57 protein-coding genes, 1 tRNA gene and 1 pseudogene (1 of these 59 only partly in view) are annotated in these 55,814 nt (G+C 44.6%); 43 read left to right on the top strand and 16 right to left on the bottom strand.

All coding sequences use genetic code 11. The features are described from left to right. The 30 genes and pseudogenes from ACQY3H_RS06800 to ACQY3H_RS06655 all read left to right on the top strand — a co-directional run. Positions 1–1,306 (top strand): annotated as a pseudogene (locus ACQY3H_RS06800) (hypothetical protein); the annotation flags it as partial. A gap of 81 nt (positions 1,307–1,387) precedes the next feature. Beyond that, the gene (smpB, locus tag ACQY3H_RS06795) at positions 1,388–1,858 is read left to right on the top strand and encodes an SsrA-binding protein SmpB (protein WP_428075861.1); all 471 of its coding nucleotides are present in this window, start codon (positions 1,388–1,390) and stop codon (positions 1,856–1,858) included. 58 nt (positions 1,859–1,916) lie between these two features. Beyond that, positions 1,917–2,000: transfer RNA gene (locus ACQY3H_RS06790), tRNA-Leu, on the top strand. A gap of 20 nt (positions 2,001–2,020) precedes the next feature. Further along, entirely contained in the window at positions 2,021–2,848 is an 828-nt protein-coding gene (locus ACQY3H_RS06785) for a hypothetical protein (RefSeq protein ID WP_428075860.1), read from the top strand. Positions 2,849–2,936: 88 nt separating this feature from the next. Beyond that, positions 2,937–4,187, top strand: coding sequence for a cell division protein FtsA (gene ftsA, locus ACQY3H_RS06780; protein ID WP_428075859.1), 1,251 nt, complete (start codon positions 2,937–2,939; stop codon positions 4,185–4,187). An 11-nt stretch (positions 4,188–4,198) separates the two neighbouring features. Then, on the top strand, positions 4,199–5,353 hold the full coding sequence (gene ftsZ / locus ACQY3H_RS06775) for a cell division protein FtsZ (RefSeq protein ID WP_428075857.1): 1,155 nt from the start codon (positions 4,199–4,201) through the stop codon (positions 5,351–5,353). 15 nt (positions 5,354–5,368) lie between these two features. Further along, on the top strand, positions 5,369–6,460 hold the full coding sequence (locus ACQY3H_RS06770) for a type IV pilus twitching motility protein PilT (protein ID WP_428075856.1): 1,092 nt from the start codon (positions 5,369–5,371) through the stop codon (positions 6,458–6,460). A 1-nt stretch (position 6,461) separates the two neighbouring features. Continuing rightward, on the top strand, positions 6,462–7,142 hold the full coding sequence (cmk, locus tag ACQY3H_RS06765) for a (d)CMP kinase (protein ID WP_428075854.1): 681 nt from the start codon (positions 6,462–6,464) through the stop codon (positions 7,140–7,142). After that, complete coding sequence (locus ACQY3H_RS06760) at positions 7,132–7,725, top strand: lysophospholipid acyltransferase family protein (protein WP_428075852.1); 594 nt, start codon at positions 7,132–7,134, stop codon at positions 7,723–7,725. Before cmk ends, ACQY3H_RS06760 begins: the two co-directional genes overlap by 11 nt. A gap of 48 nt (positions 7,726–7,773) precedes the next feature. Further along, positions 7,774–8,976, top strand: a complete 1,203-nt coding sequence (locus ACQY3H_RS06755) for a S1 RNA-binding domain-containing protein (RefSeq protein WP_428075850.1) — start codon at positions 7,774–7,776, stop codon at positions 8,974–8,976. A gap of 168 nt (positions 8,977–9,144) precedes the next feature. Continuing rightward, a complete protein-coding gene (locus ACQY3H_RS06750) occupies positions 9,145–9,897 on the top strand; it encodes an ankyrin repeat domain-containing protein (protein ID WP_428075848.1) in 753 nt (250 codons plus the stop codon). 126 nt (positions 9,898–10,023) lie between these two features. Continuing rightward, positions 10,024–10,989 carry a hypothetical protein gene (locus tag ACQY3H_RS06745; protein WP_428075846.1) on the top strand — a complete coding sequence of 322 codons (966 nt, stop codon included), beginning with the start codon at positions 10,024–10,026 and terminating at the stop codon, positions 10,987–10,989. 91 nt (positions 10,990–11,080) lie between these two features. Next, positions 11,081–11,647, top strand: coding sequence for a LemA family protein (locus ACQY3H_RS06740; protein WP_428075845.1), 567 nt, complete (start codon positions 11,081–11,083; stop codon positions 11,645–11,647). A gap of 12 nt (positions 11,648–11,659) precedes the next feature. Next, positions 11,660–12,649: a M48 family metallopeptidase gene (locus tag ACQY3H_RS06735; RefSeq protein WP_428075843.1), complete on the top strand. Its 990-nt coding sequence runs from the start codon at positions 11,660–11,662 to the stop codon at positions 12,647–12,649. A 9-nt stretch (positions 12,650–12,658) separates the two neighbouring features. Then, positions 12,659–13,711, top strand: coding sequence for a M48 family metalloprotease (locus ACQY3H_RS06730; protein WP_428075841.1), 1,053 nt, complete (start codon positions 12,659–12,661; stop codon positions 13,709–13,711). A gap of 60 nt (positions 13,712–13,771) precedes the next feature. Beyond that, positions 13,772–16,387 (top strand): tetratricopeptide repeat protein, encoded by a 2,616-nt coding sequence (locus ACQY3H_RS06725; protein WP_428075840.1) that lies wholly within the window; start codon positions 13,772–13,774, stop codon positions 16,385–16,387. A 113-nt stretch (positions 16,388–16,500) separates the two neighbouring features. After that, complete coding sequence (locus ACQY3H_RS06720; RefSeq protein WP_428075839.1) at positions 16,501–18,450, top strand: hypothetical protein; 1,950 nt, start codon at positions 16,501–16,503, stop codon at positions 18,448–18,450. A 22-nt stretch (positions 18,451–18,472) separates the two neighbouring features. After that, positions 18,473–20,062, top strand: coding sequence for a hypothetical protein (locus ACQY3H_RS06715; protein WP_428075837.1), 1,590 nt, complete (start codon positions 18,473–18,475; stop codon positions 20,060–20,062). A 1-nt stretch (position 20,063) separates the two neighbouring features. Then, the gene (locus ACQY3H_RS06710) at positions 20,064–20,741 is read left to right on the top strand and encodes a hypothetical protein (protein ID WP_428075836.1); all 678 of its coding nucleotides are present in this window, start codon (positions 20,064–20,066) and stop codon (positions 20,739–20,741) included. 3 nt (positions 20,742–20,744) lie between these two features. Beyond that, the gene (locus tag ACQY3H_RS06705; protein ID WP_428075835.1) at positions 20,745–21,386 is read left to right on the top strand and encodes a hypothetical protein; all 642 of its coding nucleotides are present in this window, start codon (positions 20,745–20,747) and stop codon (positions 21,384–21,386) included. A 26-nt stretch (positions 21,387–21,412) separates the two neighbouring features. Continuing rightward, entirely contained in the window at positions 21,413–23,008 is a 1,596-nt protein-coding gene (locus ACQY3H_RS06700) for a secretin and TonB N-terminal domain-containing protein (protein ID WP_428075833.1), read from the top strand. 65 nt (positions 23,009–23,073) lie between these two features. Then, entirely contained in the window at positions 23,074–24,819 is a 1,746-nt protein-coding gene (locus ACQY3H_RS06695; RefSeq protein ID WP_428075831.1) for a GspE/PulE family protein, read from the top strand. 36 nt (positions 24,820–24,855) lie between these two features. Beyond that, positions 24,856–26,079 (top strand): type II secretion system F family protein, encoded by a 1,224-nt coding sequence (locus ACQY3H_RS06690; RefSeq protein ID WP_428075829.1) that lies wholly within the window; start codon positions 24,856–24,858, stop codon positions 26,077–26,079. Positions 26,080–26,088: 9 nt separating this feature from the next. Continuing rightward, positions 26,089–26,622: a type II secretion system protein gene (locus ACQY3H_RS06685; protein WP_428075828.1), complete on the top strand. Its 534-nt coding sequence runs from the start codon at positions 26,089–26,091 to the stop codon at positions 26,620–26,622. A gap of 50 nt (positions 26,623–26,672) precedes the next feature. Beyond that, a complete protein-coding gene (locus tag ACQY3H_RS06680; RefSeq protein WP_428075826.1) occupies positions 26,673–27,194 on the top strand; it encodes a type II secretion system protein in 522 nt (173 codons plus the stop codon). A gap of 1 nt (position 27,195) precedes the next feature. Continuing rightward, positions 27,196–27,768, top strand: a complete 573-nt coding sequence (locus ACQY3H_RS06675; RefSeq protein WP_428075824.1) for a type II secretion system protein — start codon at positions 27,196–27,198, stop codon at positions 27,766–27,768. A gap of 10 nt (positions 27,769–27,778) precedes the next feature. Next, complete coding sequence (locus tag ACQY3H_RS06670) at positions 27,779–28,261, top strand: hypothetical protein (protein ID WP_428075822.1); 483 nt, start codon at positions 27,779–27,781, stop codon at positions 28,259–28,261. After that, on the top strand, positions 28,258–28,986 hold the full coding sequence (locus ACQY3H_RS06665; protein WP_428075820.1) for a PulJ/GspJ family protein: 729 nt from the start codon (positions 28,258–28,260) through the stop codon (positions 28,984–28,986). The genes ACQY3H_RS06670 and ACQY3H_RS06665 overlap by 4 nt, the downstream gene beginning before the upstream one ends. Positions 28,987–28,997: 11 nt before the next feature. Beyond that, positions 28,998–29,513 carry a hypothetical protein gene (locus ACQY3H_RS06660; protein WP_428075818.1) on the top strand — a complete coding sequence of 172 codons (516 nt, stop codon included), beginning with the start codon at positions 28,998–29,000 and terminating at the stop codon, positions 29,511–29,513. An 8-nt stretch (positions 29,514–29,521) separates the two neighbouring features. Then, positions 29,522–31,156 carry a DUF2268 domain-containing putative Zn-dependent protease gene (locus ACQY3H_RS06655; protein ID WP_428075816.1) on the top strand — a complete coding sequence of 545 codons (1,635 nt, stop codon included), beginning with the start codon at positions 29,522–29,524 and terminating at the stop codon, positions 31,154–31,156. 78 nt (positions 31,157–31,234) lie between these two features. Here the strand turns inward: ACQY3H_RS06655 and ACQY3H_RS06650 are convergent, their stop codons facing one another. Continuing rightward, the gene (locus tag ACQY3H_RS06650) at positions 31,235–31,780 is read right to left on the bottom strand and encodes a hypothetical protein (protein ID WP_428075814.1); all 546 of its coding nucleotides are present in this window, start codon (positions 31,778–31,780) and stop codon (positions 31,235–31,237) included. A 142-nt stretch (positions 31,781–31,922) separates the two neighbouring features. On the opposite strand from ACQY3H_RS06650, the gene ACQY3H_RS06645 reads away from it, so the two are divergent. Continuing rightward, complete coding sequence (locus tag ACQY3H_RS06645; protein WP_428075813.1) at positions 31,923–32,510, top strand: ATP-dependent Clp protease proteolytic subunit; 588 nt, start codon at positions 31,923–31,925, stop codon at positions 32,508–32,510. Positions 32,511–32,585: 75 nt separating this feature from the next. Here the strand turns inward: ACQY3H_RS06645 and ACQY3H_RS06640 are convergent, their stop codons facing one another. Continuing rightward, positions 32,586–33,128 carry a type IV pilin protein gene (locus ACQY3H_RS06640; protein ID WP_428075811.1) on the bottom strand — a complete coding sequence of 181 codons (543 nt, stop codon included), beginning with the start codon at positions 33,126–33,128 and terminating at the stop codon, positions 32,586–32,588. An 84-nt stretch (positions 33,129–33,212) separates the two neighbouring features. Beyond that, positions 33,213–34,100 (bottom strand): hypothetical protein, encoded by an 888-nt coding sequence (locus ACQY3H_RS06635; RefSeq protein ID WP_428075809.1) that lies wholly within the window; start codon positions 34,098–34,100, stop codon positions 33,213–33,215. A 40-nt stretch (positions 34,101–34,140) separates the two neighbouring features. Between ACQY3H_RS06635 and ACQY3H_RS06630 the strand changes: the two genes are divergently transcribed. Beyond that, positions 34,141–35,403, top strand: coding sequence for a mechanosensitive ion channel family protein (locus ACQY3H_RS06630; RefSeq protein ID WP_428075808.1), 1,263 nt, complete (start codon positions 34,141–34,143; stop codon positions 35,401–35,403). 67 nt (positions 35,404–35,470) lie between these two features. Beyond that, positions 35,471–36,007 (top strand): type IV pilin protein, encoded by a 537-nt coding sequence (locus ACQY3H_RS06625; protein WP_428075806.1) that lies wholly within the window; start codon positions 35,471–35,473, stop codon positions 36,005–36,007. A gap of 7 nt (positions 36,008–36,014) precedes the next feature. Here ACQY3H_RS06625 and ACQY3H_RS06620 read toward each other — a convergent pair whose 3' ends face one another. From ACQY3H_RS06620 to yajC, 5 genes are all read right to left on the bottom strand, one after another. Continuing rightward, the gene (locus ACQY3H_RS06620) at positions 36,015–36,704 is read right to left on the bottom strand and encodes a lysophospholipid acyltransferase family protein (protein ID WP_428075804.1); all 690 of its coding nucleotides are present in this window, start codon (positions 36,702–36,704) and stop codon (positions 36,015–36,017) included. A gap of 1 nt (position 36,705) precedes the next feature. Beyond that, positions 36,706–37,344 carry a hypothetical protein gene (locus ACQY3H_RS06615; protein ID WP_428075802.1) on the bottom strand — a complete coding sequence of 213 codons (639 nt, stop codon included), beginning with the start codon at positions 37,342–37,344 and terminating at the stop codon, positions 36,706–36,708. 85 nt (positions 37,345–37,429) lie between these two features. Next, positions 37,430–38,416, bottom strand: coding sequence for a protein translocase subunit SecF (gene secF / locus ACQY3H_RS06610; RefSeq protein ID WP_428075800.1), 987 nt, complete (start codon positions 38,414–38,416; stop codon positions 37,430–37,432). After that, positions 38,413–39,828: a protein translocase subunit SecD gene (gene secD / locus ACQY3H_RS06605; protein WP_428075798.1), complete on the bottom strand. Its 1,416-nt coding sequence runs from the start codon at positions 39,826–39,828 to the stop codon at positions 38,413–38,415. The genes secF and secD overlap by 4 nt, the downstream gene beginning before the upstream one ends. Beyond that, complete coding sequence (gene yajC, locus ACQY3H_RS06600; RefSeq protein ID WP_428075796.1) at positions 39,828–40,142, bottom strand: preprotein translocase subunit YajC; 315 nt, start codon at positions 40,140–40,142, stop codon at positions 39,828–39,830. The genes secD and yajC overlap by 1 nt, the downstream gene beginning before the upstream one ends. Positions 40,143–40,253: 111 nt before the next feature. Between yajC and ACQY3H_RS06595 the strand changes: the two genes are divergently transcribed. Next, positions 40,254–40,772 carry a type IV pilin protein gene (locus ACQY3H_RS06595; RefSeq protein ID WP_428075794.1) on the top strand — a complete coding sequence of 173 codons (519 nt, stop codon included), beginning with the start codon at positions 40,254–40,256 and terminating at the stop codon, positions 40,770–40,772. 118 nt (positions 40,773–40,890) lie between these two features. Then, positions 40,891–41,475, top strand: coding sequence for a type IV pilin protein (locus ACQY3H_RS06590; protein ID WP_428075793.1), 585 nt, complete (start codon positions 40,891–40,893; stop codon positions 41,473–41,475). Here the strand turns inward: ACQY3H_RS06590 and ACQY3H_RS06585 are convergent. Continuing rightward, positions 41,472–43,205 (bottom strand): LTA synthase family protein, encoded by a 1,734-nt coding sequence (locus tag ACQY3H_RS06585; protein WP_428075791.1) that lies wholly within the window; start codon positions 43,203–43,205, stop codon positions 41,472–41,474. The genes ACQY3H_RS06590 and ACQY3H_RS06585 overlap by 4 nt on opposite strands. Before the next feature lie 102 nt (positions 43,206–43,307). Here ACQY3H_RS06585 and thrS point away from each other — a divergent pair, with 102 nt between their 5' ends. Beyond that, on the top strand, positions 43,308–45,059 hold the full coding sequence (thrS, locus tag ACQY3H_RS06580) for a threonine--tRNA ligase (protein WP_428075790.1): 1,752 nt from the start codon (positions 43,308–43,310) through the stop codon (positions 45,057–45,059). A gap of 123 nt (positions 45,060–45,182) precedes the next feature. Continuing rightward, on the top strand, positions 45,183–45,704 hold the full coding sequence (locus tag ACQY3H_RS06575; RefSeq protein WP_428075788.1) for a type IV pilin protein: 522 nt from the start codon (positions 45,183–45,185) through the stop codon (positions 45,702–45,704). Between the two features lie 49 nt (positions 45,705–45,753). On the opposite strand, the gene ACQY3H_RS06570 is transcribed toward ACQY3H_RS06575, so the two are convergent. Beyond that, a complete protein-coding gene (locus ACQY3H_RS06570; protein WP_428075786.1) occupies positions 45,754–46,308 on the bottom strand; it encodes a nitroreductase family protein in 555 nt (184 codons plus the stop codon). Between the two features lie 58 nt (positions 46,309–46,366). Between ACQY3H_RS06570 and dapF the strand changes: the two genes are divergently transcribed. From dapF to ACQY3H_RS06550, 4 genes are all read left to right on the top strand, one after another. Next, a complete protein-coding gene (gene dapF / locus ACQY3H_RS06565) occupies positions 46,367–47,197 on the top strand; it encodes a diaminopimelate epimerase (RefSeq protein WP_428075784.1) in 831 nt (276 codons plus the stop codon). Next, a complete protein-coding gene (locus ACQY3H_RS06560; RefSeq protein WP_428075782.1) occupies positions 47,194–48,423 on the top strand; it encodes an LL-diaminopimelate aminotransferase in 1,230 nt (409 codons plus the stop codon). Before dapF ends, ACQY3H_RS06560 begins: the two co-directional genes overlap by 4 nt. Positions 48,424–48,439: 16 nt before the next feature. Next, complete coding sequence (locus ACQY3H_RS06555) at positions 48,440–48,976, top strand: pilin (RefSeq protein WP_428075780.1); 537 nt, start codon at positions 48,440–48,442, stop codon at positions 48,974–48,976. 89 nt (positions 48,977–49,065) lie between these two features. Continuing rightward, complete coding sequence (locus tag ACQY3H_RS06550) at positions 49,066–50,361, top strand: hypothetical protein (protein WP_428075778.1); 1,296 nt, start codon at positions 49,066–49,068, stop codon at positions 50,359–50,361. A gap of 254 nt (positions 50,362–50,615) precedes the next feature. Here ACQY3H_RS06550 and lptB read toward each other — a convergent pair whose 3' ends face one another. Genes lptB through kdsA form a run of 4 tightly spaced genes read right to left on the bottom strand, consistent with a single transcriptional unit; the run spans position 50,616 to position 53,595 of the window. After that, on the bottom strand, positions 50,616–51,335 hold the full coding sequence (gene lptB, locus ACQY3H_RS06545; RefSeq protein WP_428075777.1) for an LPS export ABC transporter ATP-binding protein: 720 nt from the start codon (positions 51,333–51,335) through the stop codon (positions 50,616–50,618). A 9-nt stretch (positions 51,336–51,344) separates the two neighbouring features. After that, the gene (locus ACQY3H_RS06540) at positions 51,345–52,241 is read right to left on the bottom strand and encodes an LptA/OstA family protein (RefSeq protein ID WP_428075776.1); all 897 of its coding nucleotides are present in this window, start codon (positions 52,239–52,241) and stop codon (positions 51,345–51,347) included. Further along, positions 52,241–52,768, bottom strand: coding sequence for an LPS export ABC transporter periplasmic protein LptC (lptC, locus tag ACQY3H_RS06535; protein WP_428075775.1), 528 nt, complete (start codon positions 52,766–52,768; stop codon positions 52,241–52,243). Before lptC ends, ACQY3H_RS06540 begins: the two co-directional genes overlap by 1 nt. Continuing rightward, entirely contained in the window at positions 52,768–53,595 is an 828-nt protein-coding gene (gene kdsA, locus ACQY3H_RS06530) for a 3-deoxy-8-phosphooctulonate synthase (RefSeq protein WP_428075774.1), read from the bottom strand. Before kdsA ends, lptC begins: the two co-directional genes overlap by 1 nt. 106 nt (positions 53,596–53,701) lie before the next feature. Between kdsA and ACQY3H_RS06525 the strand changes: the two genes are divergently transcribed. Further along, positions 53,702–54,157, top strand: a complete 456-nt coding sequence (locus ACQY3H_RS06525) for a type II secretion system protein (protein WP_428075773.1) — start codon at positions 53,702–53,704, stop codon at positions 54,155–54,157. 64 nt (positions 54,158–54,221) lie between these two features. Here the strand turns inward: ACQY3H_RS06525 and dut are convergent, their stop codons facing one another. Both dut and ACQY3H_RS06515 read right to left on the bottom strand, forming a co-directional pair. Beyond that, the gene (gene dut / locus ACQY3H_RS06520; RefSeq protein WP_428075772.1) at positions 54,222–54,650 is read right to left on the bottom strand and encodes a dUTP diphosphatase; all 429 of its coding nucleotides are present in this window, start codon (positions 54,648–54,650) and stop codon (positions 54,222–54,224) included. Between the two features lie 3 nt (positions 54,651–54,653). Continuing rightward, positions 54,654–55,691 carry a HEAT repeat domain-containing protein gene (locus ACQY3H_RS06515; protein WP_428075771.1) on the bottom strand — a complete coding sequence of 346 codons (1,038 nt, stop codon included), beginning with the start codon at positions 55,689–55,691 and terminating at the stop codon, positions 54,654–54,656. A 96-nt stretch (positions 55,692–55,787) separates the two neighbouring features. Between ACQY3H_RS06515 and ACQY3H_RS06510 the strand changes: the two genes are divergently transcribed. Continuing rightward, positions 55,788–55,814, top strand: the 5' portion of a protein-coding gene (locus ACQY3H_RS06510) for a hypothetical protein (protein ID WP_428075770.1). The gene runs 939 nt beyond the window's last position; 27 of the gene's 966 nt are visible here — the first part of the coding sequence; its start codon is at positions 55,788–55,790; its stop codon lies beyond the right edge, outside the window.

Below are 55,814 nucleotides of genomic sequence, written 5' to 3'. Positions count from 1 at the left end.
GGATGCACCGGGTAACCAATGCGATAAATTAAATAAAGATTATCCGCCGTGCAACCAACTGATTGCCCGTGCGGATTATACCGCTACGGAAGAAAGTTGTAACCCGCCCATTCCTTGTCCGGGGGCTAGTGAACAATCCTGCGGTTGTAATAATTCAGGTACGCAAACACGTACTTGCGATACGACAACCGGTCAATGGAGCGCTTGGAGTGCTTGTCAAGGGGTTCATTGTGAATGCGCTCCGGAAGGTGGTTATACAAACACGAGACCTTGCGGATGTAACAACTCAGGTACACAAACACGTACTTGCGACACCAGCACCGGAACTTGGGGCGCTTGGGGTTCTTGTACGGTGGCGGATTGCGAATGTACCAATGGACAGCAACAAAGTCGAGAATGTAACCAGTGCGGTAGCCAAACTCGTACTTGTTCCAATGGCTTTTGGGGTGGTTACGGTTCTTGTACGGGAACAAGCGCAGTCCTTGAAGGAAGTAGTTGTTCTACTGATGGTTTAGCCGGCACAAACATTAAAACCTGTCAGGGAAGCGGTTACTGGGCATCTAATTGGTCATGTCGGTGTAATCCGGGAGCAACCACAACGGAAACCGGTTCTTGCCCCAGCGGATATTCCGGTACAGCAACCCGAACTTGTACATGTACCAATTCGTATGGCAAAACTTGCGGTAATTGGGATAATTCGGGATGTGTAGAAATAGAATGTACGGGGAATGCAACGGAACCTTGTACTCCATCGGGGGCCAACTATCCGACCAACTGTGGTACCCGTACGCACTACTGTAATACATCTACTCACAAATGGAAAACGGGTAGTGCGGCATACTCCGCTTGTAGTGGAAACTCGTCTTGTTGTGATGAAAACCCGGGTTCGGACCCCTGTACTTGTTTGAACGGTTATCCCGGAACGCAACAGTGGTCTTGTACGGCTGCGAGCAATTGGAGATATCACTACGATGGTTGTGGTTCTTGTACACCCCCATATAATGGTTGTTCGGAAAGTAACAAACCGCACGGTTCGTGCTGTATATCCTATAGTAACTGCGGATGCTACCCGTCAGCGGATATTGGTGGCAACGGCTATGTTTTGCCGGAAGTGATCAATAAAGATTTTGATGGAACGTTGGACAAAGGTCATTCGTATAACACGAATGGCCGGCTGTTCTCCTTCCATTATGCGGCCGTAAACTGCCCGGCGGGACAAACATGGAGCTGCGGATGTGGCGGTTGGGGAACCTGGAAAAACTGCAGTTGTGTGACGGGAACTTGGAACTGCACCTGTGCTCACTAATTGTGAAAATATCCATCAGGCCGGAGCAAACGCTCCGGCCTGTTTTCTGTCTGTTAGGTGCGTATTTGCTATAATATACCCATGCCGAAAAAACAGTCCGTTTTAGTCGTGTGCTCCAACCGCAAAGCCTATCACGATTATTTTATTGAATCCGATTACGAAGCCGGGCTCTCTCTACTGGGGGCCGAGGTTAAATCGGTTCGTCAAAAAGAGGTCAGTTTGGAAGGAAGTTTTGTGCGGATAGAAAACGGGCGTGCGTATGTGTATAATATGCACGTTAAACCGTATAAGTTTAATTCGCTTACCGAATTGGAACCGACGCGTGTTCGGGAACTTCTCTTAAATAAAAAAGAAATTCGTAAATTATCCGCCAAAGCCGAACTGAAGGGATATGCACTTATCCCGTTGGAAATTTATTTTAAAAACGGTTGGGCTAAACTGAAATTAGCGGTCGCCAAAGGCAAACACTTGTTTGATAAGCGCGACGCACTTAAAAAGCGTGACTTAAACCGCGAAATGGAACAGACGTTCAAAAACAATATCCGTTTCTAAATATACGACTAAAAATCACTAGATTTTTTTGTTGCAATATTCTAAAATATATACACTTGGGCGGGTGGCGGAATTGGCAGACGCGTACGGCTCAGGACCGTATGGACGAAAGTCCTTAAGGGTTCAAGTCCCTTTCCGCCCATTTATTTTTTGGGTTATCACATGATAAAATCGCGCAACTATTCCCGGAAATCAACGGCTTCTTTATCCAAACGGAAAAGAACCGGACGCGGGAACAATGGGGCGCGGTTTTTATTGAAACTGATTGTTTTTTTCTTGCTCGTCGGCCTTGTGCTGGGCGGCGGTTATTGGGGCGGACGCAAACTGTACCGCACGATTTCGCAAGCCCGCTTGTCCGATTGGCATGTCAAAAGCGTGGCGGTTGCCGGTATCACCGGCGATTTGAACAAGGCTTTACTTGCGTTAGCATCCGTCCATCAAAACAAACCTTTTACTATTAAAAACGCTGTCCAACTTCGTCAAAATATCATCAAAAAATATCCGATGCTTACCGATGTATCCGTTAAACGTGGGTTGTTTAGCGGGAAATTAACGGTTTTTGCTAAACATCGCGTACCATTGGCTAAATTTATTCGGCCCGACGGTAGTGTGTCGTTTATTGACAAAGACAGTACGGTTTATGCTGACCCGAACCCCGGTTTGCTTAGCGAAGTACCCTCGGTAGCGTTGGAAGGAAAAGTGCCGGAAAAATTAAGCAGTGAGTTTATTGATTTGGTGGAAAGTACACTCAAACTCAATAAAGAATTAAATTTTACGTTTTTACAAATGAATTTGACCGACAATACCGTCCGTATGCATTTGCCCGACGGAAATGAAATTGATTTCGGCTCTGCCGTACAATTAAAGCAGAAAGCCGCGCGTGCCGCCCAAATTATGGCAATTGCTCGGGGAAAATATAAGACACCCTTTGTGTTACACTTTGCTTATTTTGAAAATGGGAAAGTTTTTTTGACACAAAAGGCTCCGTAATATTTATAATAGAAGTTGGGCCTAAAAATCACTAGACCTAAACCGTTTTTTTATACTAAAATTTATTCTACTTACAGGTGGACAAATTATGGCAAAACCAACTTTAATCGCAGGACTTGATGTGGGAAGCGGAAAATTGACGTGTATCGCCGCCGCTCATGATACAGAAACAAATACATTAAAAGTGTTGGCCGGGCGAAGTGTGCCTTGTCGGGGGATACGCGGGGGGATGGTGTCGGATATTCGGGAAACATCTGCCGCCGTTACACATCTTTTGGGAAGTATTGAACGGGAATGTAACCGCAATATCGGTAATTTGTTCGTCGGTGTGCGCGGGGCTCATTTAGAATCATTTAGCAACCATGGTACGTATAATATTTCCCGTATGGATAAAGAAATTACACAAGACGATATGGACCTCGCGGTAGAAAATGCCAAAGCCATGCCGCTTAAAAACGATAATGAAATCGTCAACGTAATCACACAAGGTTTTTCTATTGATAAACAACGCGGCATTACTAACCCCGAAGGAATGGAAGGTTCTTTGTTGGAAGTGGACGTGCATATCACGACGGGATCTTCTACCCACATGAATAATTTGGCCAAGGCCATTCAACGCCCCGGTTATAAAATTGATGATACGTTTTACGGGCTGGTACCGTTAGGCGAATGTGTCCTGTCGCAAGAAGAAAAAGATATCGGTGCGCTTATTTTGGATTTGGGCGGGGAAACCATGTCCGTCGGTATTTACATTGACGGCATTTTGAAATTTTCCCGTGATATTCCCTACGGATGCGATTTGATCACCGGCGATTTATCGCGCGTGTTACATACTTCGCGTGCTAACGCCAAAGAAATTAAAGAAAAATACGGCGTGTCTTTCCCGACATTTTTAGATGAAGAAGGCGAAGTGCCGGTACCGTCGTTGGACGGACGCAGCACGCATAACATTAAAAAAAGTTATGTGTTAGATATTATTCAGCCGCGCGTGGAAGAACTGATTGAACAAGTGGCCCATTGCGTGGAAGCATCGGGATATAAAAATTTCCCGGTGGTGGGCGTGGTAACCGGTGGCGGTTCGCTTATGCCGGGTATTACGGAACATTGTGTAAACATTTTAGGACTTAAAGAAGTCCGCCGCGGTATCGTTCAGCGCGATTTAATTACCAGTGAAGATGCTTTCTTTGACCCGCAATTCAGTACGGCGATGTCGCTTGTGATTTACGCCGCCGGATCGGGGGTGCAAGAAGTGTATGGCCGTCCTACATATGAAAACAACTCGTCGTTGTTCGGCAAAATCGGTAAGTGGTTCAAAAACGTGGATATTTTCGGCGGTTGATAGAGGATGTTATGACAAGAGATTTGTTTATGCCGGCCAATTCGTTTGAATCGAAAAAGGCCAAAATTAAAGTAATCGGTGTCGGTGGCGGCGGTGGTAACGCGATTAACCACATGGTGTCTTCCGGCCTAAAAGATGTTGATTTTATTGCTGTTAATACCGACGCGCAAGATTTGCGCCGTAACCAAGCCCCGTATCTGGTACAAGTGGGCGAAAAAATTACCAAAGGTTTAGGCGTAGGCGGAGACCCGGAACGCGGTAAATTGGCCGCCGAAGAATCGGCCGAGAAACTCAAACTCATTATCGGTCAATGCGATTTGCTTTTTATTACTGCCGGAATGGGGGGCGGCACGGGAACCGGCGTTGCTCCGTATTTGGCTAAATTGGCTAAAGATTTGTACGGAGATGATTTGCTCGTCGTAGGTGTAGTTACCCGCCCGTTTAATTTTGAAGGATACGTGCGCGAAAAACAAGCCGATGAAGGTATTAAAGAAATGGCTAAATACGTGGACTCCATGATCATCGTGCCGAACGAAAAATTGTTTGCCAACATTGACCCGGAAACATCTTCGCGCGATGCCTTCAAAATGGTAGATGAAGTGCTTTTGCAAGCCGTTAAAGGTATTTCCGAAGTGATTACGCAACCGGGTGAAGTAAATATTGATTTTAACGATATCCGCAAAGTCATGTGCCATTCCCATAAATCGCTTATCGGAATAGGTGAAGCCAGCGGGCCCGAACGCCATTTGCAAGCGGTTAAAAAAGCGATTTCTTCACCGCTGTTGGAAAATGCCGATATCCGTGGCGCCAAAGGATTTATTGTTCACTTTTCCGCCGAAGAAAATTTGACTTTATTGGAACAAGGCGAAGTGATGAATTTAATTCGGCAATATGCCAGTAATGATTCAATCATTATGTTTGGTTATACATATGATTCTTCGTTGGCCGGTACATTTAAGGTAACGGTAATTGCGACCGGATTTAGTTCCGACAAAGTCCGCGTGTTTCAAGGACGCCCGAAGTTGCCGTCGCAACCGTCGTTTGTATCCGTATCTACCAAGCCAACGACGACGAATGTATTTTCATCTTTTGAAAAAGAACGGACGACGCCACCCGAAGATGAAATGATGATTCCGGCTTGTTTGCGCCGTAAAAAAAACAGATAGTCAGAGGAGAAAATTATGGGAGTAGGATTACAAAGTTTATTACGCACCGTAGTAGATAATAAAGCCAGCGGATTGCATATCCGCGGCAATTCCAACGCATATGTCCGTTTGAACGGGCAAATGAAACCGATTGAAGATAGTTTCGTCTCCAACGACGATGCTAAAAAAATGGCCTTTGCGTGTATGGGAGAGCGCGAACGCAAAATCTTTGAACAATATAATACGGTGGACTTTTCTTTGGATGCTAAGTCATATGGTCGTTTCCGTTTTAACGTATTTCGTCAGATGGGCAAATATTGTATGGCTATCCGTCACATCCCGTATAAAATTCCGTCTTTTGAAGATTTCAATTTGCCCGGCGATATTTTGCGTAAAATTTCCGATAACCGCCGTGGACTTATTTTAGTAACCGGTATGACCGGATCCGGTAAATCTTCTACATTGGCCGCCATGATTGACTATATTAACAAAACGCGTGCTAACCATATTTTGACCATTGAAGACCCGGTGGAATTTATCCATAACGATAATTGCAGTATCGTCAGCCAGTTGGAATTAGGGGTTGATACTCCGTCGTACACAAGTGCGCTTCGGGCGGCTATGCGTCAAGACCCGGACGTTATTTTAATCGGCGAACTTCGCGACCCCGAAGTTATGAAAGCCGCTATCAGCGCGGCCGAAACCGGCCAATTGGTGCTGGGTACGATGCATACCGTAAACGTTACGCAAACAATTGCGCGTTTGGTGGATGCTTTCCCGGTAGAACAACACGAACAAATTCGTTTGCAACTGTCCGAACTTATCCGCGGTATTGTCTGCCAACGTTTACTGCCCGGTATCGATATGGGTATGTGCCCGGCTGTAGAAATTCTGGTTTCTACGCCGCAAGTACGCAAACTGATTTTTGAAAACAAACCGTCCGATTTGTTAAAAGTGATGCAAACCGGTGAGTTTTATGGTATGAACACGTTTGACCAATCGTTGGCCAAACTTTACAAAGAAGGACATATCGATTTGGAAACGGCCCAAGGCGCGGCTTCCAGCCCAGATGCCATTATGTTAGCCGTTCGCGGCGTAACGGACAGCCTGTCCATGATGAATGAATAATATGCGAACACAAGGACTCCTTATTTCAATTGACGGAACTGCCGGAACCGGTAAATCTACCGTCGGCAAAGCCGTAGCGGCCAAGTTGGGCTACGGGTTTTTAAGTACCGGGGAAATGTATCGCGCACTGGCTTATACGGTGTTCGCTAAACACATTGATCCCGACGATCACGACGGCGTTTTAGCGGCTACGCGTGCCATGCGTTTTACCTTTGCACGTCAAGCAGATGCCACGCTTAAAATGTTCGTAGATGGCGAGTATTTGGGTGCCAAACTTCATTTGGAAGAAGTGGGTAATGTGGCCAGCCGTGTTTCTACTAACGGCGAAGCCCGCCGCGTTCTGACGGAAAAAATGCGTGAAGTCGGCGAAACGGGCGGTATTGTGATGGAAGGACGCGATATCGGTACGGTAGTGTTCCCGGATGCAGATATTAAATTTTATTTAGATGCCTCTGCCGAAGAACGCGCTAACCGCCGCTTTAAGCAATTAAAAGAAGCCGGCGAAAACCCGAATTACGACGAAATTTTGCGTTTAATAAAAGAACGCGACGCGCGTGATAAAGGCCGTGCCGTCAGCCCCTTAAAACCGGCTGACGATGCCATTATCATTGATACGTCTTTGTTAAATTTACAGCAAGTTATTGATGCTGTTTTGGAGAAAATTCCCCATCATGCTTCTTAATTTGGTAAAATTATTATCAAGGTGTTATTTCCGTACGTTCCACGATTTTAAAGTGGAAGGGTTGGAAAATATCCCCAAAACAGGGGCCATTATTATTGCGGGTAATCATTTGTCCAATGCGGACCCGCCCGCTATCGGCGGTTTTGCGGGGCTCGTTCGGGATTCACGATTTGTAGCCAAAAAAGAGTTATTTGAAATACCGGGATTAGGTTGGTTTTTCCGCCGTAGCGGATATATCCCGGTGGATCGCGCGCGTACGATTGGCGATTTCGGCGCACTTAAAGAAGTCGTCCATGCATTAGAACGGGGGGAAAGTGTGGTCATGTTCCCCGAAGGAACGCGCAGTAAAACCGGAAAACCCCAAAAACCGAAAAGCGGTATCGGATTTTTAGTATATAAGACCGGCGTGCCGGTATTACCGGTACGGATAGATGGTACTTTTGGTTGGCCGTGGGTGCGCAAAATCCGGCTGAAATTCGGACAACCGATTCACTTGAAAAAAGATGAATCGTTAGAGCCTAAAGAGCAGTACAAACGATTTGCTGTAGAAATAATGGATGCAATAAATTCAATTCAATTATAACGGAGGTTATACGCAGGTTGCCTATGCGTAACCTGTAAATAAGGACTTATGACAAACGAAGAAATTAAACAAACCGAAGACACAGTTAACGAAACCGAAATGACAATGGATCAGTTAATTGCGCAACAAGAGTCTTTATCGGAGAAGTTGTACAAAAAAGAAATCGTAGAAGTTCCCGTCGTACAAATCAACCAAGATTACATTTTAGTAGATGTGGGCGCTAAAAAAGAAGCCGCTATTGCTGTAAGCGAATTTGCAGGTAAAACGATGCCGGCGGTGGGGGATAAAATTTCCGCGGTGCTCGTTAAACGCGGTAGCGATGAACGCCCGTCTATCTTGTCACACAAGAAAGCGTTAGAATTTTTAGGTTGGGATATTTGCAAAAAAGCCTACGAAGCCAAAGAACGCGTGAAAGGAACGATTTTACAATGCGTAAAAGGCGGGTATATTGTAGAAGTATTTGGTGTCAGCGGTTTTATGCCGCTTTCCTTGTCCGAACTTCATACGGCGTATAAGCATTATTTGCCCGTCGGCGCGAAAATCAAAGCCGTCTTGGTAGAATTTTCCAAAGAAAAACAAAAACTTATTGTTTCTCGCAAACAAGTGTTGGAAGAAGATGAAGCCGTCCGCCGCGAACAAGTGTTGGGCGAAATTAAAGCCGGCGATGTGCTACGCGTGGTAGTATCTAAAGTAGACAATGATAAATTGTTCTTACGCTTCCACGGTATTGAAGGCATTGTTACGTTGGACAACGTTGCCTGGAAAGATCCGGAAACCGCCATTACCAATTTCCGCCGCGGCCAACGCCTCAAAGCCAAACTCTTAAACTTGGATAAAGAAACTCCTCGCTTGGAATTTGGTTTGAAACAATTATTCTTAAACCCGGCCGATGCCTTAAAACGCCGCTATCCGTACAAGAGTTCCGTTAAAGCAACGGTAGTCAAAGTATCGGAAGAAGAAGGTGTGGAATGCACAATCGGCAAGAACAACACGAAAGCGTTTATCAGCCCGTTTGAAATGGGCCGCGATTTTACCGCCAAAGAAGGCGATACCATCACCGCGTTAGTGGTGGGGGTAAATCCGGAAACGTTTGTGGTGAACTTGTCTATCAAAAAGTACGATCAAGTGCAAAACCGCAAAGTGGTGGCGCAATACTTGAAACAAGCCCCGCGCCCGACGCTCGGTGAACTGTTGCAAGATTCTTTTGCCGGTAAAACGGAAGAAGAAACCAGCGAAACCGAAACGAAATAAACTTCGTTATTTGAATTGAAATAAACCCCCGATTGAAAAATCGGGGGTTTTGTGTGTGATGGGTATAAAGACCTATCCTTATTTAGGACCAAAAACCTCTTGTTTAATTAGCAAACATCACTATACTTTTAACATAGAGACACTTAACTCATATAAGGAGATTTCTATATGAAACGTTTATTTGAAATAGTAAGTGTTGTATTGATGCTTGTGTGCTTTAATGTATTAGCAGTGCACGCACAGTCTAGTTCCGTGTCCGACCCCTTTCAATATAAGTACGTTCGGGCCGTCTACCCTTTTGAAAAAATGCATTACGCTGCTGTGAATGGTGATGTGAAAACCGTTAAGAGTTTGCTACCGAATGTTACTACCAGAGACGTTGAGAAATCTCTTATCGCGGCTGCAAAGTACGGCCATGTTAATGTTGTTAAAGAACTATTGGCGCAGGATGATATAGATGTAAACGCTAAAAATGAAGAAGGGATGACTGCCCTTATCGTGGCTGCACTTAACGGGCATGTGGTTGTTGTTCAAGAACTGCTTAAGCACAATGACGTAGATGTAAATGCTAGAGATACGAGAGATTACACGGCGCTTATCGTGGCTGCACTTAACGGCAATGTTGCCGTTGTTCAAGAACTGCTTAAGCGGGATGATATAGATGTAAACGCCAGAAATGCGATGGATCAAACGGCACTTTTTGGGGCTGCAAAGTACGGTCATGTTGGTATTATTAGGGAATTACTGAAACGGGAAGAGATAGTAAGTAATCGTGCAGAATGTCAACGTGCAATAGAACTCGCCCGTTCCCGAAACCATGAAGAGGCGGCTCGTGTGATAGAAGAAGCGTTGCAAAAAAGTGATGCCCAATTAGAAGCGGCTATTTCTTCTCAGTTAAATTTATCGTTAAACGGTAAATAAGTCTTCATATCATAATAAACCCCCGATTTTTCAATCGGGGGTTTGCTTTTTTATGGCAACGCTTGCCCGGATACCTGTTTTTTTGAGATAATATATTTATATTTGTTCACTTGAGGTAATCGTAAAATGAAGAAACTGAATTTGTTGTTAGGTGTTTTGTTGGGAAGTGTATTATCGGCGCAGGCTCAATTGCCGGAAATGGGTGCGAAAGCCGTGGCTCAAACTGCCCGCGTGGAACGGGAAATGACAGAAGCCGCCACTCAAGCCGCTACCATTGCCGGAAGAACTACTGCGCAAATAGTAACTTCTAATTTTGAAATGGGATATGATTTTTTATCTGCCCAATTGCCAAAAGTCGGCGGCAATATCTATGCCCGCAAAGTAAAATGGGAAGAGAAAATGCATGACAGAATACCTACCGCCCTGTTAGAACGGTTAATTGCCAAACAAATTTTGGTTCCCAGATATCCCGGATATATTGCCGATTTCCAAAAGGAGTGGCAATTTGCCGAACAGCAAAATAAGGGATCCTTATGGAATTGGATAAGGCCCTACTTGGCTTCATACGGGCCGAACGTTTATTTTTCCAGTGAGTTCTCACCGACGTTAACCGAAGCCTTGCGGTTGGAAAGAATCAGCCCGGTCCATTGGTATCCCGCCGAAGATATGGAATATGTTTTGCGTACGGTTGTAAGTGAGGCCCTAGAGAAAAATGCCGGTTTCTTTGCCGTATATGTCAAAACGCCGGGGAAAGAAGTGTTTGACGTGTTAATTTTAGATTTGCAACATAATTGCTTTTTATCACGGAACGAAAGTATTGAGCAGGTCCTTAACTATAAACAGCATCGAATTGATTTGGGCAAAAAGTTAAAAATGCTTTATTTGCAATCTCTAAAAACCAAAACCCCGTTACGTGATATGCCCGGTGTGGATATGGCTGCAGTAGAACAAGATTTCAAAACCTATCGGGAATTAACACAAACGTTGATGAATATTTCTTCTTCCGGAATCGTACGGGAATCGTTACGATGGGAATTAGACGATATCAACGTGGCGGAACGTGCTTTGTTTCCTGAAAAAGATATACGGTAAAATTTTTCTTTACAAAACCGCGTAATATTTCTACAATAAAAATGTCGGTTAATTTCCCGTCGGTTAAAACGGGGTAACAAGCGAGGAAAAAATGAGTGGAATATTAATCGTTGTTGTTGCATTAGTTATTTTCGCCGTCTATGCGGTTGCTGTCTATAACGGATTTATCACATTGCGCAACCGCACCAAAGAAGCCTGGAGCGATATTGAAGTGCAAATGAAACGCCGTTATGATTTGATTCCGAATTTGGTGGAAACAGTCAAAGGATATGCGGCGCACGAAAGCGGTACGTTGGAAAAAGTAATCCAAGCGCGCAATATGGCTATGCAAGTAAATCCGTCGGACATGAAGAAATTAGCCGAATCGGAAAATATCCTTTCCGGTGCTTTAAAATCCGTATTTGCCTTGAGCGAAAATTATCCTACGTTGCAAGCCAACCAAAACTTTATGGAACTTCAACGTGAACTGCGTGATACTGAAGATAAAATTCAAGCCGCGCGCCGTTTTTATAACGGCAATGTAATGGCATTTAATACGCAAGTGGAAAAATTCCCCAGCAATATTGTGGCGGCAATTTTCCATTTTGAAAAACAACCTTTCTTTGAATTAGATTCCACCGATGCGGCTGCCCGTCAACCGGTGCAAGTAAAATTCTAGTTAGGGCCTTTTATGGCTACTATTTACGAACATATTGAAGAGAACAAGCGGCGTACCGTGCTGCTTGTTCTCTTATTTCCGCTTACTTTTGCGTTGTTGGTTACCGCAACGGTGGGAATCCTGTTTTATTTAATGGGGGATCCGTACGCCGCACAACGCGGAGTGACCGAATTTACCCCCGAACAACTCCAACTCGTACATGGGGCCTTGATAGCCGTTCCCGTCTGTTGGGCGTTAGCCGTATTGTGGATTGTTGTTTCCTATTTTATGGGTGATAAACTGATGCTTTCCGGAGCGGGGGCTATTGAAATTTCCCGTAGCGACCAACCGGAAATTTTCCGGCTCGTGGAAAATTTGTGCATTACTCGCGGCCTTCCTTTGCCGCGTATCTATATTTTAGATGATGACTCCTTAAACGCTTTTGCTACCGGCCGAGATCCCGAGCACGCTTCTATCGCATTGACGAAAGGTATCGTCAAGAAATTAGAACGGGTGGAATTAGAAGGCGTGATTGCACACGAACTGGCCCATGTAGAAAATCGCGATATCCGTTTGATGCTTATCACGGTAGCGGGTATTTCATTTTTTACATTTGCCGGGGAAATGTTGATTCGTTTCGGGTTATCATCGGGTAGAGGAAGCAAGAAAAATTCAGGCGGCCTGTTGTTTATTTTGCTGGGTATTTTCTTTTTGGTATATGGATATTTGATAGCCCCGCTTATTCGTTTGGCGGTTTCGCGCCAACGTGAATATCAGGCCGATGCGACTGCCGCACTTACCACCCGCAATCCGCGCGCACTGGCCAGTGCTCTTCATAAAATTTCCGGCGATAGCCGCGTGGAAGCATTGGATAAACGTGAAAGTATGGCGGCTATGTGCATCGCCAATCCGTTAGAAAAGATGGGGTTGTTTTCCGCTTTGTCGGGTTTGCTTGCCACCCATCCGCCTATCCAAAAGCGTATTGACGCGCTATTAGAGATGGACGGCCACTTGCCTTTGTAGGAGAAAATTATGGCTCTCGCTTACGATTATTCGGCCCGCAACCGTCGTAAAAGTATTTTGCTGATTATTTTGTTTGCGCTTTCTACGATGGCCTTTGCCTATTTGGCCACGTGGGGCTTTTATATGTTAAGCGGGGTATTTCACTATTTTAGCACAACGGGATATCTGACGTGGGGGAGTACCATGTCCCACGCGCTTGTGCGAACGTTGGAAACGTGTCAGTGGCTTTTGCCGGTGTGTTTATTAATCTCTCTTTTTTGGGCAAATGTAGCGCTTAACGAGGGAGAAGATTTTGTTTTGGGCCGTTTAACCGGCGTCAAATTATTGCCTCGTTACGACGAATATGGGGCTAATACCATTCTAACTAATTTATGCATCCGTACCGGCGATTATGTGCCGCGTGTCTATGTAATTAACGATTCGTCCATGAATGCCTTTGCCGTCGGATCAACACCGGAGAATTCGGCAGTGGTATTATCCAAAGGACTACTTAAAAAATTAGAATATGTGCAATTGGAAGCCGTCTTAGCACACGAACTTGCCCACATCCGTAACGGAGACACACGCCTGATGATGGTGCTTGTAATGTGCTTGGCATTCTTTACTTTTACGGGGGAATATCTTTTTTACGGCACGGAAAAAGAAAATATTTACGAGGAAAACGGAATTGATTTGAAACGTGTTTCCCGTCCCATGGGCTTTTTGGCCTATATCGGGCTGATGCTTTTGATTTATGGGTATGTAATTGCACCGTTGCTGCGTTGCGGTTTATCGCGCACGCGCGAACGACTTGCCGATGCCGAGGCGGCGCTTATTACCCGTCACCCGCGCGCCTTGGCGAAAGCCTTGTGGCGCATCAGTACCGATAGTCGTATTGAAGCATTAGATTCTACCGTGTTGTTAAGCGCGATGTGTATTGCTCGCTCATCGGGAAAGCCCAACTTCTTTGAACGCTTGAGTGGTCTTGCTGCTTCTCACCCGCCGGTGGAAGAACGTATCTATGCCCTTAACGATATGGACGGTATGTTTTTGCATTTACCCGAAACGGATAATGTAAAATAATTCTTTGCTATTTCGTCTTAAAAAACTAAAATATAAGGTAGATTTTATAGGAAAGGATTTATGCTTAATTTAACCAAACCCACCAAAGAAACTATTTACATGAAAATCGTTCGTGTGCTCCTTACGATGTGTTTCTTAGTCGTGCCGCTTATCTTTTTTACGGATTTAACGGCCAACCCATTTTTTATTCAGAACAGTTTGCTTTATGTGTTAATTGCGTTAATTTACGCTACACTCGCCATTAAATTTTTACGTACGCAAACGATAGATTTTACCCATACTTTTTTTGATTTGGCTTTCTTTGTGTATGTGCTTGCCTGTGTGGTGGGGTGGCTATCGGCGGTATCTTCCGCTCCGCAAGCCATGCGCCAAACCATGTTTTACGGGCTACTTAATTACGGCAGTTTGTTGGTGGTTGTATCCGTCGGTGCGTACATTGTCAGTAAAAATATTGTCTGTGCCGGAACGATTGAAAGTAAAACCAATTACATTTTACTCTTTTTAGGCTGGGGAGCCTTGTGGTATTTCTTCCCTCATATTAAAACGCAATTAAATTCCGACACTTTGTTTGCACGCATGTTTGATTGGTATGCCATCTTTTTGTGGGCATTAGGCGTGTGGCTTGCCGTACGTGTCTTGCGCAAATTGGTGCAAGAAAATATTTTAGTGCTGATGTTTGTCGCCGTGTTTTTGGCGTGTTGTTATGGGGTGTTGCAAGCCGTAGGCCTTGAATTTTTATGGCCGTTTGAAATCAACCAGTTCGCCACGCGTGCCTTTTCCACCTTTGGTAATCCGAACTTTTTATCGTCGGCAGTAGTGATGTTACTTCCTGCGCTTCTTGTTTATTATATGCGTACCGAAAGTAAAAAAGATATATTCGTGTACGGTTTGTTAGTTCTTGTATATATTTTATTTTTATCGTTTGGGTTGGCGCGTTCGTGTTGGTTGGGCGCCGCGTGTGCCTTGCTGATGATGTGGATGTTCGGCACGCTTCGTACATTGATTTGGAATCGTCGCGGCAGAGTATTTTTACTCGTGTTGTTGGCGGTCGGTGTCGGGTGGGGATCGGTACATTGGGACGATAAAGATACGCACAGCCCCGTCGCAGCGCGTGCCCAGGAACTTACACAGGTCACTCCTTCTAATTTTACGCTGAATATTGACCGCGATAAAATCTTTCAATCGATGCACCAGCGGTTATTTATGTGGGATATTTCCAAAGAAATGTTTTTGGCCCGTCCCGTTATGGGAAGCGGCCTCGGGAATTTCCAAATGGCTTTTGCCCAAACCCAACCGAAAACCTTGCTCAAATATCCTAATTTGCGTAGTCTAAAAACAATGACTCATGCCCCGCATAACGAGTTGTTTTTTCAACTAGGACAAGGCGGTATCGTCGGGCTTGGGTTATTTATGTTTATGTTTATGGTGTTGTTTTTGGAAGTCAAAGATTTTGCCGTACATAAAAAAGAAGGCGACAAAAAACAATTATTACAAGCCTTGTTCTGCGGTATTTTGGGAATGCTTGTAGATAATATGCTTAACATCTCTTTGCATGCGGTGGTTCCAGCGTTTATCTTTTGGTGGCTCGTCGGGGCAGAAGTGAGCGGCGTGGGAAAAGAAGAACGCCAAATCCCCGTTACTGCCAACCCACTTACCAAAACGGTGGCCTTGGTAATAGTAGCCGCGAGTGTGGCTATTATCGTGTGGCAAGTGCTTTGGCTTAAGAGTGAATATCGTTTCTTCGCCGGACAAAAAGCCGTGGCCATGCAAGATTATCCGCAGGCCGAAGAAAATTTGTCTGCTGCGCTGAACTTGTATCCGGCTAATACCGAAGCAGGTTTCCGTCTGGGAAATGTGCTTTTGGCGCAAGGTAAATATCCGGCGGCATTAACCGTGTTTGAAAAAACGCTTTCCGCGGCTGATTATTACGAAGAAGTATATTTCCATGCTGCCCTTGCCGCGATAGGGGTAGGCGATACGAAGAAAGCAGTGCATTATTTAATGGACAATTTGCGGTTGCATCCGTATCATTTGCAAGCGTATGAAATGTTGACACAATTGTTGCATGATAATGTGATTTACGCCGGAAGTGATGAAATGGCAATGGCCGAACGCGGCCTGTCTTTGTTCCCTTATGAAACAGGACTTTGGCGTCTTGTCGGTGAGACGTATGAAAAATTAGGCGAGATTGAACAAGCCAAAAATTGTTATGTGCGTGGGCTGACAGTTGATACGTTAGACAAAGAATTATTAGCCCGGGTGGAAAAATTATACAGTGCTTCTCCGGAAAAACCTGCCATCATAGAACAAGCGCGTTTGTTGCAAAAATATCAAGATAAAGTGAGTCGCTTTGACAAAATGTCGCCTTATTACCAACAACGTTTGCGTAACGATATTGAAGCGTATGTTAAACAATATCCCGACGATACTAACGGGGAAATTTTGTTGGCGCGGGTGTTGTCTTTGGCGGGAAATGATTTGAAATCTAAAATGATATTGGAAAATGTTTTGACCAAACATCCCGACGATTTGTGGGCTAATTTAGCGTTGTCTACCTTATTTTACAAAGCGGAAAATTTACCGGATGCCGAACGTTGTTTGCGCAATGTGTTATTCTATTACCCGGGGAATGTATTGGCGCAAGAGCGGTTAAAAGCATTGGGGATTACGTTGTAAAATAAAGATAAATAAAAAAAGACTATTTACAAAACGCGTTAAATTGCTATAATTCTAATAGCCGGTAGTGTCGGCAAATAAGACGGCATCCATCGGGAAAATAGGAAGATTCAATGACTAAAAATAATAAAATCTGGAAAGGTTTAGTAGTGTTTTTGTTCGGCTTAGTCGTCGTAAGCGGGACTGTGGTTGTTGCGGCCACTCCGGCCAAACAACTGGCGAAAGGTATTTCGCTTTATAACGATAACAAGGACGATAAAGCCTTGGATTACTTTATTGATGTGCTCGTCAATGGTAATTCCGAAGAAGTCGCTCAAGCCAATAAATACATTTCGCTGATCCATAACCGCATGGGTGGTATTCAAACCCCGGTGGAAGTGGATGTGAACTTCAAAGAAGGCGAAGTGAAAAGTTTAGATGAAGTGGTTTCTGACGAAGTGGAGCAAGCCCAACAAGCCGCTCGCGATCAGGCCGCCAAAATCCAAAATGATGTGGCTGCTGCCCAACAAGACGTGGCTGATGCCGTTGCTGCCCAGCAACAAGCCGTTGCCGATCGCATTGAAAACGAAAAAGCGGCCGCGCAAGAGCAATTGGATGCCGCACAACTATCTTTGCAAGACGATTGGAAATTGCAACAACAAGCCTTGCAAAATGATTTGGATGCCAAACAACAAGCCTTACAAAATGGCATAGAAACACAACGCCAACAAGCATTAGATACGGTGCGTCCCGTCGTAGACGAAGCGCTCGGTGATAGTGCTGTTGCCGCCACATTGGGCGAAGATGCTTTGTTGTCTCAAGCCCAAGCCGATGAACAAGCCTTAGCGGATTTGTCTAATGCGGAAATTCAAGCCACTCGCGACAATATGTTGACTACCGTTAACGGGTCGGCTTTTACCGATTTGACGTCCCCGCAAGCCATTGAAGCACGGGAATTATATACGTCTCAAAAAATTGCCAGCATGACGGATGCGGCTATGAAGAAAATTGCAGATACTCCCGGTGTTAACTTGTATATGCGCGACAATCGTCCCGATGCCATAGAAATTGACCCGGAAGTCATTTTTGACAAAACTACTTTTCGTTCCGATGCACAACCTTTATTAAACAGTATTTATGAACTTTTAGCCTTGACGCAAGGTTCGGCTTATGTTATTTTGCCTCCCGGTTCTTACACCGACGATGTTACCTTGCCCGGTATTCGGCAAGCGATGGGCTTAAATTCCTATTTAATTAACCGCGGTATTTCTCAAGGTAAATTACATTATAATATGGGGCTTGTTGACGAAGAACCCCCGGCCCGGTTTGCTAATTTGCATGGTTTATCTATTGTATTTGATTATGATTCCAAATTGCCTACGGTCATGGAAAAAAATGAAAAAGATGAAAAAGCACCCCTTTTAAGTATGGCTATTGTGCCGTTATGCCATGCCATTGACCGCTCTTTAGGCGAAGCATTTGCCATTGATTTTTCTGTATTAGAAACCGTTAATCCGTTAGATAATTGGGTATTGCAAATTGTCCAACATGGTCATGACGGTAAATTCTATATTGTTCGTCAGTTAGAAGGTTTTTCTCCGGTATATCACCAAATTTTATTTAACGGACGTAAAGGGGTGATTGGGCCGGAACTTCCTTGTGGGAAATATACGCTGGTACTCACCGGAACAGATTTGAAAGGAAATAAACAAACCTTACGCCGCCGTGTTATTGTAAAATGTGCGGATACAAAAAATTCTTGTGACAGTAGTTGCAGCACAAAGGCTGTTTCTACACAAACCGAACAAGCGTTAAATTATAAAGCGGCTCGCTTATGGAAAAAACCCGGCCGCAAAATGGGCCAACCGGTAACGGAACAGGCAGTTCAAACCTCGTCTGCAACTTCTACCGATACGTCCACTAGTACCTATACAAAAACGGTAAATACAACTACGATTATTCAGGAAGATGATGGTAGCGAACCCGCCTCGGCTCCTGCCCCGGCTCCTACTTCGTCTTATCCGACACCCGACGAAGTGTTGCCGATGAATAATCCGTACGATATGCCGTACGAAGATTTATAAAGAATAGTTCTGGAGAGATAGCATGGGATTATCAGAAACACTAATCGGTCAAAATATGAACGCCCATCCGGATTGTTTGGGTATTTATATTGGATTAGATGAAATATACATGGCACAAACTGCCCGAAAGGACGGCAGTGTTGTCTTGGAATCTTTAGTGCGTGTTCCGATTTCGGATGTGGATCGGAATATGCTTAAGCCGCTGGATTTGAACGAAACATTCTTTTCTATGGATAATTGGACAGAATCACTTGCTAAGGTGATGTCCAAAAAGAAATGGAAGACTAACCGGGTTGTGGTTAGTTTAGCCCCGGCGTTCTGTCTGCTTAGACACTTTGTTGTGCCGACGGTAATTGAACGTAAATTGTGGAAAAATTCCATTCCGCTTCAAGCCCGTAAATATATTCATTTTCCATTTGAAAAAGCCGAATATGCTTATCACGTTTACGAGTTTGAAACCGGAGCCACCAAACAAAAACGTTTAGGGGTGGTTTTCGCTATGACCACGAAAACCATTATTGAACGTTTGCGCAAAGGCTTAAAAGCGTGTGGGTTGGAGTTGGTGTCGGTGGAGCCGTCCAGTTTGTCATTAGGGCGTGCATTTAATGACAGCGATAAAGAAGCCGTCGGAAATGGCGGACGCATTTATTCGTTCTTCGGCAAGGATATGGCGAATTTCGTTTTCTTAAACGAAAATGCACCGGTCTTGTTGCGTGAAGTGGAAATCTCCGGTTCCATTCCGGCAGAGCGCCGTCGGTTTGAAATTACCAACTGTACGGAATTTATTGCAAAACAACTGGAACGGGATCCGTTTGAAGAAGCCGTAATTACCGGCGTGGATGCCGAACAATGGATTCCCGCTTTGGAAGCAGATTCCAAAAAACCGGTACGCAAATGGAATTTGAGTGAAATATATGGTATTGAGACCCGTTCATCCGGCGAAATTGCGGCCATCGGTGCCAGCATTAAATTCTTTGACCAAAAAACACCGGATATAGATTTTACCAAAGGTCTTCGTTTGAGTTCTTATGAATTCAATGCCAGTTTGACTGCTTGGAAAGTCGCTGCCGTATTGATCGTATTGATTTTGGCTTTAATTGGTAAAGGCTATTGGGGCCAATACCAAAAGGAAAAAGAATTAGCCCGTGCTAAAACCACCCAAAAATCGCGTATCGCTGATTTTGATGGGTTAACGGCTAGTCAAATCCAATCAAATTTAAGTAAGATTAAAACACAGAATTCTAACTTACAGGCCATGATTAAATATGACCATGTAGTTACACCTATTTTGGCCGAAATAGCAGATTCTGTCCCGCAAGGCGTGTGGCTTACTAAAATTACGTATGGAGACGTCTTCCCGGGGACCGGATCCGAAGAACGCTCTTTAACGTTAGAAGGATCTATTCAAGCCGGTACGAAAGACGGACGTGACGACTTGGCATTAGGCAACCGGTTCAAAGACGAGTTTGCCAAACAACCCACTATTAAACGTATTTGTGGGGCGAATCCGATTATCCGTTATTCGGAAGTCGCCGGTACGAGTTCCGGAGAACAGAAGAAAGCCGAACAAGCAACTAAGTTTACGCTGACTTGTGCGAAAGGAGGACGATAATATGGCAAAGAATGAAAAAACCAATAAATATGTGGCCCAATTAAAACAAGGATTTGCCGATATCCAAACAGTCGCGCAAGAAGGAAACTTAAAATTGTTTTTGAAACAATTTATTGCGCTATTGGTTATTTTCTTGTTGTTCAAATATCTGTCAGGAAAATTTAATTCCAAGATACAAAACATAAACGGACAATTAGAAGCGATTCGTGCTCAACAGGTAAATGAGCAAGAATATGCGACTAACAAAAAACTGCTTATTTCGTTAGAACCGCGCTTTTCTAATGTGGAAGCCAAAAACGAATGGTTGCTGAGTCAAATTATTGATATTTTCAAAAAAGCAGGTTTGACACCTTCCGTTGAAGGCGCCCAAACGGAAAACGATACTAACCCGACGTATGTGGCAACCTCTATGAAAGTATCTTCTACAATGACGTACGATACTTTTGCTAATTTCTTAGCAGGGATTGAAAATCGTCCGACGTATATTAAAATTTCGGATTTCGCTATTGAAAAAGATACTGACCCCAATCGGATTGGGAATAATAAAGTTTCGCTGACATTAAATACAATTTTCCCGAAAGAGAAAATTGCCCGTTCGCTTTTTAAGGATTATGATCAGTTAGTGGCTGCCGAACAACAAGAAAAGGCGGCTGCTAAGAAACGCAAAAAGGGGAAATAAGATATGAGACAATTATTTTTCTTACTTTTATTGGTAGGCATATCCGTTCCGTTGGTGGCACAAGCGCCGCAAGAACAACCTACGCAAGAAGCGGCTGCGCAAACGCCCGAAAGTGTAACGGCAGCTGCCCAACCGGAGCAACCTGCACAAGATGCCGCATTGGAAAAAGATTTAGCCGCGGCTGAGACTCCTGCGGAAGAAAAATCAGGGGAGGAATTTGTGACCGCCCGGGAAACGGTAGAAGAAGAGGAAGAAGATCCGGAACAGACGAAAGTGGTATATGCGCCTAAATCTAAACGGGATCCGACACTTTCTCCCGATGATTTCTTGTTATTGCAATATCGTGAACAACAACGTTTAGCCGCTATTGAAGCGGAACGCAGACGTAAATTAGAAGAAGAACGTCGCCGTCAGGAAGAAGCGGAACGGTTGCGCCAATTAGAATTGGCTCGTATTAAAGACCCCACCCGCGAAGTTCGTAATAAAATTAAAATTGGCGGGGTAATCGGGCAAGAAGTATTTATCGGTAGCAAAATATATACCGTCGGAAATTCCATTTACGGAGCCCGTATTATTGCGGTGCGCCCCGATGAAGTGGTATTTTCTTACAAAGGACACAAATTTGTACGGAAAGTTCAGTTGTAACATTTAATAAAGTTCATAGGAGGATTATGAGAAATCGTTTAGCAGTCGTGTTGGCGGGTATAGCCGCTTTAGGGTTAGTCACTACGGCATCGGCTCAAAGCCGTCAGCGACTTCCTAGCGACAATACTGTCGCCCTTGTGGAAGAACCGACCGTAAAACTGTCGGGAGAAACGGACTTGTATAAGGATGCCGAAGAATCTTCTCCGTTAGATCGGAAAGTATCTATTCGTGTATCCAATGTACCGATATCCGTCTTTCTCAACAGTATTACTACGCAGGCAAAAATTAACTTTATTATGAGCGAAGAATTCGCAAATAAAAAAGTTACTGCCTCGCTGACCAGAGTAACTGTACGTGAAGCCTTAGACACGTTACTTCGTGTGCATGGTTTGGCCTATCAACGTATCGGTAAGAGTGATAGTTACGTGGTAACCAAACGCTCTAATGATGCGCCGGATACGATTACCAAAATCTACACGCTCAGTTATATTTCCTTACAAGGAATGGGATCCAGTGCTAGCGAAATGAGCAGCGTTATGCCGCAAGATGTGTCCAGCAGTTCGTCCGGTAGTATGGGCGGCGGCATGGGCGGCGGCATGGGCGGTAGCATGGGTGGCAGCATGGGTAGCGGCGCAGGTGCCATGGGTGGTGATTCCGGTGGTGAAGCCGGTATCACGAACATCATCAAAAGTATGATGTCCCCTGTTGGCCGTTTGGCTATTGATGCGCGCACAAACAAACTCATCATTACGGATGTGCCGGAAGTCTTCCCGCCGATTGAAAATATCTTGGCGGAATTAGATATTCGTCCTCCCCAAATTTTAATTGAAGCCCAAATCGTAGAAGTCAACAAAACCAGTGGTTTAAGTTTAGGCTTTGAATATGGTGGCAGTGACGGCACGATGTTTGTGGCTACGGCTCCTAAACGTGTGTTAGATTTGGAATACGTTAAAGGCCAAGGCGTAAAAGGTTGGAACTACATTTTCCCGAGCAAAGATCAAGTCGGTGGCGGTGGTTCCAGCGGTGGCGGTGGTTCCGGTGGCGGCGGTAGTTCCTCCGGTAGTTCCGGAACGGATGAAGCCGGTCTGTTAGATTTTTCAGCTTTTAACGTGGTACTTCGTACTTTATTAACTCGCGGTGAAGCTAAATATTTGGGTAAACCGAAAATCATTACCTTAAATAATAAAACCGCTATGATTACCACCTCTACGGATGCCGCAGTCGGTATTACGCAAAGTTCTTCAGGTGAAGGCGGTTCTGCTATGACCACCCAATCTGCCGAACGTAAACGCGTAGGGTTGATCTTGCAAGTTACGCCGCAAGTCAACCGCGAAGGATACGTAACCTTGTACGTACAACCTTCGTATTCGGACGTTATCGCTTCCGGGTTCGATGATATGAAAGATACCATTACCCGTGCAGCATCTACGCTCGTTCGTGTGAAAAACGGTCAAACGGTCGTTATCGGTGGCTTGTTAACTTCGCGCGAAACGGAAGAAGTCCGCAAAGTACCGCTCTTGGGAGATATCCCGATATTGGGATGGTTATTTACCAGCAAAACCACCTCTAAGAGCACAACCGATTTGGTCATCTTTATTACTCCGACCATTTTGGCTGAATAGTAAGCGTTTTCAGTCTGCCCCCGGTGACGGGGGCAGACTATATACGTAATTTAGGGGAATAGGAAATGGCAAAACAGTTAGATGAAATTTTAATGGACCAAGGCACGTTGACCGCAGATCAAGTCAAACAGGTGCAACTTTATGCAAAACAAAATAATATTTTGTTTGCTGAATCTGTTGTAAAGTTGGGTTTTGCATCTGAAGAACAAGTAACGATTGCGCTGTCTAAACATTTTGCCATGCCCTATGCCTCTAAAGAAAATGGCATTTTAGTACCGGAAAAGGAACAAAATTTACAAAAAATTATTCCCGAGAAATTTGCTCGGGAAAATATGGTTGTTCCGTTGTTTTTAGAAGAAGATGTGCTTGCTGTCGCTTTATTAGATCCGACCAACTTGTTCTTGTTAGAGAACATCAAAATGATGTCGGGCAAACAAGTCCAACCGTTTATTGCCAGCAAAAGCCAACTATTAAATGCAATGGATTCATTTTATGCTTCTTCGTCTAACTTATTAGAAGAAGTCATGAATGAGTCGGTTAAACCGCAAGCCGATATCGCGGCTACGGCAGAATCCGATGAGGATATTGAAGTTTCCGGCTTTTTGGACTTGGATAAAGTTTCGCCTAACTCTTCTACCTATGTAAAACAGGTAAACGCTATTTTACGTCAAGCCATTGCCGAACGTACTTCCGATATTCACTTGGAAATGTTTGACGAACGCGTTTCGTTACGTTTCCGTATTGACGGTTCGCTTTACGAACGTACCCCACCGGCCAAAGAATCTGTAAACGCCATTATTTCCCGTATTAAAATTTTGTCTAAATTGGATATTGCCGAAAAACGTTTGCCGCAGGACGGTTCATTTACCATTCGTTACCAGAACCGCTCCATTGAAGTTCGTGTGTCTGTGTGTCCGGCAGTATTCGGTGAAAAACTCGTACTTCGTATCTTGGATAAAGGTACGGGGGAAATGAACGTCGATAAATTAGGGTTTGAACCGGAACAGAAAAAAGCCTTCTTGGAAGCAGCTAACTTACCGCACGGGTTAATTTTCTTGACGGGGCCGACAGGGTCCGGTAAATCTACTACGTTAAACGCGGTACTTACCACGATTCGTACGCCGGAACTCAATTTTATGACATTGGAAGACCCGGTAGAATACAAATTGGCCGGTATCAGCCAAGTACAGGTAAAACCGGCCATTGGGCTTACTTTCGCTGCCGGTTTGCGTTCATTCTTACGTCAAGACCCGGATGTCATTCTGGTGGGGGAGGTGCGCGATAACGAAACGGCTGAAGCGTGCTTAAAAGCGGCTCTTACCGGTCACTTGGTGCTCTCTACCTTACACACCAACGAAGCGCTCGGTGCTATTCCCCGTTTAATTGATATGGGAATGGAACCGTTCCTTTTAGCCAGCTCTTTAGCGTTGGTGGCGGCCCAGCGTTTGGTACGTATTTTATGTCCGTATTGCAAAGTGCCGCACATCCCTGATCCGGCCACTTTAAACCGCATTGTTAAGGAAGGTCATTTAAGTCTGCGCGACCAAAACTCGTGGACGTTTTTTAAGTCGGTAGGATGCCCTAAATGTTTCGGTACCGGATTTATGGGACGTCGCGCTATTTACGAAGTTTTCCGTATGTCGGAAGAAATGCGTAATATTATTTATAAAACGCAAGATTTGGTGGCCTTAAAACAAGCGGCTATTCGTTCCGGCTCGCTTAACTTGCGTGCGAATGGTTGGCGCAAAGTAGTCCGCGGCCAAACAACCGTAGATGAAATCTTAAGTATTACTACATCTGACGACGATTAAATAAGTTGATTTTGATTAAAAATAGGAAGAATATTTATGCCGAAATATACATATACAGTTAATGACGGAAACGGGAAAGTCCTACGCGGGACGATTTCTTCGGATAACCGCGAAAAAGTCATCATGGCCTTGCAAAACAAGGGCTATTTGGTGTTGGATGTTCGGGAAGGCGGCGGCGGAGTTTTTGGCGGCCGTGGCGGTTCTCGTAAACGTGGCGGAAAAGTTCCCGGACACGTGCTCGCGTTCTTCGCCGAACAGTTGGCTACGCTGATTGCCGGTGGTGTACCGCTCGTACGTGCTGTATCTCTGCTCGGAGAATATGCTTCTAACCCGACGTTAGGCTATGTGTTGACGCAAGTCGCCAAGGATATTGCCGGCGGGCAATCTTTACATGAGGCATTAGCGCATCACCCTAAAACATTCAGCCACATTTGGTTATCTCTGGTGGAAGCCGGGGAACTCGGCGGGCAGTTGGCCGATACATTGATGCAGGTGTCGTTATATACCAAAACCCAAGAGGGTATGAAAAGTAAAATTATTACCGCTGTAACCTATCCGGCTATTTTGGGTTTATCTTCAGTGGGTGTATTGATTTACTTTATTATCGGTATTGTACCGACCTTCGCTCAAATCTTCAAAGATTTTAACTTGGAATTACCGACTATTACGTTAATCGTATTAAAAGTATCCGGTGTTTTAATTAACCATGGTGTGCTTATTATTGCCTCTATTGTGTTTGGTTTTATTGCGTTTCGTTTCTATATTAAAACGACGGACGGACGTAAACGTTGGCACTCGTTCTTGCTTACCATGCCGTTATTCGGTAATTTCTTAAAGAATATTTATTATGACCGTATGTTATCTACTTTATCTACATTACTTCGTAGCGGTGTAACGATTTTGAACGCTATTTTGGTATTGGAAGATTCGTTTGATAGTAACGTCATTATTCAAAACGCGCTAAAAATGGTACGGGCGGAAGTGGCTGCCGGTAAATCTATTTCCGATTCGTTCCGGGCAACGGGTGTTTTCCCCGGGCTAATGACCGAAATGATGCTCATGGGTGAAGAATCCGGTAAACTCCCGGGTATTATTGCGACGCTATCTAAATTCTATTCCGATCAGGTAGAGCAGTTTATTGCTCGTTTCTCGGCGGTAATTGACCCTATCTTAATTTGCGGTGTCGGTGCGCTTATCGGTATTATTGTAGCATCCATTTTCTTGCCGATTTTCAAACTATCTCAAATCGGTGGAAACTAGGAGATTACTATGCGGCACAACAAAGGTTTTACGTTAGTAGAAATTTTGATCGTGATGGTCATAGCAGCCTCTATATTGGCCTTTGCCTTGCCAGCCAATAAGAAGGCGCAAGAGCGTAATAAATATTTGGCTGCGACCGGCGTATTGACCGATTTGGGGATGGCTGTACAAGCCTTGCGTACCGATATGGCTATGCAAGGTTCTACCGAAAAGTTCCCGCAAAGTACGTTTTTCGGTTTTTCATCTACTACCTTTCAGACATCGGATCCTTATTCGTCTAGATATGCAGATGTTGGTTCGTTGAACAGTACAACTTTTCCGTATGCTTTGTTTACACATGGTTATTTACAGAGCATCCCGTTTGATAATGGGTTTACTTATAAAGGATATACTTTTTTCATTTGCCCGCAAGAAACGGCTTCTACACAGCATCAATGCAATAATGATTTGGACGTTATTGCTACCATGGAAAATCTAAATTCTACGACATATCGTGGAGCGCGTTTTATGCAAGACGGAACAATCGTTCAGATTTCCGAATAGATGGTATTGAAAAAGTAGAAAAAGTCTGCCATACTATAAAAAGGGGTCGTATGAAGAATAAAAAAGGATTTACATTATTAGAATTATTGATTGCCGCAACGATTATTGGGGCGATGGCTGTATTTGCCACCATTTCATATCGTTCCAGCGAGGCGGATGCTCGCATTGCGGCGGCTAAAGCCAAGACGGAAGTATTGGCCGGTGCTGTGCAACGGTTCCGGTTAGAATTTCCGTATGCCGCTTTGGGGAACAGCGTGATTACTAATACTACGGCTACTTGTCCGGACAGTATGCCTTATACGCAAAGTCTTTCTGCCACCACCTTAATTTCGTGTGGCTTATTAGATAATGGCGGTTGGACAAATGACTTTGTGGAATTTACGATATGCGGTATTCCCTCAAACGGCGGTATTTGTGCCGCTTTGACGGGTTCAACGGGGGCCTGCATGACAGGAAAAAGTTCCAATTCGCGGGTGCCGGATCGTTACCGTTGGTCAAGTACTATAGGAAATAGTTATTGGTATTGCGTAAAATCTACAGGAGAACCCGGCACGGAACATTTTAGGAGTTAATATGAAAAAAGGGTTTACACTAATGGAAGTATTGGCTGTGATTTTAGTGCTTGCGGTAGTGACAACGTTGGCTGCTCCGGTATTCAAATCGGTGCGCTATGAAATGCGTCAAGCGCAGGCTAAGGTTGCGGCTAAAAAATTAGCTGAAGCCCTTAAAACATATTATCAAGTCAGTCGTGGAGGGAAAATTTATGCTTGTTTTGATGCAACCGATGCTGATGTTACCCAAACGACGACGGCTTGTTCCAATCCTTCGGCCACGGGAATTCCACAAACAACGGCTCCTACTACTTTGACAACGGCAAAACAATTGTTTGCGTGTGGCTATTTATCTTCCAAAGATTTTGTAGGTTTGCCATATACATTTTGTACCAATCATGATACGGCAAAAGATACGGTTGTTTCAAAGGGATGGGATATGCCGTCTTGGGATACGTCTAATGAATATGCCATTGCTTTTGCCAATAATAAATTAGCCGGAGAAAAATATTTTAAGAAGTCGGGAACTGTTTTGAAAGGATATATTTATATAGATAACAGCATGGATCCTACTGACACGTATGATAACGATTAACGGAGTCTTTATGAAACGTATTTTAAAAAACAAATTGGGTGTAACATTGTTAGAAGGGGTAATTGCGTTGGGGTTATTGGCCTTGGCTGCCGGAGCGACTTTTGGTGTATTATTATCGGTCTCCCGCAAATCTACCCGACCTGATTTCCAAGAAGAAATGCTTTGGGCGGTGGAACGTGCCCATTCGGAATTGCAATTATATGTGGGACAACCGGAGAATATCTCGTCTACCAGTTTGCCTAAAGGATTGTGTGGGGGAGATAATACCCCCTTATCTACCAGCGGCGATCATACCATAAATTGTATGTTGCCGGCTATTTGTGATAGAACCACATCCTCTTTTACGTATCAGGTTGTGTCGGCAAATCGTGTGTTGATTAATGATACCGCTTTGTCCGCTACGACTCAATTGCGGGCCGAGAATGTGACGAATGCAAATTGGACGGGAAAAAATATTACTTTCCAAATTACATGCAATGGATTTACTTTATGAAAAATAAAAATGGATTTACATTAACGGAAATTTTACTGGCGGTAATGGTCGTTGGGATTATCGGGGTGGCGCTTGCCTCGTTGACAACAGCGGCTTCGCGCGAAGGGGGGGTAGGGCGTAGCCGTACCATGTTGCGCAATAGCATGTCTCGTGCTATTAGACAATTACGTCAAGATGTGCAAGACTCTACACGCGTTTTCTACGCGGCCAGTTCCATTGCCAGTGCGACGCATGGCACGCCGATACCGTTACTTGTATTGGGCAAAAATGTCAGATTGGACGGCTCTGCTATTCCGGGAACAACCCGAGAGTATATCGTATATTGTTTTGATGCCGGCAATCGTACCACATTGCCCGGTGGAGAGGCCGTTCAACCCAGTACCGCAACAGATGATGGAGTAATTTACCGTAAGTCTTCTTCGGATGCTATTTCGTGGAATACAAATCATACCCCTAATGTTTGTACGGGTACATTTGCTTCTTCGGAGATATTTCTAAACCACGTAAAATGGATTCCTTCCAACGCGACCGGCAATTATCCGGTTCCTTTGTTTAGTATTAGTGGGCATACTGGGGCATATAGTGTTGATGCGGGTGCATCAACGACGAACTTGGCTTCAACAATCAATGTAAAATTGATTTTGGAATTGCCGTCTTCGCCGGTTGTTAATGATGTAACAGAAGAAATTTTTATGTTGCCTAACGGTTTTGTTCAACCAAGTTAATAGGAGAAAATATGTTGCGCAATCAAAAAGGTGCTGCTTTATTACAGGTTTTATTAGTAACGGTAGTTCTCGCGGGGATGGCGGCAATGCTATTACGCAGTAGTTTGTCTCGTACAACAACCGCGCGTCAAACCCGTCGTTCCGTATCAAGCCAAATGCTTATCAATGCCTGTCAAGCCGAAGTAAATGCCTTGTGGAGTGTAAAAAGTCCGGAGATTTTTGCTCGTGATTTGAGCCAGTGTTGGATGCATTGTTCTATACCGGTAGAATGTGCAGAGGATGATTCTGCTTGCCTTGCTTTAAAAGGGACCCCTTGTACGGACGAAGGCACAACGCCGAATGCCACTCGTACTTATACCTGTGCTCCGATTAAAATAGGAACTATCCATTATCAAGTAACGGCTACGTTTGATACGACGCAAAATCCGACTGAATTAGCCCAATGTCCGTTACGTTATTCTATTGTAGATGGTACGGTGAGTAATTCTGTTTTTACACCTTCCACCACAGGGGATGTTGTATTATAAGTTAATTTATGAAAAAAACGGTTGTAATACTAACTATCAGCCTGGCTATAAACCCATTATGGGGGCAAACACAATCACCTTCTATTCGGGTGTCTAATGCCGCTCCGGCGCCCGAATCTAATATAGATTTACTCAAACAATCATTAAAAAAATCCGCTCCCGAAAAAGGAATTGTAGGAGTGGCGCCTATTTCCACCAGTACTCCAACGGCAACGAATGTTTCCAATGAACCGGTGAAAAAATCTACCCCAACAACTCCGGCGGCTAATCCGGCCGTTACGTTAGATATGCCCCTTACCGTTGGGGGCGAAACCCAATCGGTACAAACCGCCGTGGCCCCGACGAAAACTCTTTCGCCTAAAGTGGCTGATAAAGTAGCCGCTTCTAAAAAGGAACGCGCCAAAGCAGAGGCTAAAAAACCGGCGGACAAAAAATCGGTTTCTTTACAGCAAGCCGCACCGGCCACGTCTAAACCGACCGAATTAGAAAAGAACATTGAAACGGATAACGCCTTGTTGCCTCCCGGTTCTACGGTCACAGAAGAAGCAGATTTAAATGAAGAAGAAGCCGCCGCCGATGCGGAATTGGAATATGCCGTTAAAATGATGGAACAATCTAAAGCCAAAGCCCAATCAACCGAGCGTCCTATTCCACCTTCTGCCGCGCAAAACAAACCTGATAAGGTACCGGCCCCTAATAAAAAATTTAACCCGAATGCGTTTCGGCCCGGTGTGACGTGGCAAGAATCAAAAAGTACACATTTTGACGTCTATACTCAAAAACGCACCGAAGGTATCCCGTCATCTAATATGACGATGACGTTTGAAACGGCTTATCAAACCTTGCGGCGATTTATTCCGTGGATGATGTCCAACCGTGTGCGTGTGTTTGTGTATCAAGATCACAAATCGTATTTGCGCCATGAGCCTAACGCTAAAGCATGGACACGTGCGGTTGCCTATCCCACTCGGGGGGAAATCGTTGTTTATGATGAGCCGGGCAAACAGCGCGAATTGCAAGAAGTTTTTACGCACGAACTGACACACATCTTTACACAACAATTTTTTGACAGCCACAAAACCGGCCGTATTATGACGCCTACTTGGTTGGATGAAGGCCTCGCCGTATTTATGGAAGACCAATCCGCCGGTAGTAAAGGCGGCCCTTGGGCTGACGACTTAAAAACGCTCAATTTTCAACGGGATCCGTCTCAAGAAAATCCGTCGCTTAAGCCGTCTTCCTTGTTCGGTTCGTCACGCGGTAAGCGTTTTACTTCTAAAAGAGACGGTAAACCTGTTTATCTCGTACCGTTTGAACAATTTATGCAGGAAGGCTCTTTAGAAATAGCCGAAGGCCGTAATGACGTGCAAAATTGGTATTTCCAAGCGTATGCCATGGTGCGGTTCTTATTGAATCCGGCGGGTGGTTCTACTCCGTCTAACCGGATGCAATTTGAACAATTCACCCGCTTAATTGCCCAAGGGGAGCCTAAACGCGATCCGTCCACCGGCTTTTTAGTCAAAGATTCCCGTGGTAAAACCGTGTATGAACCGTACTCGGTAGAAAAGGCATTGGGACGTGCGTATCATTACAACAACACGGACAACTTTGAAGATAATTTTTGGCGTTGGGTCGGTCAGTAAATATAATTTTTTCTGTAATTAAAAATCCCCCGGTTATTGGCCCGGGGGATTTTTGTTTGCGGCAGATTGTTTTTTCGTTTAGTCGTCTTCTCCGAACATTTGAAACATATTCATCAGTGCTTCCATTTGTAAAATTTCGCTAACAGAGTCCTCTAACGTACCTTCGGCCAGGGCCTTTCCTTGGGCAAAACTTTCCATGAGTCCCAAGGCTATTTCATGATTTACTTTCTCGGCAGGGACTTCGGTTTGGTTGTTGATAACGGCAGTAGTTAATTTTTCTATTTGAGGGGCCAACTCTTCCTCTATTTCTTTGCTGGATGTTTTAATTTTGTTAAGTATAACCGGAATTTCCTGAAATGTTTCATCAATAATTTTACTTTGTTCTAATAAATTTCCGGCGCTTAATTCCGTATCATATTGGAGCAAACCCTTTTTGAGTGCTTGGATAGTTTGGGTGATTTCCGCTGTTTCCGGATCTTCTTCGTCCGCCATCATAGAAACGGAGACGTTAATCATTTTAAAAAACTGTTGAATATATATACGTAAGTCGGACGTGTTTCCGGCGAACGCAACAGAGACACCTAATACGGCTACTATGGTTAAAACTATCTTTCTCAGTTTCATAGATCCTCCTGTGATTTGTGCTTCTATCAGTATTCTAATAAACCGATCTTTAAAAAGCATGAAACGTTAGACCTAATCCTGCTCAAAAAAAAGACCCATAAAAAAATAGGCCCTCTTTTGCAAAATATACTAAAATATACCTATGATTATACCTACAATTATTGAAAAAAATGTCGGTTACGATATCTTTTCCCGCTTACTCAAAGATCGTATTATCTTTGTAGGCGGCCGCGAAGGCGAAGTGGATACCGCCAGCGCCAATATGATTATCGCCCAATTGTTGTATTTGGACGCGGATGATCCTACCCGGGAAATCAATTTGTATATTAACTCACCCGGCGGACTTGTGACGGCGGGCTTGGCCATTTACGATACCATGCAATTTATCAAGGCTCCTATTACAACGATTTGTATGGGGCAAGCCATGAGTTTCGGCGCGGTGTTGTTGGCTGCCGGTTCTAAAGGCAAACGCTACGCTTTGCCGCATGCGCGTATTATGATTCACCAACCGCTTATTTGGGGCGGCGGTATTTCCGGGCAAGTGACGGACATTGAAATTGAAGCCCGCGAATTGCGTGATAATAAGGAACACTTGTTGGATATTCTTGCCAAACACACGGGGCAAGATAAAGAGAAAATCCGCCAAGACAGCGAACGCAATTATTACATGTCTGCGCAAGAAGCCAAAGAATATGGGCTGATTGACGAAGTGTTGGAACTGAAAAAATAGTTTCTCTGTTAAGAAGATAAAAAAGCAACGCTTAAAAGGCGTTGCTTTTTTGTTAATTCAATTGGCTCGGAAAATTTAGTTTATAACATAATGCAAGTAGCCTTCTTTCCATCCGTCCGGCGTGGGAATATAAGTGCTTTGGGTGCTTCCGCCGTTACTGATAGCATTACATATTTTCTTGTATTTTGGGTCTTTAGCGGTGCACATTGTCGTTTGTTCCGGCGTGCCGCTGGGGGAGGCATACGTTCTTCCGTAGAGTATATGATAATCGTTGTCTCCGCACCATATTCCGCCGGAATATCCGCTGCTTCCCGCTAACGGATAGACCATACAACAAAACATCTTTGCATTTTTTCTACATACGTGTTGTGAGTTGTTATTTTGTATGTTCATGTCGGCAGGTAACTCGGTTGATAACTCATCAAAAGAATTGGCCCATGTGCCGTTTGCCAAATAGAGCGCTTCGGCCGATTCGGCCAAAGATTTGACTAATGCTTGGTAGGTGGCAAAGCGGGACTTTTCTACGGCTTGGGTATATTGCGGTAGCGCCACCGCGGCCAGTATGCCGATAATAAGCACGACGACTAAAAGTTCAATAAGTGTAAATCCTTTTGGCATAAAAATCTCCTTATCTGATTTTACTTCTATTGTATTTTTTTTTTTGATTTGTCAAGCAAAAAGTTTCAGACGTGCTTCCGGTTTTTACATACCCCAAATCAGTTGGGCGCGTTGGTCAAACGGTGTAACTGATTGGGTGGTCAAATTAACTTGCCATTGACCGCAAGGGAAGGTGGACGCGTTTAGATGTTCGGCGTCTAACCCGGTACGCGCTTTAGCCGTACAGGAAACGAGGGCGGTGGTGTCGCTTGTCGGTTGGACGTGTAACAATCGTTCGCTAAGTAAAAATACCGCACCCTGTTTATTATAACGTTTATTCATATCGTAAAAATACGAATCTATTTTAGAGCCGGCCACCCGTTGTACGAGTGTTTTGGCGGGATCGGTAGAAGTGGTATTTACGATAGTTTTTGTAGTGGTAGTTGTTGTTTTGGTGATACGAGTTGTTTGCGGAACGGTTTTGGGGGTTGCTTGACGTGCGGCAGCCAGTTGTTCTTGCTGTTTAAGTTGGGCAATTCTGGTTGGGTTATCTACGGTGCGGTAAGCCAGTTTGATTAACCCGTTACTTGTAATGGAGTTTTTAGGCGATACCGTTACGCGCGTGGTGTTGAGCCAATTGGCGTGATTTACTTTAAGCGTAATTTTAGCCGGCGTGTATTGGCGTGCCTTGCCGTAACGGGCCAAATCTCTCTCAAAATTTTTATTAAAATCTAATACCACTTCTTCTTTATCGCTACGCCAACAGCACGATGAGATACACGACTCTTGTAAATCTAATTCGTTGGCGGCTTCCTGTGGCCAAAACCGTACGTTAAAGCGGTAACATGAATCATATTGGCGGCCTTCAAAATCGTTTTTGCGGGCCGAAATTTCCAACCATGATTTTGTCGTCGCTACGCCGGAGTTATTGAGCGGGGTATAACATCCCGCCAATATACAGACAAACATTGCACAGGAAATCACTTTTTTCATACACTTGTATTATATAAGTTTTTTACAAGGAGTAAATAGTATGCAATTTATTTTGTCGTATGTTCAGCAAATAGAGTATTTACCGCAAAAATATCATACGGTAATTGCGCAGTCCGTTTCAGCCGTAGTGTTTGTATGTTCATTGTATTTTATTGCCCGTTTTACAACGTGGTTTTGCAATAAATATTTGGCTAAATTAGTGGCAAAAATCCACTCCGCGCGTGCATTTGATGCCTTGCAAACTCACCATGTTTTTACGGCGGTGGGGGTAGTGTTGGCGGCCTTGGCGGCTATCAATTTACATGCCTTGTTTATCAGTGAAGAGATAGATTGGATTGCTACCGTTATGGGGAAACTGACGGGACTTTTTGTCATGCTCAGTTTTTCGTGGCTGATTTGTACTTTCCTTAACGCACTTAACCGCTTGTACGGGCGTAACCCCAGCGTTCCGATAAAGGGTATTGTGCAAGCGTTAAAAATTGTGGTGTATTTGGTAACGGGATTGTTTATCCTGTCGCTTATTCTCGGGCGCAAACCGATGTATATTATTACCGGATTATCGGCCTTGGCGGCAGTTTTTTCACTTATCTTTAAGGATCCGATTTTGGGTTTTGTGGCCAGTATCCAATTAACGACGAACAAAATGATTAAAATCGGCGATTGGATTACCGTAGATAGTGCAGGCGCTGACGGAAATATTGTAGATATTTCGCTGACCTGTGTGCGAGTACAAAACTTTGACATGACGATTGTAAGCGTGCCTAACTACGATTTGGTCTCCAAACCGTTTAAGAACTGGAGCGGCATGTATGAAGCCCGCGCGCGCCGCGTGCAACGCAGTATTTTGATTGATGTGGACACCGTGAAATTTTTAGATAAAGCCATGCTCACCCGTCTTAAAAAGATTGATTTGTTAAAAGATTATCTCTCGCAAAAAGAACAGGAAATTGCCGATTTTAACGCCCAACATAATACGCAAGACAGTTTGCTTAACGGACGGCATTTAACGAATATCGGTACTTTTCGTAAATATGCGGAATTGTATTTGGCTTCTCGTCCGTACGTCATAACCGATAACCCGGGTTTTACGTTGATGGTGCGCCAACTTAAACAAGAAGCCCAAGGGCTCCCGCTTGAAATTTACTGCTTTTTGAACACCACCGTTTGGACGCAATACGAAGGATACCAAAGTGATATTTTTGATCATTTATTTTCGGTCTTGCCGGAATTTGGCCTGTATGCTTACCAGCAACCCAGCGGGCAAAATATCGCGCAAGGTATTAAGTTGTTAAACGGAAAATAATTTAGGAATTTATCATAACTACCAATAACAAATGAAATTTTGTTAAATATGTAAAAGGAGAATTTGTATGAAAAATATTTCCGCAAACCATTTGGGTGGATTTACATTGCTTGAATTGATGGTTGTTGTGCTGATTATTGGTGTGTTAGCGTCGGTAGCCGTGCCGCAATATAAGAAAGCCGTATATAAGAGCCGGTATTCCAAATTGGAATTATTGGCTAAAGAATATGTAGAAGCGGCCAAATCGTATCACTTGGCAGCGGGGGAGTGGCCCACCGAGTTTGATGAAATGCCGCTTAATCCGTCCGGATCGACCACCAGCCCGCAAGGGAATGATTGCCGTAAAACAGGGGATATGTTCTGCTGTTTGGGCCATGCCGTGTCCGGCTATCAAGGGAATCTCATTTCTTGCGGTTTATCCAATTATACGTTGTTCTTCATGCAGAATTTAGATTCCGGACAGAAACTTTGTTCCGCCAAGATCGGTGATGATGAGGCGAGCAGAGTGTGCGAGGAAGTGGGAACTTTTATCGGCACGGGAAGCGGATACAATGCCGTCGGCCCGTATGGGCATCACGTCGTCAATACTTACCAGTATAATTAAAGAAATTTTACTTCTCTGTTTCGGTGGGATCAAAATGTTTATGATTGATAAACATTTCGGCTTTGTCGGTCATGGCATTTAATTGCTTTTCTAAATCTTCAGCCGCGCGGGTCATATCACTATCTTCTTTTACGCGAATAATTTCCCCATAGCAAAGTGCTGTTTTGCCAAACGGGAGCGGTACGCGCATTTTATCCCACGAGTGTACTTTGAATTTAAGACTTAAGGCAGATCCTACGGGAACAATCGGCCAACCTGTCTTTTTAGCCAAAAACAAGATACCCGGTTGTACTTTATAAATCGGGCCGCGCGGACCGTCGGGCGTGAGCATGGGGCAGTAGCCCTCGCGCGTGGCTTGCAAGAGTTTAATAAGCGCGCGTGTGCCGCCGCGCGTGCTGGATCCGCGAACCGCTAACATCCCGAATTTCGGCAGACAACGTGCAATATATTCTCCGTCGCTGGATTGGCTGATAAGTGCCGCTACTTTTTTCCCGCGGTAAGGATATAATAAAAAGAGTTGTTGGTTATGCCAAATGGCGTAAATTACGCCGCTACCCGCTTTTTCCAATGCTTCGGCTTCGGGTGTTTTGAACCAATACACACGGGTTGTCCACCCTAAAAATAGCGTGTAATAATAGGCAAAGGCCGACACGAGCGCGTGTTTCCAATCGTTATACTGAGTGGGTTGTTTTGCCATATTATTTTTTTCCTTTTTTACGTGCTTTTTGCCACGGTACTAAAAATACTGCCGTATAAAACGGAGTGACATTCCCGTCTTGCAAAGCAATATCTACTTTGCTTGCATTTAATTTATCTAATAAAACGGGTAATATTTTATCCGCCAACGTTTTTTCCAATCGCACGCCATCGCGTAAGAATTTGGGCGCGGCGGCTACCCCGAAGGGGGGTAAATATACTAGTTGCGGGTCTAACGCTTCATATTCTTCTTTCTGGGCTTGCTCGCGCACCAAATCGGTTACGAAACTAATTGCACTTTTCAAAAATTCCAAAGCCACCGTTCCGGCGGTAATTTCCCGCGCGGGGCTGTGTTCTTTGGCCCTAACTACCCATTGTTCTAAGGCCGGGCCGAGTGTAACTGCACAGGCGCTAAACATTTCTTTATGAACGGTGCTTTGCGCATCTAATTCCCAATGTACATCTTGGTTAAATTCGTACACAACGCCGGGATTTAAAGTCGCAAACCCTTCTAAAATATATTTGGTTACTTCCAACTCGGTTGTAAAACCGGCTTGCCGCAATAACCCGCCCCCGCGCACCAAACGGCGCAGAATTTCTTTTTGACGGGGTGAAATTTTAAAGCGTTTAATTTTTCGCATAGGGTGTAACCGTTTACATCAACTCCCGCTTGGGAAGTTCGTATCAACGGTTACGGAGCCCCGGTAAAGGGGCTCCGTACAGAAACTATTTGCGTTTACCGTGATGACGACGTTTGGGAGTTAACATCTCTTTCCCATTCGTTTCCTTGCGCGGTTGTTCGTGGGTGTGTGCGGCTTGCGTATTAGCATCGCTGCGTTGCCCATGGTGCCACGTATAGACGAGCGGCGTCGTCAGTGCGATGGTACTGTATACGCCGGAGATACAACCTACGAGCATAGCCAGTGCAAACGAGTTGATGACTTCTCCGCCTAAGAAATACAATACGAACAAGGCAAACAAGACGGTTACCGTCGTGATTACCGTACGCGAAAGCGTTTCGTTAATAGACGTGTTAATCAGTTCCGCAAATGACATTTTGGGGTGTAAGTGCATATTTTCACGCATGCGGTCAAAAATGACGATGGTGTCGTTAATAGAGAAACCGGCTACCGTTAAGAAAGCCGCCACGACCACCAGGTCAATTTCGCGTCCGGTGAGCGAGAAAACAAGCGCCATGACCCACAAATCGTGGAACAGCGCTACCACGCCGGAGAGACCCCATAAAATATCGTTGAAGCGAAACGCAACGTAAATGATGATGAAGAACAACGATAACACAATTGCCCATCCGGCGCGTTCCGCCATATTGGCCCCTACTGCCGGTCCGACGGAGTTGGTTTGTTGTACCGTATAAGGTACCCCTAACGTATCTAACGCTTTTTCAATACGTGCTTGCACAACGCCGACTTCTTGCGCGGTGCTCTTTTCGCTGATGGAAAAGGCGTTATCCCCGTACGATTGAATTTCGGAATTGGCACCGGTAGCAGACAAGGCATCACGCAGTTGGCCCATATCTACGGGCTTATCAAACTGAACTTGTACCATGGTCCCGCCGGTAAAATCAATTCCCCAATTCATCCCTTTGGTGGCGAACGAAATTACGCCCGCTACCAAGACGGCCGCAAACAGCGAGAAATACACTTTGCGGTATTTGAGGAAATCAATATGTGTTTTAGGAAATAAATTCATCATAAACTGATCTCCTTAGTGTTAGAAGTTAAAATGAGTTCGTAAATCGCACGTGTTACAAATACGGCGGTGAACAAACTGACGAGTAACCCGATAATAAGCGTTACGGCAAAACCTTTCACCGGGCCGGTACCAAATTGCAACAAACATGCACCGACGATAATGGTGGTGATGTTGGAGTCAAAAATGGCTGACCATGCTTTGTCGTACCCTAAGTTGATAATTTCATAGACGGGTTTTTCTAAGCGTTTTTCTTCGCGCATACGTTCAATGATCAGCACGTTGGCGTCAATAGCCATGGCGAGTGACAAGATCATACCGGCGATACCGGGGAGCGTAAGCGTAGCGGAAAAATAACTCATAATCGCTACGGTGAACACGAAGTTTAACAACAAAGCAACGTCGGCAATGACGCCGGCGGCTTTGTAGTAAATCGCCATAAAGAACAAAATCAACACCAGCGCGAGCGCGGAAGCAAACAGACCCGATTTAATAGAGTCTTCGCCCAAGGTCGGCCCGATGGTCTTTTTCTCAATGACTTTTACCGGAGCAGGTAACGCACCGGCTTTCAGTACGATGGCGAGTGAGCGGGCTTCTTCGGCCGAGAAGGAACCGGTAATTTCACCTTGTTTAGTAATACGGGCACGTACGACGGGCGCCGATTGAATCGTATTATCTAATACAATGGCTAATTGTTTGTTGAGGTTAGCCCCGGTCAGTTGACCGAATTTTTTAGCGCCTTCGGCGTTAAATGTGAAAGATACCGACGGATAACCGTTTTCGCTCATCATGACTACGCGGGCATTTTCCAAATCAGCCCCGGTAACGGTGGCGGTATCGGTTACTAAACTATATCCGCCCTCTTTGTTACGCATAATTTGCGAGCCGGCAGGAACGAGTTTGGCAATTTCCGGGATCAGGTTGCCGTCTTGGTCAAAAGGTTCTTCGGTCGTTTCCAACTTTTCAAAGGCTTTTTGGGCTTCGGTGGTATCATTTTTGACGATACGGAATTCCAACATAGCCGTTTTGCCGATAAGTTCTTCGGCACGTTGCGGATTGGAAACACCGGGCAGTTGTACCATGATCCATTTGTCGCCTTGTTTGGTGATAGATGTTTCGGCCACGCCGTATTGGTCAATGCGGTTGCGGATAATTTCAATCGCGCGCGCCATGGCTTCGTTCAGCGGTTCTTTGTCGCTGAGTTTAGATACATCTAACTCCAAAAGCAAACTGGACCCGCCGCGTAAATCAAGGCCTAGGTTCAACATGCGTTTGGGGCGTTCGCCCAAGGTATCTAACGTTTCGCGTTCGGCGATGGGTTTAGAGTACCATTTATAGTTGGGGTAAATAAAATATACCGACCCGAGTAAAATGAGAAGAATAAGTCCCCACTTTACGGCTAACTTATTAGACATTACTTCGCTCCTCCTTCGTTATTTGCGGCCTGTAAATCTTTTACAAGTCCTACAATAGCGGTTTTAAGTACATGAATTTTGACGTTTTCCGCCAGTTTAATTTCCAACAGATTGTCTTTGAATCCGGCCACTGTGCCGACGATTCCGCCGGACAAGATGACGCCGTCTCCTTTTTGTAGTGCACTCACTTTGGCTGCTAGTTCCTGTTCGCGTTTTTTTTGCGAGCGGGCCGGCATAAAAATCAACACCACAAACATCACTGCCATGAGCAGTAGCCATGTAATCATGCCACCGCTTTGGGCTGTTGCTTCCATAGTACGTCCTCCTAATAAGATAAATAGACAAACATATTTTAGCATATTTCCCGTCTTATTTGTGTAGGAAAATAGAACGATTTTGTGCTATACTTATGAAAAGGTGAATATATGAAAAATAACATGTGGAATCGTTTGGATGGTTTTACACTCATTGAACTATTAGTGGTTGTTTTAATTATCGGCATTTTGGCGGCGGTAGCGTTGCCGCAATATCAAAAAGCGGTACTAAAAAGCCGTTTTGCACAAGCCAAGGTGTTAGTTCGCAGTATGATACAAGCAGAAAAAGCATATTATATGACAAACGGAGTGTATGGCCCCTTTGATGAATTGGATGTTGAAGTGGGGGGTACGAAGTTGGGTAATTACTCGAAGGATGTTGCTCGCGGATTTCCGTGGGGGAGTTGCTCCATAGAAGGAATTGTGGACTCGTGGGAACCTAAAGTCCTTTGTCACGTAAGTGCAAACAATGCAACCGTGCGTTATCAGGAAAATTTATCATCGGGCGTGTGTGAGTGTATTGCAAGTGGGATAGTTTCGTCTAATATGGCCAATCGGTTGTGCCAAGCGGAGACCAATAGAAGTGCCGCCAATTCGTGTACGGATACCTATTGCAGGTACCAATACTAATCTCTTACAACGGTTGTCATCAAATTAAGCAGTTTTTTCCTTGTGATAAAAAAACACTTGACATCGTTTTTTTTTTTGATTTAATATTCTTACACAAAAACTCTGTGGAGGGATATGTATGCAAAAAGAAAGATGTTTGTTGGGCCGTTTAGACACAAAAGCATTTACGCTAATTGAATTATTAGTAGTTGTTTTAATTATCGGCATTTTGGCGGCGGTGGCTTTGCCGCAATATCAAAAAGCGGTATGGAAAAGCCGTAATACGCAATTGAAAACGGCCATTAAAAGTGTCGTACAGGCCCAAGAAGCGTATTTTTTGGCCAATTCCACCTATGCTACAGATTTTGACGAGTTGGGTATAGAATTAGCGGGTGATAATACGGAAAATCCATGTACTATTGCCACTTCGGGGACTCCGGCCGGCAGTATTCGCGGAACGAAAGATTATTATTTAGTCTTGAATGTGATCCCCAGTTTTAATTGGAGTGAAGTGATTGCTGTGTGGAAAACAGGCCCCTATGCATGCGCCGGGTTTGAATATTTACTTGAAGGGGGATCGCTGGAAGCAAATACGAAAGATTTATTCCGTTGTACGGAAGCCCGACATAGTGGCTATGATTTACAAGGAAAATTTTGTGAAAAGATAGAAAAAGGTCAAGCGACCGTATTGAGCGGAAGTTGGCAACGATATTCTTTGCCTTAATCTCTTACAATCGTCGTCATTAAGTTAAGCAGTTCTTTTTCGTCGGAGCGCGTGGTGTTTAAGGGCATCACGCGTTTTTCGTTGTCCGTTGTAATAACCGCGTAATCTTCTTTGATATCAAACACGCTGCGCTTTGCCTTTGTATCAAACAAACTGTGCCCGAAAAATGCCTGTGGCGGCTCTATATTCAGCAAGTCTAATACCGTCGGCGCAATATCTAATTGGCTGGCAAGCGGGTTGGTAGTAATCGGAGCGGAAATTTTGTTTTTGGTCACAATCATAAACGGCAAATTGTCGTACTCCGGTTGGAAAGGCGTAAATAAATCTACCGTCGGCATATTGGAATAAGACGGGTGATCCGGCATAATCAGCACCAGCGTTTTATCGTCAAACAAACCGCGTTTTTTAAGACCGTCTAAAAACCGTTCCACGTCTTGCCCGAAGCGCGCAAACGCACGCGGGAGTGTGGGGGTTTTGTAATCTTTGTGGTCAATTTCGGTATATTTTTCGTCCAAATAATCAAGGCGGCCCAGCGGCACGTGCGAGTCCACGGTCAAAACGGTAATAAAGGTCGGCTCGTTTTTGTGTTCGCCCAAATATTCAAGCGCATAATCAAAGAGTTTCCGATCCAATAATCCCCACCAATTTACATACGGGGCATAATCTTGGCGCGTTTGAAAATACGTCGCACCGATTACTTTTTCAAATCCGGCTTTTTGAAATAAAATGTTTTCGCTCATATACGTTTCGTTCGCGCCGCGCAAAAAAGCCGTGTGAAAGCCGCGTTCTTTAAGCATACGTACAAACGAAACGGGATAATCGTTTTCCACCACTACACGCACAAACGGGTGCGAAGTAAAAATGACCGTCAGCCCATACAAGGTAGATAACGTAACATGCTTGAGTGAAGCCGATGGGTAATTTTCATATAACTTGTCCAACGGTGCGCTGGCTTCGGCGGGGATATTGGGGTTAAAATGGTGCAGGTACTTATTGGATAACGATTCGCTTGCAATTAAAATCACGCGTTTATAATCTTTTCCGACGCCCGTTTTTTTGGCAGAAAAAACATGATACTTTTGTGCCAGCGCGGCGGTGCGTTCATCTACGTTAACGTGTACGGGCGGTGTTTTGGCGCGTAACGTTTGATAAGTATATATAAGAGAAGGGGGGAGTAAATACGTGGTGTAAAAATTATCCGGCGCGGGCAGTAATTTTAAGGGAGTCCACGTCATCAGTAAAAGAAACCCGACTAAACACACCGCCGCGCGGCGCAGTGTTTCTTTGGCGGAAGTGGCGGTAAAAAAACGGCGAAATACAAACGCGCAGAATAAAAATAAAAGGGCAAAATACGTCAGCAACCGCCAGTCGGTCATAAAGTTATAATCGCCGCCTTGTACCGTGTCTAAATACTTCGCGCCGAACCGTTCGCGGAAATAAACCAAAAGCACAAAATCAGCCGTCATGGCAAAGTAATACAAAAAACCGAGAACGGACAGCGCCCATTTGTTTTTAATGTGTAGCAAATTCAAAACCGCCAAACAAAACCCGATAAAACAAAATTCGCAAACCCCTTTTATAAGGGTAAGCGAAACGGCATTGGACACGTTTAGCCGTCCTACTTGGTGCAAGCCGAAGATACCTAAAAGTACGGCCGGAATAGAGAAAATCAATAGTAATTTCCACTGGGTTTTGAAAGAAGTTAAAAAGGGTTTTAGTATATGTGCCATCTGTCTTGTTCCTTCGTATTTTGATATAATTATTATATCTTATTGAGGACCTTCGTTGCCTGGCCCGGTCTTGGTGGCCGGCAGACACGTAGCGTAAATCACATGGAAAACAACGAACTAGAAGTAAAACGCCACTCGTGCGCCCATATTATGGCGCAAGCGGTGCAGCAGTTATTCCCCGGTACGAAACTCGGTATCGGGCCGGCCATTGAAAATGGTTTTTATTACGATTTTGATTGCCCCAAGCAATTCACACCGGAAGACTTAAAAACCATTGAAACTAAAATGAAAGAAATCATCAAAGCGCGCCAACCTTTTGAGCGCAAAGAGATGAGCAAGGCCGAAGCCAAAGAATTTTTTACCAAACGCGGCGAAACGTATAAGTTAGAGTTATTGGAAGAATTAGAAGACGGCAACATTACCGTTTATATTAACGGCGACTATGCCGACCTCTGCCGCGGCCCGCACGTAGAACACACGGGCAAAGTTAACAGTTTCAAACTGACCACGATTGCCGGAGCCTATTGGCGCGGCGACGAAAAACGCCCGATGCTCCAACGTATTTACGGCCTGTGCTTTAACACAAAAGACGAACTTAACGCTTACGTTAAACAACAGGAAGAAGCCGCCAAACGCGACCACCGCAAATTGGGGCCGGAACTTGATTTGTTCAGCATTAACGACAATATCGGCCCGGGGCTTATTCTCATGCACCCCAAAGGCGGCATGCTGCGCAAAATTTTGGAAGATTGGATCAAAGACCAAAACCTAAAACGCGGGTATGATTTGGTGGTTAGCCCGCATATTGCGAGATACCATTTGTTTGAGATTAGCGGCCACGCGGGGTTCTATTCGGACAGTATGTTTAAACCGATGGAAATTGACGAAGAAAAATACCAAATCAAACCCATGAACTGCCCGTTCCACGTGGAAATTTATAAAACCCACTTGCGCAGTTACCGCGATTTGCCCTTGCGTTTTAGTGAATTAGGAACCGTATATCGCTACGAACGCTCGGGTGCGTTACACGGGTTAATGCGTGTGCGCGGATTTACGCAAGACGATGCACATATTTTCTGCACGCCCGAACAAGTGGAAGACGAAGTCAAGCAAGCGTTTGATTATGCCAAACATATTTTCAAGACGTTTGGTTTTGAAAAATATGCGGTGGAACTTTCCACGCGCGACCCCGAACACCCGGAGCATTTTACCGGTGATGTCAAAGAGTGGGAACGTGCCGAAAACGCACTTAAAAAAGTATTGGAAGAAAGCAATATCCCCTATACCACCCACGCCGGAGAAGCCGCTTTCTATGGGCCGAAAATTGATATCAAAGTAATGGATGCTATCGGTCGTTTGTGGCAGTTGTCCACCATCCAGTTTGACTTCAATTTGCCGCAACGGTTTGACTTGGAATATGTCGCCCCCGAAGGACGTGAGCGCCCGATTATGGTGCACCGTGCCATGTTTGGCAGTATTGAGCGCTTTACGGGAGTCATCATTGAACACTTCGCGGGTTGGTTCCCGTTGTGGTTGGCGCCTGTGCAAGTAAAAATCTTAACGCTTACCGACGAGCAAATTCCGTTTGCCCAAGAAGTGGCGCAAAAAATGCGTGAAGCGGGTTTGCGTCCGCAATTGGATATGCGCCCCGAAAAATTGGGCCTCAAAATTCGCGAAGCGCATATGGAACGTATTCCGTACACGGCCATTATCGGTAAGAACGAAGCCGCCAACGGCACGCTTACCTTGCGCTTAAAAGACGGCACAAATACGCAGCCCTTAAAAGTGGCCGACGTAATTGCCAAAATGCAAGAAGAAGTCCAAACGTTTAGTTTGAAAAACTTGCTGAAATAATATAGAAGTATCTGTTTGAAAAATTCCCGTTTCTTTTTGATTAAGGAAACGGGAATTTTTTACTTTCTGCCGTTTTTTTGCTACAGTTTAATTATAGGAACATATTAACAAAAGGAATTTGATATGGAAAATAGAATCCCCGGTCGTTTAAGTGGTTTTACCCTGATAGAGTTGTTAGTGGTAGTTTTAATTATCGGTATTTTGGCGGCGGTGGCGTTGCCGCAATATCAAAAAGCCGTATTAAAAAGTCGTGTAGCCAATATGCAGGCTTTTTTGCGCAGTGTGGCATCGGCTCAATATGCGTATTTTATAGCAAACGGTACCCGGGTTCAACATAAAGATGAACTTGCTGTCAGTTTTGATGGCTTTACGGATGGCACGGTATTGCATGGAAGTACCACTGCTCCCGTTATCGTCCGTAATAAATCGTTTGAAGTTCGGTTTGAAACCAATGCAACGGTAGCCTATTTTATATCCGGCAAATACAAAGGGTGTGGCTTTGCGATAAATTTTCAAACGGGTGAATTAGATTGCCAAGAGTGGCATGCTTATTACAAGGAAGAGGCCGGAAGTTTTTGTAAAAAAGTAATGCATGCCCAAGATATGACACTTGATCAAAGTAACGTGCGTCATTATCCCATGTAATGTGTTGAATTTGTAAGTAAACCCCCCGGGTGTATGGCCCGGGGGTTTTTTATTTCTTATATTCGTTGTAATGCACGATTTCATCAAACGGTTTTCGCGGGTGAACTTTGGCTTGCGCGGCTTCCGGTGCCGGATATCCTACCGCAATCAAGTGTTCAATGCGTTTGTTGGTAGGCAGATGAAAAAACTTTCCGGCTTTGTCCGAATTAACCCACCCAATCCAACAAGTGCCAAGCCCCAGATCCCACGCGCGCAAAACAAAATGCTCACAGGCAATACCGTGATCTACCAAATAAAACTCGGTCTTTCGTAGGAAGCCGCCCATACGGCTGATAAAACTGCCCTTGTCCGATACGGCGGCTACAATTACCGGGGCATTTTCTACCCATGCACTCATTTTGTACGTGCCGCTAAATGCTTCGCGACAAAAGTCTGCCTTGACTTTCGGGTCGTCTATGACAATAAATTCCCACGGTTGCGAGTTGCACGCCGACGGCGCGAGCCGTGCCGCTTCCAAACACGCGTTAATTTTTTCCCGTTCAACGGGTTTGTTTTGATATTTTCGCACACTGCGGCGCGTTGTGATAACTTGTTCTAATTCCATAATCGTTCTCCCTAAAATATAGTAGCAAAAACAGCGTCATCTTTTATAAAATAAAATTATGTATTTTACGAAATATAACGGGTTGGGAAACGATTTTGTTTTTTTAGACGGTAAAACAGCGTTGTCCGTTAGCGATCCGGCTGCCTTGGCGCGCCGCGTGTGCGACCGCCGGTTAGGAATAGGCGCAGACGGACTTGTGTTGCTTTTGCCGTCAGATAAAGCCGACGTGCGTATGCGTATTATCAATGCAGACGGTAGCGAAGCCGAGATGTGCGGCAATGCGTCACGCTGTGTGCCTTTACATTTGCACCGCCATTTGGGTTGCCAAAAAAATCAAATTTCATTAGAAACATTGGCCGGGATTATCCGTACCGAAATGATAGACTCCGCGCGCGGACTCGTGCGCGTAGATATGGGCAAACCCCGTCTTACACGGGGGGAAATCCCTATGCAAGGAAACGCTACCGAACAAGCCATTGGCGTAACGTTGGAAGCGTGCGGAAAAAGTTTTACGGGGACGGCCGTTTCTATGGGGAACCCGCATATTGTCATTTTTGTGGATGATATGTCAAAAGTGCCGCTATCCACATGGGGGCCGGAATTGGAAAAGCATCCGTTGTTCCCGCGTAAAACCAACGTGGAATTTGTGCAAGTATTAGATGAGCACACCGTCCGTATGCGCGTGTGGGAACGCGGCGCGGGTATTACGCAAGCGTGCGGAACCGGCTCTTGTGCGACAGCGGTAGCATGTATATTAAACCACAAAACCGCTAACGATATTACCGTTAAATTAGACGGCGGTGATTTGCAAATTTCATGGCCCGAACAACAAAATATATGGATGACCGGGCCCGCCCAAGAAGTTTTTACAGGAGATTTTTTACTATGACAACGGCCAACGAACACTATTTTAAATTACAGGGTAGTTATTTGTTTTCCACGATTGCCAAAAAAGTAGCCGCTTATAAAGAAGCCCACCCGGATAAACAAGTAATTAGTTTGGGTATTGGTGATGTGTCGCAACCGCTCGTCCCCGCGGTTATTGAAGCGCTCCACCGCGCGTGCGACGAAATGGGTCAAGCGGAAACTTTCCGCGGTTATGGCCCGGAACAAGGATATGCTTTCTTGCGCGAAGCCATTTTACAGGGCGATTATTTGTCACGCGGTATTAACCTGTCGGCCGATGAAATTTTTGTTAGCGACGGCGCCAAAAGCGATGTGGCCAATTTTCAGGAATTATTTGCGCCGTCTGCCAAAGTGGCGTTGCAAGATCCGGTTTATCCGGTCTATTTAGATACCAACGTCATGGCGGGACGCACGCAGATGTACCAAAACGGACGTTACGGCGGTATTATTTATTTGCCTTGCACCGAAGAAACAAATTTCGCACCGCAACTTCCTGCCGAACACGCCGATATTATTTATTTGTGTTCGCCCAATAATCCCACCGGCACGGCACTTACCAAAGCACAACTGCAACGCTGGGTAGATTATGCACGCGAACATCACAGTATTATTTTGTATGATTCGGCTTATGAAGCGTATATCACACAAAATGATATTCCGCACTCTATTTACGAAATTGACGGCGCGCAAGAAGTGGCGGTAGAGTTCCGGTCGTTTTCCAAAACGGCAGGATTTACCGGTACGCGTTGTGCCTATACGGTGGTGCCCAAAGCCGTCAAAGTCACCGCGCCGGACGGATCGCTTGCGTCCTTAAATGCATTGTGGCTGCGGCGGCAAACTACCAAATTTAACGGCGTGCCGTATATTGTCCAACGCGCGGCGCAAGCCGTCTATTCCCAACAGGGACGCATGCAAATTCAAGAAGTGATCGGTCGTTACCAACAAAATGCCCGTGTTATTTTAACGGCGTTGCGTAAAGCCGGAATTACGGCGTACGGTGGGGAAAATGCCCCGTATATTTGGCTTAAAACGCCAAAGGGGCTTGATTCATGGTCGTTTTTTGATAAACTATTAACAGAGGCGCAAGTTGTCGGTACGCCGGGAGTGGGGTTTGGCGCATGCGGTGAAGGATTTTTCCGATTAACCGCCTTTAATACGGCGGTACTGACCGAACAAGCCGCTTTGCGTGTAGCACAGTTGCAATTTTAGTAATTAAGGAGAAAATATGAATCAAAAAGGTTTTACCATGATGGAGTTGTTAGTAGCGGTGGTTATTATCGGTGTTTTGACTAGCATGGCCTTGCCGCAATATATGCGTTCGTTAGAGCGTGCCAGAGCCACGGAAGCCATGACAGCCCTAAAAGCATTTAATGATGCTGTATATACGTATTCTGCCGGGCGGACAGGTAGTGTGGATAATGTGTGTCCGCAAGGGTTTCAAAAGTTGTCTGTAACCTTAGCGCATACTTCGGCAACGATTGTGAGTGGTAATGAAACGAAGATTATGACACGTGATTTTACTTATTCTATTAACGATGCTACCGGAGTGCTTATTCCGGGAACGCCTTGCCCGGGTGTAACGGCCAAACGTACAGGAGCGGAAAGTAAATACGATTATATTATTTGGAATCCGTATGTAAAAGGCACCGCCGGGAAAGGCGCCTCGCTAGCTTGTTATAGTCCGGGGGATATTGCGTCGAGCAAAGCCGTTTGCGAATCGTTAGATTTGTATACAGAAGGGGCTACGCCGTACGCTTCCTAGTAGGAATTGTAAAAAATATATTGATTTTTTGTAAAATTTAGTTAAAATATAAGTTAAGGAAAGTATAATTTATTTTCAGGAGTGAATATATGAAAAAGTTTTCTGTGTTCTTTTTTGTATTGTTACCGGTATTGTGTTTTGCCCAGCAAAAAAATAATATCAGTATGGTAACATACTTCCCGGTACCGTATGTATCGTATAGCAATGTAAATGTAGCCCAACAAATGGATATCGGCTTGACTTCGCAAGAATGTCAGTTGGAATTGGGTAGTTCTTCTATGCCTAATTCTACCCGCGCTCTTAATGTGGTAGCGGCTAATGGAACAACGCCCGGTCAATTCATTATGAAAAGCGGGACATTAAATTTAGAAGCCCCCGAAGGAACGACGTTGGCTATTACTAAACAAACAGTTCCGTCTGTGGAAATAGGGGGCGGCTCCTCGACCAATCGTGAGGGGGCCCAGTTGCTTTTTAATAAAGTCTATATTCCGCAAATAAGCAATTCATATAGTATGAACAGTAATACGATGTATGTGTCGGGCACGTTAAAATTGTTTGGTTTAACCGGAAGTACTACCCAAAAGACATTCCCTTCTTGTAAAACTGCGTATTCCGGAAGTTCCGGTAAGATGGAATGGGCAGAAATAGCATTGGGTAAAAGTACAACCAAGTCTGTATATTTAACGTGTGGTGGGGTTTTAGGTTGTGAGGAAAGCACTCGCCCGACTCAACCTCGTGCCTGTACGTTACAAGATGTATTGACGTTGGCTAATTCGCCGGAAACTGGGCATGAATTTCGCGCACAGTTCGGTTCGTACCTTACATATGTGTCTTGGCAAGGAGCCGCCCCGGGAAGATTTATTACCCGTGCCACAGGTTTAGTTGATCCTATGACTATGGGCGTTTGCGGGCAGGCTATACCGACTCCTTCTTGTAATTGTAACAGTGAGCCCTGTACGTGGACAAATGATGAAGATTTGAGCCATTGTATAGTATATGAGTCTCCTCATACGCCTTTGTTTGCACAAACTAAATCTTGTTCGGCGGCTTTAGGAAGCACTGAATGGAGAGGAACGGCCGTTAGAAGAGAATATACAACCTGTAATCAAGGAATGGGTACCTCATCATTGCGGTGGGATTATGAACCGTGTATGCATTGGAGAACTTATGAAGATTGGGGCGCTGCAACAAATGGCGAATGCTCTACCCAACTAATGCCTATTGTGCCTTCTTGTAACTTAATCTCTCATAAAGGGAATTCTTATACAACTCGGGAAACGCGTTCTACCATGCCTTGCATGCATGCCAATCCCTTGCATTGTAAGAAATGTGTACCCATAAGGCACAAATGTTGGAACTATGGTACAGAACCTGCTTTTCCGTAAGAATGTTATAAAAGAAAAATACCGCTTTGTTAAACAAAGCGGTATTTTTTTATGTACCTTGTATCCAAATGCCTATCCGACTTCTAATGGTTATAAACAAACCGTCTGACAGAAGGTAGTAAAAAGGCACAAAGCGGTTTAAGGCCGCGTGCCCGTTCGGCATTTAATCGTTGTAAACTAACAAACAAACCGTCTGACGGAAGGTAGTAAAAAAGCAGAAAGCGGTTTAAGGCCGCGTGCCCGTTCGGCGAGAACTACATTTTGAAATCTTCGCCTAAATATAAGCGGCGGGCATTGGTATCATTAAGCAAGGTGTTTTGGTCGCCTTCTACTAATATTTTCCCGTCGTAAATAAGATAAGCGCGTTCTGTTAGCGGCAAGGTTTCGCGCACGTTGTGATCGGTGATTAAAACGCCGATACCTTTATCTTTAAGTTTAAAAATCATTTGGCGTAAATCCGCCACCGTAATTGGGTCAATACCGACAAACGGCTCATCTAACAAAATGATTTTAGGGTTGCTGATCATACAACGTGCAATTTCCATACGCCGTTTTTCACCGCCGGATAAAGTCCACGCTTTTTGCTTGGCCAGTTTAGTTAAGCCAAATTCGTTTAACAATTCTTCTACGCGGTGCTTTTGGGCATGTTTATCATTGGAAATACGCTCTAATATAGCCAACAAATTTTCTTCTACCGTTAGCCCCTTAAAAATGGTGGGTTCTTGGGCTAAATAGCCTAATCCGTGGCGCGCCCGTTCATACATCGGTAACGAAGTGACATCGTCATCGTCAATAAATACGCGCCCTTCCGTGGGCCGGATAAACCCGACGAGCATATAAAAAGAGGTGGTTTTCCCGGCGCCGTTAGGCCCCAGCAAGCCGACAATTTCACCTGATTTAACGTGAATATCCACGCCTTTTACGACCATACGGTCTTTATATACTTTGACAATTTTTTCGCTACGTAGTTGCATAGTTAGTTCCTAAAATTTCGTATTGATTTTTGAATCATTAATTTCGGGCGAAACAATCCACCCTTGTACTTTTCCCGACAAATTGATTTGTTGTCCGTCTTTATCGCTTTGTACTTGATCGGCGATAACGGCGAATGTGCCTTGCTCGGTTTCGCCTTGTAATAAAGGGCGTTGCCCGTATGCTACGGCGGAATTATGCTCGCCGTCATATTCAATGGTATCGGCGGACAAGGTGCGTTTGGTATCGCTTAAAGTGGCTCCGCCTTCCAAAAGTGCATAATTTTGAAATTGTTTAAGCGTTACTTTTTGTGCGGTAACCGTTAGTGTTTCTTCCTTCGTTTCGCGTAAAATATAAGCATCGCCGGATAAAATATAGATGCGTTCGTTTAAATTAAATTGAGCCTGCTTGGCCGTTGCGGTAACGGTTTGTCCTTTTCCGTCGTAGTAAATTAAACGGACCGGTTCTTTTTTATTTCCGTAGAGTTGCCCGGTTTGCGTATTGTAATTGTAAAATCCGCGTGCGGCGTGGACTTCATAAAATACCCCGTCGGGGTTATTTTGGCGTAAAAAGACATTGCCGCGTGCGGAAAACATATTTTTGGCTCGTTCGGATAAGGCATAGTCGGCGCGGAAAATATAGGCGCCGTTATCGTAAGAGACGTTGCCGACAAATTCTTCTTGTTGTTTATCTTTATAGATGACCCAACTATCGCTTTTGACAAGCCCGCCCAAAACGGGGGGAATATCGCTATTGGATAGTTTTTTAGTAGCCAGCGATTGTTTGGCTTGTAAAATAGTCGGCTTGGGATGAACGGTTTTAGTGACAGGAGTGTCTATTTTTACCGTCCGGCAAGCACTCGCCAAACACAGGCTGCAAAGTAATGTCAATAATAAAGTTTTATGCATTATCTTTTTAATTCACTGGCGTTTTTGGGAACGCGGGTGGTTTGTTGTTTAAGTTCGATTTTAATGAGTTTTGAATCGGTTTCTATACCCCCGCGCGCTACTGATTTAGCACTCCCGCGGGTAATAGTTGTTTTTCTGTCGGACCATACGCGGTCTTTGTTCACATCATAAAAAAATCGTTCGGTGGAAATAAGTGTTTTTTCCATAACCGCGTTAATTTTAGCATCACCTTCAATCGTAATGAGTTTGTTAGGATAATCAAACGTGCCCGTGTCGCCGCTTACGATTGCGCTGTCTTTACCGTCTTGTTTAAGCAGTAATTGCGGGTTTTTTAACGTGGCGGTAGTCAGCCCTGAAAAATCTACCGCGTCGGCGGTCAGCAACCATTGTTTTTGACTATCTTTAGATTCAAAAATAGATACACGGTGTGCCATTTGCACGTCCGTATTTTCATTGGGTGCAAAGGGCTCCTGTTTTGCACAGGCCGCTAATACTAGAAGTGAACTAAAGAAAATCCATTTTTTCATTATTTGAACCGTTTGACTAATTTGTCAATTTGGCAGAGTTGTTGTGCCATCTTGGCGGTTAATTTGAAATCTAACGAGTTTGGCCCGTCGGAAAGGGCGGTGTCCGGCGTGGGGTGGGCTTCAAAGAACACCCCTGCAATTCCTAGTGCTACCGCTGCTTTGGCAAGTACCGGGGCCATCGCACGATTGCCACCGGTGGCTGTGCCGAGTGCGCCGGGGCGTTGTACCGAGTGCGTGGCATCAAAAATAACCGGGTATCCAAATCCTTTCATAATTTCTAAAGAGCGCATATCTACCACCAAATCACCATAACCGAAACTCGCTCCGCGTTCCGTGAGCATAATGCGGTGATTACCGCGAGATTCTATTTTTTTAATCACTTGTTCCATAGCACCGGGGGCTAAGAATTGACCTTTTTTGACGTTAATCACTTTGCCGGTATCGGCACAGGCAAGTAACAAATCGGTTTGGCGGCATAAAAACGCCGGAATTTGTAACACATCGGCTACGCGCGCGACGGCCTGCGCTTGGAACGGTTCATGTACATCTACTAAAATGGGAAGTCCGGTTAGTTCTTTCGCTTTTTGCAAAATAGCGATTCCTTTTTCCAACCCCGGCCCGCGATACGCATTTACCGACGTGCGGTTGGCTTTATCAAAAGAGGCTTTCAAAATAAACGGGTGTTTGGTGGCCGCTAAAATATGTTGAAGTTTTTTGGCGGTGTCTAAATAATGTTTTTCACTTTCAATTACACACGTTCCCGCCATGAAGGCCAGCGGGCGTGTGTTGGAAATTTGATAGGTGCCGATTTTAATGGTTTTTTGCATATATTACATCATAGCAAATTTTAGCCGTTTCCTATGATGAAAAAATACTTGTTTTTCGCCTCGGCTATTTTATACCATAAAAGAAACTTACTTAATAGGAGAATTTATGAAACAAGGTTTTACATTAACAGAATTGTTGATTGTAGTATTTATTGCCGGGATGTTGGCCGCTATTGCATTGCCGCAATATAGCAAATCGGTGGAGCGCTCCCGCACGGTTGAAGTATTATCTACCGCCCGAACTATTGTGGACGCTATGAACAGGGCTTTTTTAACTAATCCCAATGTATGGCCGACTACAAAACAATTTTTAGATGTTCAAGTCGGCGGGGGACAATGGATTGATGATAGTACCTTCCAAACCAAAGATTTTGTGTACGATATCAGTGGCGGAAAATCGTTGGAGATAGACCGTATCTCCGGAGGAGAAAAATTATATCATCTGACGATATATAATCGTTTTTCCGAAGATAAACACGGCAAGTCCATTTGCAAGTCGGAAACGGATATGGGTTCTTACATTTGCAAAACGTTACAGGATTCCGGATTTGAGACAAGATAGACACTATTTTGAAAACGAAAAACCCGGTCTGTTGGCCGGGTTTTTTGTGGGTATGAAAACTAATTTATTTACTGCCCGTGCTGCCGAAACCGCCGCTGCCGCGCGAAGTTTGGCTGATTTCTTCGGCCTGCACAAAAGACGGATATAATGTTGGTAAGACGACTAGTTGTGCTACTTTTTGTCCGGCTTCAAACACAAATTCCGTGTCATTTAAGTTATACATACAGACAATTAGTTCACCGCGGTACGGGGCATCTACAAGTCCTGCCATGGCTTTGATACCTTTACTCTCTACCGAACTCTTTCCCCAAATAATACCGGAAGTTTGCTCCGGCAGTTCCACGCATACGCCCGTATGAACATGTGTGACGGCGTGGGGGGGTAAAACGGTGCGGGTAAGTGCAAATAAATCGGCACCGGAATCGGTATCGTGGGCCCGAAGGGGTAATTTGGCTTGTGAATCTAATTTTTTTACTTTAATGACAGGTTGCATAAGTTACTCCATCAGTTTTTCAATTTGGCGCAGTGCGTTGGCCGCAAAGGTTTTTTCGTCGTTGTTGCCGGATGTTTCCAGTGCTTTTAACGGAGCGATGAGTCCTTTTAACAAATGAATATCAAATACACGATCGGACGAATAAGCAAACGCATCCGGATTGGATAAAACATTGGCCATATATGCCGCTGCACGGGAAGCATTGATATGAGCATTGGTATTGGTGCTTATTAAGTTTTTGCGTACGGCATCTATACCGTTGCCCGTCATAAAACCAAGGGCTAAAGCAGCAGTGTTAGCGTAAGGAGAATTGAAATTTTTGCTTAATGCTTTGCTAACGTCCGGTAATGTATATTCTCGTTGGGCGGCTAAAGCCGTTGCGATAGCGGCTTGTGTGGCGGGGTCCGTTTCTTTCTTCGCCATTTTTAAGAGTTGCTTGGCGGATGCTTGGGTGTGCAAATTGCCCAACCACGAGGCCGCAGCAGCGCGGACTTGAGGATCTGTGGAAACAGCGGCTTTTTTAAGCGTTTTAAGCGGGTTGGTTTCATTACCGTTTAATACATTGAGCGCGCGCGAAGCAAAATCGTTATCAAAGATATATAACCGTACAATTTCGTCGGTATAGTTTGTGTTTTTCGGTTGGATAAATGCGTACGCGGCGGCTGTGTAAGCGCGCAAGACGGGGTCTTTACTGTTTAACGCAGTTTCTAGGGTGGGGGCCAATTCTTCGTGCGTGTTGCCCATCGCAATAAGAATAATCGCCGCGAAAGTTTGTTTAAGCGGATCTTGCTGGCGCATTAAAATACTAAATAAAGCGGGCTCCTGATTTTTTTGCGGCGGAATTTTTACTAAACTGGCTCCGGCGGCAAAAATGATATTAGGATCTTTAGCGGTGCGAAATAACGATAAGACTTGTTGATTTTCCGCGGCGGTGCGCTGGTGTTTTTGCAGTAGCGGTAAAACAGTTTGCAAGGTCGGGGTTGCCGCTTGGACAACACCGGTAAGACAAAAACTTAAAATAAGTAATAATAATTTTTTCATAGATAACTCCTTATTTACTTATTATAACATTATTGCAAGCCGGGTTAAATTGATATTCACTAGGCAATTCCGCCGGACAAATGCTAAAATACAACTATGAAAAAACTATTTTTATTACTGTGT

The sequence above is a fragment of the Candidatus Avelusimicrobium luingense genome (assembly GCF_902757105.1).
GTDB classification, from domain to species: domain Bacteria; phylum Elusimicrobiota; class Elusimicrobia; order Elusimicrobiales; family Elusimicrobiaceae; genus Avelusimicrobium; species Avelusimicrobium luingense.
This window is presented reverse-complemented; position numbering and strand designations above follow the sequence as displayed.

Coding starts and splice junctions, on each gene's coding strand:
- dut (WP_428075772.1), bottom strand. CDS start 54,650: ATGCAACCTGTCATTAAAGTAAAAAAATTAGATTCACAAGCCAAATTA.
- ACQY3H_RS06720 (WP_428075839.1), top strand. CDS start 16,501: ATGACTAAAAATAATAAAATCTGGAAAGGTTTAGTAGTGTTTTTGTTC.
- ACQY3H_RS06645 (WP_428075813.1), top strand. CDS start 31,923: ATGATTATACCTACAATTATTGAAAAAAATGTCGGTTACGATATCTTT.
- ACQY3H_RS06735 (WP_428075843.1), top strand. CDS start 11,660: ATGGCTACTATTTACGAACATATTGAAGAGAACAAGCGGCGTACCGTG.
- ACQY3H_RS06725 (WP_428075840.1), top strand. CDS start 13,772: ATGCTTAATTTAACCAAACCCACCAAAGAAACTATTTACATGAAAATC.
- ACQY3H_RS06625 (WP_428075806.1), top strand. CDS start 35,471: ATGAAAAATATTTCCGCAAACCATTTGGGTGGATTTACATTGCTTGAA.
- ftsA (WP_428075859.1), top strand. CDS start 2,937: ATGGCAAAACCAACTTTAATCGCAGGACTTGATGTGGGAAGCGGAAAA.
- ACQY3H_RS06730 (WP_428075841.1), top strand. CDS start 12,659: ATGGCTCTCGCTTACGATTATTCGGCCCGCAACCGTCGTAAAAGTATT.
- yajC (WP_428075796.1), bottom strand. CDS start 40,142: ATGGAAGCAACAGCCCAAAGCGGTGGCATGATTACATGGCTACTGCTC.
- ACQY3H_RS06595 (WP_428075794.1), top strand. CDS start 40,254: ATGAAAAATAACATGTGGAATCGTTTGGATGGTTTTACACTCATTGAA.
- ftsZ (WP_428075857.1), top strand. CDS start 4,199: ATGACAAGAGATTTGTTTATGCCGGCCAATTCGTTTGAATCGAAAAAG.
- ACQY3H_RS06560 (WP_428075782.1), top strand. CDS start 47,194: ATGACAACGGCCAACGAACACTATTTTAAATTACAGGGTAGTTATTTG.
- thrS (WP_428075790.1), top strand. CDS start 43,308: ATGGAAAACAACGAACTAGAAGTAAAACGCCACTCGTGCGCCCATATT.
- ACQY3H_RS06770 (WP_428075856.1), top strand. CDS start 5,369: ATGGGAGTAGGATTACAAAGTTTATTACGCACCGTAGTAGATAATAAA.
- ACQY3H_RS06715 (WP_428075837.1), top strand. CDS start 18,473: ATGGGATTATCAGAAACACTAATCGGTCAAAATATGAACGCCCATCCG.
- ACQY3H_RS06785 (WP_428075860.1), top strand. CDS start 2,021: ATGATAAAATCGCGCAACTATTCCCGGAAATCAACGGCTTCTTTATCC.
- ACQY3H_RS06515 (WP_428075771.1), bottom strand. CDS start 55,691: ATGAAAAAATTATTATTACTTATTTTAAGTTTTTGTCTTACCGGTGTT.
- ACQY3H_RS06650 (WP_428075814.1), bottom strand. CDS start 31,780: ATGAAACTGAGAAAGATAGTTTTAACCATAGTAGCCGTATTAGGTGTC.
- ACQY3H_RS06710 (WP_428075836.1), top strand. CDS start 20,064: ATGGCAAAGAATGAAAAAACCAATAAATATGTGGCCCAATTAAAACAA.
- secD (WP_428075798.1), bottom strand. CDS start 39,828: ATGTCTAATAAGTTAGCCGTAAAGTGGGGACTTATTCTTCTCATTTTA.
- ACQY3H_RS06705 (WP_428075835.1), top strand. CDS start 20,745: ATGAGACAATTATTTTTCTTACTTTTATTGGTAGGCATATCCGTTCCG.
- lptB (WP_428075777.1), bottom strand. CDS start 51,335: ATGCAACTACGTAGCGAAAAAATTGTCAAAGTATATAAAGACCGTATG.
- lptC (WP_428075775.1), bottom strand. CDS start 52,768: ATGAAAAAATGGATTTTCTTTAGTTCACTTCTAGTATTAGCGGCCTGT.
- dapF (WP_428075784.1), top strand. CDS start 46,367: ATGTATTTTACGAAATATAACGGGTTGGGAAACGATTTTGTTTTTTTA.
- ACQY3H_RS06525 (WP_428075773.1), top strand. CDS start 53,702: ATGAAACAAGGTTTTACATTAACAGAATTGTTGATTGTAGTATTTATT.
- ACQY3H_RS06745 (WP_428075846.1), top strand. CDS start 10,024: ATGAAGAAACTGAATTTGTTGTTAGGTGTTTTGTTGGGAAGTGTATTA.
- ACQY3H_RS06695 (WP_428075831.1), top strand. CDS start 23,074: ATGGCAAAACAGTTAGATGAAATTTTAATGGACCAAGGCACGTTGACC.
- ACQY3H_RS06760 (WP_428075852.1), top strand. CDS start 7,132: ATGCTTCTTAATTTGGTAAAATTATTATCAAGGTGTTATTTCCGTACG.
- smpB (WP_428075861.1), top strand. CDS start 1,388: ATGCCGAAAAAACAGTCCGTTTTAGTCGTGTGCTCCAACCGCAAAGCC.
- ACQY3H_RS06550 (WP_428075778.1), top strand. CDS start 49,066: ATGAAAAAGTTTTCTGTGTTCTTTTTTGTATTGTTACCGGTATTGTGT.
- ACQY3H_RS06585 (WP_428075791.1), bottom strand. CDS start 43,205: ATGGCACATATACTAAAACCCTTTTTAACTTCTTTCAAAACCCAGTGG.
- ACQY3H_RS06615 (WP_428075802.1), bottom strand. CDS start 37,344: ATGCGAAAAATTAAACGCTTTAAAATTTCACCCCGTCAAAAAGAAATT.
- ACQY3H_RS06630 (WP_428075808.1), top strand. CDS start 34,141: ATGCAATTTATTTTGTCGTATGTTCAGCAAATAGAGTATTTACCGCAA.
- ACQY3H_RS06570 (WP_428075786.1), bottom strand. CDS start 46,308: ATGGAATTAGAACAAGTTATCACAACGCGCCGCAGTGTGCGAAAATAT.
- ACQY3H_RS06670 (WP_428075822.1), top strand. CDS start 27,779: ATGAAACGTATTTTAAAAAACAAATTGGGTGTAACATTGTTAGAAGGG.
- ACQY3H_RS06675 (WP_428075824.1), top strand. CDS start 27,196: ATGAAAAAAGGGTTTACACTAATGGAAGTATTGGCTGTGATTTTAGTG.
- ACQY3H_RS06660 (WP_428075818.1), top strand. CDS start 28,998: ATGTTGCGCAATCAAAAAGGTGCTGCTTTATTACAGGTTTTATTAGTA.
- ACQY3H_RS06680 (WP_428075826.1), top strand. CDS start 26,673: ATGAAGAATAAAAAAGGATTTACATTATTAGAATTATTGATTGCCGCA.
- ACQY3H_RS06665 (WP_428075820.1), top strand. CDS start 28,258: ATGAAAAATAAAAATGGATTTACATTAACGGAAATTTTACTGGCGGTA.
- ACQY3H_RS06685 (WP_428075828.1), top strand. CDS start 26,089: ATGCGGCACAACAAAGGTTTTACGTTAGTAGAAATTTTGATCGTGATG.
- ACQY3H_RS06640 (WP_428075811.1), bottom strand. CDS start 33,128: ATGCCAAAAGGATTTACACTTATTGAACTTTTAGTCGTCGTGCTTATT.
- ACQY3H_RS06755 (WP_428075850.1), top strand. CDS start 7,774: ATGACAAACGAAGAAATTAAACAAACCGAAGACACAGTTAACGAAACC.
- ACQY3H_RS06655 (WP_428075816.1), top strand. CDS start 29,522: ATGAAAAAAACGGTTGTAATACTAACTATCAGCCTGGCTATAAACCCA.
- ACQY3H_RS06690 (WP_428075829.1), top strand. CDS start 24,856: ATGCCGAAATATACATATACAGTTAATGACGGAAACGGGAAAGTCCTA.
- ACQY3H_RS06750 (WP_428075848.1), top strand. CDS start 9,145: ATGAAACGTTTATTTGAAATAGTAAGTGTTGTATTGATGCTTGTGTGC.
- ACQY3H_RS06740 (WP_428075845.1), top strand. CDS start 11,081: ATGAGTGGAATATTAATCGTTGTTGTTGCATTAGTTATTTTCGCCGTC.
- secF (WP_428075800.1), bottom strand. CDS start 38,416: ATGATGAATTTATTTCCTAAAACACATATTGATTTCCTCAAATACCGC.
- kdsA (WP_428075774.1), bottom strand. CDS start 53,595: ATGCAAAAAACCATTAAAATCGGCACCTATCAAATTTCCAACACACGC.
- ACQY3H_RS06555 (WP_428075780.1), top strand. CDS start 48,440: ATGAATCAAAAAGGTTTTACCATGATGGAGTTGTTAGTAGCGGTGGTT.
- ACQY3H_RS06540 (WP_428075776.1), bottom strand. CDS start 52,241: ATGCATAAAACTTTATTATTGACATTACTTTGCAGCCTGTGTTTGGCG.
- cmk (WP_428075854.1), top strand. CDS start 6,462: ATGCGAACACAAGGACTCCTTATTTCAATTGACGGAACTGCCGGAACC.
- ACQY3H_RS06590 (WP_428075793.1), top strand. CDS start 40,891: ATGCAAAAAGAAAGATGTTTGTTGGGCCGTTTAGACACAAAAGCATTT.
- ACQY3H_RS06620 (WP_428075804.1), bottom strand. CDS start 36,704: ATGGCAAAACAACCCACTCAGTATAACGATTGGAAACACGCGCTCGTG.
- ACQY3H_RS06700 (WP_428075833.1), top strand. CDS start 21,413: ATGAGAAATCGTTTAGCAGTCGTGTTGGCGGGTATAGCCGCTTTAGGG.
- ACQY3H_RS06635 (WP_428075809.1), bottom strand. CDS start 34,100: ATGAAAAAAGTGATTTCCTGTGCAATGTTTGTCTGTATATTGGCGGGA.
- ACQY3H_RS06575 (WP_428075788.1), top strand. CDS start 45,183: ATGGAAAATAGAATCCCCGGTCGTTTAAGTGGTTTTACCCTGATAGAG.